52 protein-coding genes, 1 tRNA gene and 1 riboswitch (1 of these 54 running past the window's edge) are annotated in these 55,361 nt (G+C 67.1%); of the genes, 19 read left to right on the top strand and 34 right to left on the bottom strand.

All coding sequences use genetic code 11. From position 1 onward, the window contains the following. Positions 1 to 93: 93 nt before the first annotated feature. From DBV14_RS00680 to ribD, 9 genes are read right to left on the bottom strand one after another with little or no spacing between them, the layout of a single operon-like run. Positions 94 to 531, bottom strand: a complete 438-nt coding sequence (locus DBV14_RS00680; RefSeq protein ID WP_124457272.1) for a biopolymer transporter ExbD — start codon at positions 529 to 531, stop codon at positions 94 to 96. Between the two features lie 16 nt (positions 532 to 547). Further along, a complete protein-coding gene (tolQ, locus tag DBV14_RS00685) occupies positions 548 to 1,267 on the bottom strand; it encodes a protein TolQ (protein ID WP_124457273.1) in 720 nt (239 codons plus the stop codon). Next, entirely contained in the window at positions 1,264 to 1,722 is a 459-nt protein-coding gene (locus DBV14_RS00690) for a YbgC/FadM family acyl-CoA thioesterase (protein ID WP_124457274.1), read from the bottom strand. Before DBV14_RS00690 ends, tolQ begins: the two co-directional genes overlap by 4 nt. Positions 1,723 to 1,735: 13 nt before the next feature. Continuing rightward, positions 1,736 to 2,923: a pyridoxal phosphate-dependent aminotransferase gene (locus tag DBV14_RS00695; protein ID WP_124457275.1), complete on the bottom strand. Its 1,188-nt coding sequence runs from the start codon at positions 2,921 to 2,923 to the stop codon at positions 1,736 to 1,738. Then, entirely contained in the window at positions 2,920 to 3,465 is a 546-nt protein-coding gene (nusB, locus tag DBV14_RS00700; RefSeq protein ID WP_124457276.1) for a transcription antitermination factor NusB, read from the bottom strand. Before nusB ends, DBV14_RS00695 begins: the two co-directional genes overlap by 4 nt. Then, positions 3,462 to 3,929: a 6,7-dimethyl-8-ribityllumazine synthase gene (gene ribH / locus DBV14_RS00705; protein WP_124457277.1), complete on the bottom strand. Its 468-nt coding sequence runs from the start codon at positions 3,927 to 3,929 to the stop codon at positions 3,462 to 3,464. Before ribH ends, nusB begins: the two co-directional genes overlap by 4 nt. A 5-nt stretch (positions 3,930 to 3,934) precedes the next feature. Next, positions 3,935 to 5,089, bottom strand: a complete 1,155-nt coding sequence (ribBA, locus tag DBV14_RS00710) for a bifunctional 3,4-dihydroxy-2-butanone-4-phosphate synthase/GTP cyclohydrolase II (RefSeq protein ID WP_124457278.1) — start codon at positions 5,087 to 5,089, stop codon at positions 3,935 to 3,937. After that, the gene (locus tag DBV14_RS00715; RefSeq protein WP_124457279.1) at positions 5,086 to 5,754 is read right to left on the bottom strand and encodes a riboflavin synthase; all 669 of its coding nucleotides are present in this window, start codon (positions 5,752 to 5,754) and stop codon (positions 5,086 to 5,088) included. The genes ribBA and DBV14_RS00715 overlap by 4 nt, the downstream gene beginning before the upstream one ends. Positions 5,755 to 5,796: 42 nt before the next feature. Further along, complete coding sequence (gene ribD, locus DBV14_RS00720; protein ID WP_124457280.1) at positions 5,797 to 6,924, bottom strand: bifunctional diaminohydroxyphosphoribosylaminopyrimidine deaminase/5-amino-6-(5-phosphoribosylamino)uracil reductase RibD; 1,128 nt, start codon at positions 6,922 to 6,924, stop codon at positions 5,797 to 5,799. A gap of 169 nt (positions 6,925 to 7,093) precedes the next feature. Here ribD and pilV point away from each other — a divergent pair, with 169 nt between their 5' ends. The 6 genes from pilV to DBV14_RS00750 are packed head-to-tail and all read left to right on the top strand — an operon-like array spanning position 7,094 to position 14,257. Next, a complete protein-coding gene (gene pilV, locus DBV14_RS00725) occupies positions 7,094 to 7,699 on the top strand; it encodes a type IV pilus modification protein PilV (RefSeq protein ID WP_185545882.1) in 606 nt (201 codons plus the stop codon). Continuing rightward, a complete protein-coding gene (locus tag DBV14_RS00730; protein ID WP_124457336.1) occupies positions 7,686 to 8,663 on the top strand; it encodes a PilW family protein in 978 nt (325 codons plus the stop codon). Before pilV ends, DBV14_RS00730 begins: the two co-directional genes overlap by 14 nt. Next, a complete protein-coding gene (locus tag DBV14_RS00735) occupies positions 8,660 to 9,316 on the top strand; it encodes a PilX N-terminal domain-containing pilus assembly protein (protein ID WP_124457282.1) in 657 nt (218 codons plus the stop codon). Before DBV14_RS00730 ends, DBV14_RS00735 begins: the two co-directional genes overlap by 4 nt. A gap of 14 nt (positions 9,317 to 9,330) precedes the next feature. After that, a complete protein-coding gene (locus tag DBV14_RS00740) occupies positions 9,331 to 13,266 on the top strand; it encodes a pilus assembly protein (protein WP_185545883.1) in 3,936 nt (1,311 codons plus the stop codon). Further along, positions 13,263 to 13,679: a type IV pilin protein gene (locus DBV14_RS00745; protein ID WP_124457337.1), complete on the top strand. Its 417-nt coding sequence runs from the start codon at positions 13,263 to 13,265 to the stop codon at positions 13,677 to 13,679. Before DBV14_RS00740 ends, DBV14_RS00745 begins: the two co-directional genes overlap by 4 nt. After that, on the top strand, positions 13,676 to 14,257 hold the full coding sequence (locus tag DBV14_RS00750; protein ID WP_124457338.1) for a GspH/FimT family pseudopilin: 582 nt from the start codon (positions 13,676 to 13,678) through the stop codon (positions 14,255 to 14,257). The genes DBV14_RS00745 and DBV14_RS00750 overlap by 4 nt, the downstream gene beginning before the upstream one ends. A gap of 44 nt (positions 14,258 to 14,301) precedes the next feature. Here DBV14_RS00750 and nrdR read toward each other — a convergent pair whose 3' ends face one another. The 4 genes from nrdR to DBV14_RS33300 form a co-directional block, all read right to left on the bottom strand. Continuing rightward, positions 14,302 to 14,745 carry a transcriptional regulator NrdR gene (nrdR, locus tag DBV14_RS00755; protein ID WP_124457284.1) on the bottom strand — a complete coding sequence of 148 codons (444 nt, stop codon included), beginning with the start codon at positions 14,743 to 14,745 and terminating at the stop codon, positions 14,302 to 14,304. A gap of 34 nt (positions 14,746 to 14,779) precedes the next feature. Next, positions 14,780 to 16,024 carry a serine hydroxymethyltransferase gene (glyA, locus tag DBV14_RS00760; RefSeq protein ID WP_124457285.1) on the bottom strand — a complete coding sequence of 415 codons (1,245 nt, stop codon included), beginning with the start codon at positions 16,022 to 16,024 and terminating at the stop codon, positions 14,780 to 14,782. Positions 16,025 to 16,062: 38 nt separating this feature from the next. Then, a riboswitch (ZMP/ZTP riboswitch) is annotated at positions 16,063 to 16,188 on the bottom strand. 29 nt (positions 16,189 to 16,217) lie between these two features. Then, positions 16,218 to 17,054, bottom strand: coding sequence for a lytic transglycosylase domain-containing protein (locus DBV14_RS00765; protein WP_124457286.1), 837 nt, complete (start codon positions 17,052 to 17,054; stop codon positions 16,218 to 16,220). A gap of 290 nt (positions 17,055 to 17,344) precedes the next feature. Then, complete coding sequence (locus tag DBV14_RS33300) at positions 17,345 to 17,809, bottom strand: hypothetical protein (protein WP_185545887.1); 465 nt, start codon at positions 17,807 to 17,809, stop codon at positions 17,345 to 17,347. Between DBV14_RS33300 and DBV14_RS00770 the strand changes: the two genes are divergently transcribed. Together DBV14_RS00770 and DBV14_RS00775 are read left to right on the top strand one after the other, a co-directional pair. Next, positions 17,727 to 21,560, top strand: coding sequence for a DUF748 domain-containing protein (locus DBV14_RS00770; protein WP_124457287.1), 3,834 nt, complete (start codon positions 17,727 to 17,729; stop codon positions 21,558 to 21,560). The genes DBV14_RS33300 and DBV14_RS00770 overlap by 83 nt on opposite strands. Positions 21,561 to 21,760: 200 nt before the next feature. Then, positions 21,761 to 24,652 carry a DUF349 domain-containing protein gene (locus tag DBV14_RS00775; protein ID WP_124457288.1) on the top strand — a complete coding sequence of 964 codons (2,892 nt, stop codon included), beginning with the start codon at positions 21,761 to 21,763 and terminating at the stop codon, positions 24,650 to 24,652. A 110-nt stretch (positions 24,653 to 24,762) separates the two neighbouring features. On the opposite strand, the gene DBV14_RS00780 is transcribed toward DBV14_RS00775, so the two are convergent. The 6 genes from DBV14_RS00780 to DBV14_RS00805 form a co-directional block, all read right to left on the bottom strand. Then, positions 24,763 to 25,359 (bottom strand): hypothetical protein, encoded by a 597-nt coding sequence (locus DBV14_RS00780; protein ID WP_124457289.1) that lies wholly within the window; start codon positions 25,357 to 25,359, stop codon positions 24,763 to 24,765. A gap of 87 nt (positions 25,360 to 25,446) precedes the next feature. Then, the gene (locus DBV14_RS00785) at positions 25,447 to 26,244 is read right to left on the bottom strand and encodes a zinc-dependent peptidase (protein ID WP_124457290.1); all 798 of its coding nucleotides are present in this window, start codon (positions 26,242 to 26,244) and stop codon (positions 25,447 to 25,449) included. A 33-nt stretch (positions 26,245 to 26,277) separates the two neighbouring features. Beyond that, positions 26,278 to 27,054 (bottom strand): UDP-2,3-diacylglucosamine diphosphatase, encoded by a 777-nt coding sequence (locus tag DBV14_RS00790; protein ID WP_124457291.1) that lies wholly within the window; start codon positions 27,052 to 27,054, stop codon positions 26,278 to 26,280. Positions 27,055 to 27,073: 19 nt separating this feature from the next. Beyond that, positions 27,074 to 27,586 (bottom strand): peptidylprolyl isomerase, encoded by a 513-nt coding sequence (locus DBV14_RS00795; RefSeq protein WP_124457292.1) that lies wholly within the window; start codon positions 27,584 to 27,586, stop codon positions 27,074 to 27,076. 27 nt (positions 27,587 to 27,613) lie between these two features. Beyond that, positions 27,614 to 28,162, bottom strand: coding sequence for a peptidylprolyl isomerase (locus tag DBV14_RS00800; RefSeq protein WP_260396765.1), 549 nt, complete (start codon positions 28,160 to 28,162; stop codon positions 27,614 to 27,616). 143 nt (positions 28,163 to 28,305) lie between these two features. After that, the gene (locus DBV14_RS00805) at positions 28,306 to 28,896 is read right to left on the bottom strand and encodes a tetratricopeptide repeat protein (protein WP_124457294.1); all 591 of its coding nucleotides are present in this window, start codon (positions 28,894 to 28,896) and stop codon (positions 28,306 to 28,308) included. Between the two features lie 193 nt (positions 28,897 to 29,089). On the opposite strand from DBV14_RS00805, the gene cysS reads away from it, so the two are divergent. The 6 genes from cysS to DBV14_RS00835 all read left to right on the top strand — a co-directional run bounded on the left by cysS (position 29,090) and on the right by DBV14_RS00835 (position 34,560). Further along, positions 29,090 to 30,466 carry a cysteine--tRNA ligase gene (gene cysS, locus DBV14_RS00810; RefSeq protein WP_124457295.1) on the top strand — a complete coding sequence of 459 codons (1,377 nt, stop codon included), beginning with the start codon at positions 29,090 to 29,092 and terminating at the stop codon, positions 30,464 to 30,466. Positions 30,467 to 30,483: 17 nt separating this feature from the next. Further along, a complete protein-coding gene (locus DBV14_RS00815) occupies positions 30,484 to 31,134 on the top strand; it encodes a DNA-3-methyladenine glycosylase (RefSeq protein ID WP_124457296.1) in 651 nt (216 codons plus the stop codon). A gap of 16 nt (positions 31,135 to 31,150) precedes the next feature. After that, entirely contained in the window at positions 31,151 to 32,131 is a 981-nt protein-coding gene (locus DBV14_RS00820) for an acetyl-CoA carboxylase carboxyltransferase subunit alpha (RefSeq protein ID WP_093246974.1), read from the top strand. A 7-nt stretch (positions 32,132 to 32,138) separates the two neighbouring features. After that, positions 32,139 to 33,116: a tRNA lysidine(34) synthetase TilS gene (tilS, locus tag DBV14_RS00825; protein ID WP_124457297.1), complete on the top strand. Its 978-nt coding sequence runs from the start codon at positions 32,139 to 32,141 to the stop codon at positions 33,114 to 33,116. A gap of 55 nt (positions 33,117 to 33,171) precedes the next feature. After that, complete coding sequence (locus tag DBV14_RS00830; RefSeq protein ID WP_124457298.1) at positions 33,172 to 34,440, top strand: aspartate kinase; 1,269 nt, start codon at positions 33,172 to 33,174, stop codon at positions 34,438 to 34,440. A gap of 27 nt (positions 34,441 to 34,467) precedes the next feature. Further along, positions 34,468 to 34,560 (top strand) — tRNA-Ser (locus DBV14_RS00835). A gap of 101 nt (positions 34,561 to 34,661) precedes the next feature. Here the strand turns inward: DBV14_RS00835 and DBV14_RS00840 are convergent. The 5 genes from DBV14_RS00840 to DBV14_RS00860 form a co-directional block, all read right to left on the bottom strand. Next, a complete protein-coding gene (locus DBV14_RS00840; protein WP_124457299.1) occupies positions 34,662 to 34,946 on the bottom strand; it encodes a hypothetical protein in 285 nt (94 codons plus the stop codon). A gap of 51 nt (positions 34,947 to 34,997) precedes the next feature. Beyond that, a complete protein-coding gene (locus tag DBV14_RS00845; protein WP_124457339.1) occupies positions 34,998 to 36,929 on the bottom strand; it encodes a sensor histidine kinase in 1,932 nt (643 codons plus the stop codon). A 132-nt stretch (positions 36,930 to 37,061) separates the two neighbouring features. Continuing rightward, positions 37,062 to 37,784: a response regulator transcription factor gene (locus tag DBV14_RS00850; RefSeq protein ID WP_124457300.1), complete on the bottom strand. Its 723-nt coding sequence runs from the start codon at positions 37,782 to 37,784 to the stop codon at positions 37,062 to 37,064. An 80-nt stretch (positions 37,785 to 37,864) separates the two neighbouring features. Then, positions 37,865 to 38,215 carry a c-type cytochrome gene (locus tag DBV14_RS00855; protein ID WP_124457301.1) on the bottom strand — a complete coding sequence of 117 codons (351 nt, stop codon included), beginning with the start codon at positions 38,213 to 38,215 and terminating at the stop codon, positions 37,865 to 37,867. Positions 38,216 to 38,227: 12 nt separating this feature from the next. Continuing rightward, positions 38,228 to 38,668 (bottom strand): DUF3592 domain-containing protein, encoded by a 441-nt coding sequence (locus tag DBV14_RS00860; protein ID WP_185545884.1) that lies wholly within the window; start codon positions 38,666 to 38,668, stop codon positions 38,228 to 38,230. A 209-nt stretch (positions 38,669 to 38,877) separates the two neighbouring features. On the opposite strand from DBV14_RS00860, the gene DBV14_RS00865 reads away from it, so the two are divergent. Next, complete coding sequence (locus DBV14_RS00865; protein WP_124457303.1) at positions 38,878 to 39,549, top strand: hypothetical protein; 672 nt, start codon at positions 38,878 to 38,880, stop codon at positions 39,547 to 39,549. Positions 39,550 to 39,555: 6 nt separating this feature from the next. Here DBV14_RS00865 and DBV14_RS00870 read toward each other — a convergent pair whose 3' ends face one another. The 6 genes from DBV14_RS00870 to DBV14_RS00895 all read right to left on the bottom strand — a co-directional run bounded on the left by DBV14_RS00870 (position 39,556) and on the right by DBV14_RS00895 (position 44,005). Then, on the bottom strand, positions 39,556 to 40,215 hold the full coding sequence (locus DBV14_RS00870) for a hypothetical protein (RefSeq protein WP_124457304.1): 660 nt from the start codon (positions 40,213 to 40,215) through the stop codon (positions 39,556 to 39,558). Positions 40,216 to 40,269: 54 nt separating this feature from the next. Beyond that, positions 40,270 to 40,470 (bottom strand): hypothetical protein, encoded by a 201-nt coding sequence (locus DBV14_RS00875; protein WP_124457305.1) that lies wholly within the window; start codon positions 40,468 to 40,470, stop codon positions 40,270 to 40,272. 132 nt (positions 40,471 to 40,602) lie between these two features. Further along, complete coding sequence (locus DBV14_RS00880) at positions 40,603 to 41,409, bottom strand: PPK2 family polyphosphate kinase (protein WP_124457306.1); 807 nt, start codon at positions 41,407 to 41,409, stop codon at positions 40,603 to 40,605. Between the two features lie 44 nt (positions 41,410 to 41,453). Further along, positions 41,454 to 41,891 (bottom strand): RNA-binding S4 domain-containing protein, encoded by a 438-nt coding sequence (locus DBV14_RS00885; protein WP_185545886.1) that lies wholly within the window; start codon positions 41,889 to 41,891, stop codon positions 41,454 to 41,456. Between the two features lie 12 nt (positions 41,892 to 41,903). Further along, positions 41,904 to 43,325: a sensor histidine kinase gene (locus tag DBV14_RS00890; RefSeq protein WP_124457308.1), complete on the bottom strand. Its 1,422-nt coding sequence runs from the start codon at positions 43,323 to 43,325 to the stop codon at positions 41,904 to 41,906. After that, entirely contained in the window at positions 43,322 to 44,005 is a 684-nt protein-coding gene (locus tag DBV14_RS00895; RefSeq protein ID WP_124457309.1) for a response regulator transcription factor, read from the bottom strand. The genes DBV14_RS00890 and DBV14_RS00895 overlap by 4 nt, the downstream gene beginning before the upstream one ends. A gap of 138 nt (positions 44,006 to 44,143) precedes the next feature. Between DBV14_RS00895 and DBV14_RS00900 the strand changes: the two genes are divergently transcribed. The 3 genes from DBV14_RS00900 to DBV14_RS00910 all read left to right on the top strand — a co-directional run bounded on the left by DBV14_RS00900 (position 44,144) and on the right by DBV14_RS00910 (position 47,280). Further along, the gene (locus DBV14_RS00900; protein ID WP_124457310.1) at positions 44,144 to 45,103 is read left to right on the top strand and encodes a tripartite tricarboxylate transporter substrate binding protein; all 960 of its coding nucleotides are present in this window, start codon (positions 44,144 to 44,146) and stop codon (positions 45,101 to 45,103) included. A 100-nt stretch (positions 45,104 to 45,203) separates the two neighbouring features. Further along, a complete protein-coding gene (locus DBV14_RS00905; protein ID WP_124457311.1) occupies positions 45,204 to 45,755 on the top strand; it encodes a tripartite tricarboxylate transporter TctB family protein in 552 nt (183 codons plus the stop codon). A gap of 1 nt (position 45,756) precedes the next feature. Next, positions 45,757 to 47,280, top strand: a complete 1,524-nt coding sequence (locus tag DBV14_RS00910) for a tripartite tricarboxylate transporter permease (protein ID WP_124457312.1) — start codon at positions 45,757 to 45,759, stop codon at positions 47,278 to 47,280. 84 nt (positions 47,281 to 47,364) lie between these two features. Here DBV14_RS00910 and DBV14_RS00915 read toward each other — a convergent pair whose 3' ends face one another. From DBV14_RS00915 to DBV14_RS00930, 4 genes are read right to left on the bottom strand one after another with little or no spacing between them, the layout of a single operon-like run. After that, a complete protein-coding gene (locus DBV14_RS00915) occupies positions 47,365 to 50,502 on the bottom strand; it encodes an efflux RND transporter permease subunit (RefSeq protein ID WP_124457313.1) in 3,138 nt (1,045 codons plus the stop codon). Between the two features lie 18 nt (positions 50,503 to 50,520). After that, a complete protein-coding gene (locus DBV14_RS00920; RefSeq protein WP_124457314.1) occupies positions 50,521 to 51,747 on the bottom strand; it encodes an efflux RND transporter periplasmic adaptor subunit in 1,227 nt (408 codons plus the stop codon). Next, positions 51,744 to 53,264 (bottom strand): efflux transporter outer membrane subunit, encoded by a 1,521-nt coding sequence (locus DBV14_RS00925; protein WP_124457315.1) that lies wholly within the window; start codon positions 53,262 to 53,264, stop codon positions 51,744 to 51,746. Before DBV14_RS00925 ends, DBV14_RS00920 begins: the two co-directional genes overlap by 4 nt. Further along, positions 53,261 to 53,989: a CerR family C-terminal domain-containing protein gene (locus DBV14_RS00930; RefSeq protein ID WP_260396762.1), complete on the bottom strand. Its 729-nt coding sequence runs from the start codon at positions 53,987 to 53,989 to the stop codon at positions 53,261 to 53,263. Before DBV14_RS00930 ends, DBV14_RS00925 begins: the two co-directional genes overlap by 4 nt. Positions 53,990 to 54,136: 147 nt before the next feature. Here DBV14_RS00930 and DBV14_RS00935 point away from each other — a divergent pair, with 147 nt between their 5' ends. After that, positions 54,137 to 55,361: the 5' portion of a sigma-54-dependent Fis family transcriptional regulator gene (locus tag DBV14_RS00935; RefSeq protein WP_124457340.1), read on the top strand. It continues 320 nt past the right edge of the window; the window shows 1,225 of its 1,545 coding nt (coding positions 1-1,225); it begins with the start codon at positions 54,137 to 54,139; its stop codon lies off the right edge, out of view.

The raw sequence follows: 55,361 nt of genomic DNA on the forward strand, positions 1-55,361 counted from the left end.
CGCATGCGCAATGAGGGCGAGCACGACGGCGCGCGGCGTGCCGCGCTGCGGCGGTGGCGCGAACTCGGGGCGGTCCAGTGCGAGGGACATGCCTTATTTGCCGCCCGTGGTCGTGACCGACAGCCCCACGCGCTCGATGCCGCTGCGCTTGAGCTGGTTCATCGCCTTGACGACGGTTTCGTATTTGACCGACTTGTCGGCGCTGATGACCACCGGGCGCTGGTCGTCGCCGCCCTGGGCGGTCTTGGCGGCGGAGCCGATCTGCGTCATGGGGATCGACGTGCCACCGGTGCCGGTGGACGGGTCTTTCTTGATCTGCACTTCGTCGTCGCTCTTGATGACGATCTCGATGGGCTTGTCGGGCTGCTTGTTGGCGCGGTCGACCGTGGGCAGGTTGATCACGCTCGGCGTGATGAGCGGGGCTGTGACCATGAAGATGATCAGCAGCACCAGCATCACGTCGATGAACGGGACCATGTTGATCTCGTTGATCGTGCGGCGTCCTCGGCCCCGGGATGAAACGGCGGGCATGCGCTTGTGGCTCCGCTCAGCGGTTGGCCGGAGCCACCGAAGGTGCAGCGCCGGCCGAGGGGTTGGCCGAGAGGTTGCGCTGCAGGATGTTGGAGAACTCCTCGATGTAGGTTTCGAGGGCAATGGCGATCTTGTCGATCTCGCGGGCGAAGCGGTTGTAGCCGACCACCGCCGGAATGGCGGCGAACAGGCCGATGGCCGTGGCCACCAGCGCTTCGGCGATGCCCGGGGCCACGGTGGCCAGCGTCACCTGCGTGAGGGCGGCCAGGCCGGTGAAGGCATGCATGATCCCCCAGACCGTGCCGAACAGGCCCACATACGGCGACACCGAGCCGACGGTGGCCAGGAACGAGAGGTTCTGCTCGGCCGCATCCAGCTCGCGCTGGAAGCTGGCGCGCATGGCGCGGCGGGCGCCGTCGAGCAGCGTGGGCGCGTCGGTCACGTGGCGCTCGCGCAGCTTCTGGTACTCGCGCATGCCGGAAGCGAAGATGCGTTCCATGGGGCCGGCGAACTTGGCATTCTGCGCAGCCGAGGCGAACAGTTCGTTCAGGCTGGTGCCCGACCAGAACTCGCGCTCGAAGTCGTCGTTGAGCGCGCGCATGCGCTTCAGGGCGAAGAACTTGCGAAAGATCGCGGCCCAGCTGGCGATCGAGACGATCACGAGCAGCAGCACGACCATTTGCACCACGAAGCTCGCATGGAGCAGAAGGTTGATGATGGAGAGGTCTTGGTTCATGGCTTGAAAGGTTGAGTCATGGAGCCGCTGTAGCGCTCAAGGGTTCCCGTAACTTGGGTCGGCATGCGTGCGGGACGCAACGTGGTGGCGTCCACCCAGCCGATGCGGATCGTGCCTTCGCACAGCAAGACGGGTGCCGCGGCCCCCGTTTGCTCTTGCTCTGTTTTTGATAGCACGCGCTGACCGATTATCAACGACGCGGTGCCCAATTGTTGAAGGTCGGCTGTAACCAGCAGTTCGTCGTCGAGCCGGGAAGGGCGATGGTATTTGAGCTGCGTTTCGCTCACCACGAACTGGCCGCCGGTTTCATCGCGCAGCTTGCGCTGCTCGACACCCAGGGAGCGCAGCCACTCGGTGCGCCCGCGCTCCATGAACTTCAGGTAGTTGGCATAGAACACGATGCCGCCGGCGTCGGTGTCTTCCCAGTAGACGCGAAGCGGGAACGCGTAGCTCACCGAAGTGCCCCGCTCATTGCTGGGTCATGGCCCGCAGGCGGGCAATGGCTTCCTGCAGGTGGGCCATCGAGCTGGCCGTGGAGAAGCGCACGAACTTGGCCGTTTCGGCCGTGCCGAAATCGCGGCCCGGCGTGATGGCCACGTGGGCGCGCTTCATGGTTTCGAAGGCGAAGTCCCAGCTGCCCGAGATGCCGAGTTTTTCGGCGACGCTCGTGCAGTCGGCCCAGGCGTAGAACGCGCCGTCGGGCATCACGGGCACGTTCAGGCCCAGCGCGTTCAGCTGCGGAATGAACCAGTCGCGGCGTGCCTTGAATTCGGCGCGGCGGCGTTCGTACTCGGCAATGCTCTCGGCCTCGAAGCAGGCCAGCGCGGCGTACTGCGACACCGTGCTCGCGCAGATGAAGAGGTTCTGCGCCAGCCGCTCGACCACCGGCACCAGCACCTCGGGCACCACCAGCCAGCCGAGTCGCCAGCCGGTCATGTTGAAGTACTTGCTGAAGCTGTTGATGCTGATGACGTTGTCGTCGATGGCCAGCGCCGTCTGCCCGAAGGCATCGTCGTACGAAAGGCCGAGGTAGATCTCGTCGATCAGCGTGATGCCGCCGCGCCGCGACACCACCTCGTGGATGCGGCGCAGTTCGTCGGGCGCGATCGAGGTGCCGGTCGGGTTCGACGGCGATGCCAGCAGCACGCCGCGCGTCTTGTCGGTCCACGCCGCCTCGACCTTGGCGGCGGTGAGCTGGAAGCGCTCTTCGGCCGTGGTCGGGATCAGCACGGCCTTGCCGTCGGCGGCGCTCACGAAGTGGCGGTTGCACGGGTAGCTGGGGTCGGGCAGCAAAATTTCGTCGCCCGAATCGATCAGCGCCAGGCAGGCCAGCTGCAGCGCGGCCGAGGCACCGGCCGTGACGACGATGCGGCGGGCCGGCACGTCGACATTGAAGCGGCTCTTGTACCAGCCGCTGATGCGTTCGCGCAGGTGGTCCAGGCCGGTGGCCTGCGTGTACTGCGTGGCGCCTGCGCGCATGGCGCGGGCGGCGGCTTCCTGCACCAGCGGCGGTGCGGTGAAGTCGGGCTCGCCGATGTTCAGGAAGATCATCGGCCGGTCGGTGTGGGCGACTTCGTGTGCCAGCACACCGGCCGCCTTGGCCACTTCCATCACATAGAAGGGCTCGATGCGCTCCGCGCGCGTCGAAATTCTCATGCCTTCGCCTTGCCCGAGGCCCGGTCGGCTTCGACTTCGAGCGGGCGCAGCTGCGGGGCCAGGCCGTTGAGCACGGCGTTGACGTACTTGTGGCCATCGGTGCCGCCGAATTCCTTGGCAAGCTCGATGCACTCGTTGAGCACCACGCGCCATGGCACGTCCAGGCAGTTCTGGAATTCGTACACGCCGATCCACATCACGGCGTGCTCGACGGGCGAGATTTCCTCGAACTTGCGGTCGAGCAGCGGACGGATCAGCGCGTCGAGTTGCTCCGCGCCTGCGATCGAGCCGTGCAGCAGCGCGTCGTAGTGCAGGGCGTCGGCCTTGTGAAAGCCGGCCAGGTCGCGCGTGAAGTGGTCGATGTCGGTCGGGTCGTTGCGGCCCACCAGGTGCTGGTAGAGCGCCTGCAGCGCGAACTCGCGCGCGCGGCTGCGGTTGGACTTGGCCGAAGCCTTGCGCACGCCGGTGCTGGTAAGGCCCACGCGCGATTGACGAGGCTTGGTGCCAGCGGGCTTGAGTGGCTTGGAGGTGTCTTCGGTCATGAAAGGGTGGCCAGCAGTTGCGCCATCTCGACGGCCACGCGGGCTGCGTCGCGGCCCTTGTCGGTCTGCCGCGCGATGGCCTGCTCGAGGTTTTCGGTGGTGATGATCGCGTTGGCGATGGGAAGGCGGTAGTCGAGCGACACGCGGCTCACGCTCGCGCCCGATTCGTTGGCCACCAGTTCGAAGTGGTAGGTCTCGCCGCGGATGATGCAGCCCAGCGCCACCAGCGCGTGGTAGCCGCCGCGCTCGGCCAGCGCCTGCAGGGCCACGGGCACTTCGAGCGCGCCGGGAACCTGCACATGATGGATGTCGGAAGCGGACACGCCGAGCGACTCCAGCTCCGACAGGCAGGCCGAGGCCAGCGCATCGGTGATGTCGGCGTTGAAGCGCGCCTGCACGATGCCGATGCGCAGGCCTTTTCCGTTGAGTGGCTTGGCGTCCGCGCCTTTGTTTGCACCTTGCATGGCGATCAGTCTTTCGTGAGGTAGCCGTCGATTTCGAGGCCGTAGCCCGCGGCCATGCTCGGCATGCGACGCGGCGTGCCCAGCAGGTTCATCTTGTGCACGCCGCATTCGCGCAGAATTTGCGCGCCGATGCCGTAGCTGCGCAGGTCCATGCGGCCGCGCTCGGGGGCTTGCGCGGGGCGCGCGGTGCCATCGAACTGGGCCAGCAGCTCGCCGGCCGATTCGCCGCAGTTCAGCAGCACGGCCACGCCCTTGCCTTCGGTCGCGATGTGCGAGAGGCTGGCGTCCAGGCTCCACGAGTGCAGCGAGCGGTTGATTTCGAGCGCATCGAGCACCGACAGCGGCTCGTGCACGCGCACCGACACCGTGTCTTCGGGCGCCCACTTGCCGCGCACCAGCGCGAGGTGAACGCCGCGGCTGGGCTTGTCGATGAAGGCGTGGGCCGTGAAGGCGCCCCAGGCGGTCTGAATTTCGCGGCAGCCGACCTTTTCGACCAGCGATTCGACGCGGCTGCGGTGCTCGATCAGCGCGGCGATGGTACCGATCTTGATGTCGTGCTCGGCGGCAAAAACCTGCAGGTCGGGCAGGCGGGCCATGGTGCCGTCTTCGTTCATCACTTCGCAGATGACCGAGGCGGGCGAGCAGCCGGCCATGGCGGCGAGGTCGCAGCCGGCTTCGGTGTGGCCGGCGCGCATGAGCACGCCGCCGTCCACTGCCTGCAGCGGGAAGATGTGGCCGGGCTGCACCAGGTCGGCGGCCACGGCGTTGCGCGCCACGGCGGCCTGCACGGTACGGGCACGGTCGGCGGCCGAGATGCCGGTGGTGACGCCTTCAGCGGCCTCGATGGAGACGGTGAATGCGGTCGAGTGCTTGGCGCCGTTGCGCTGAACCATCGGCGGCAGTTGCAGCCGCTCGCACATTTCGCGCGAGAGCGTCAGGCAGATCAGCCCGCGTGCATGGCGCGCCATGAAGTTGATGGCTTCGGGCGTGATGTGGTCGGCCGCGATGACGATGTCGCCTTCGTTCTCGCGGTCTTCCTCGTCGACCAGGATCACCATGCGGCCGGCGGCGAGGTCGGCCACGATTTCCTCGACCGATGCGATCGGTGCGGGAGCGCGCGCGGCGCGGGGGGCGCCGATCGGCGTGACGGAGGCGTTCATTCGGCTGTGTCCTTGGAATACGGAGCGGTGGTCGGCGGCACCAGCACGCCGGCCTGGAGCATGCGCTCCACGTAGCGCGCCACGGTGTCGATCTCGAGGTTGACCTTCGAGCCGGCTTTCAGGCCGCCGAGGGAGGTGTTTTCAACGGTGTGCGGGATCAGGTTGATGCTGACTTCCGCGCCATCGGCGATGTCTTTCACGCTGTTGACCGTCAGGCTCACGCCGTTGATGGTGATGGAGCCCTTGTAGGCCAGGAAGCGGGCCAGCGCGGGCGGCGCGACCACGCGCAGCTCCCAGCTTTCGCCGATCGGCTCGAAGAAGCTCACGGTGCCGATGCCATCGACGTGGCCGGACACGATGTGCCCACCGAGCCGGTCGCTGGCGCGCAGCGCCTTCTCGAGGTTGATGCGGCTGCCTTCTTCGGTCAGGCCGGCGGTCTTGTCGAGGGACTCCGCGGAAATTTCAATGGTGAACTGCTGTCGCTCGGGAGCGAGCGTGGTGACGGTCATGCAGGCGCCGTTGAGCGCAATGCTGTCGCCAAGACCCACGTCATCGAGGTACCCGTCGGGCGCCGCAATGCTGAGTCTTTTGCCAAAGGAGGAGGAGGTGCCGAGGTCGTGAGTGGCGACGATGCGCCCCACGCCGGTGATGATTCCGGTGAACATCTCAGCATTTTCGCAGAGAACGAGGCCCCTTCGGGGTAAACGCTAGAACGCGTCCCTTCCGGCGACCCGGGCCACGATGCGCAGGTCGGGCCCCAGCATGTCGACGGACCTGAATTCCAGGGGCAGCGCGCCCGCCAGAGAGGTGAGCGGGCCGCCTGCATGCAGGTGGCTCGCGATGTCGAGCCCGCTGCCGATCAGCTTGGGCGCCATGTAGACCAGCAGCTCGTCGACGCAGCCTTCGCGCAGCATCGAGCCGTTGAGCTTGTGGCCCGATTCGACGTGCAGCTCGTTGACGCCGCGCGCCGCCAGGTCCGCCAGCAGGGCGGGCAGGTCGACCTTGCCGTCGGCGTTGGGCAGCACGGTGACGGTGGCGCCGCGGGCCTCGAGCGCGGCAGCCTTGGCCTCGTCGCGCTGGGCCGCATAAATCCAGACCGGCCGGCCTGCTATGAATATGTGAGCATCGACGGGCGTCTGGAGCCGACTGTCGACCACCACCAGGTGCGGTTGGCGCGGGGTATCGACCAGCCGCACGTCCAGGCGCGGGTTGTCTTCGAGCACCGTGCCGACGCCGGTCAGCACCGCGCTGGCCCGGGCCCGCCAGGCGTGGCCGTCGGTGCGGGCCGCTTCGGAGGTGATCCATTGGCTCACGCCGTTGTCCAGGCCGGTCTTGCCGTCGAGCGAGGCCGCGACCTTCAGGCGCACCCAGGGTTGCTTGCGGACCATGCGGCTGAAGAAGCCGATGTTCAGTTCGCGCGATTCGGCCGCGCCGGGCCCGACCTCGACCGCGACACCCGCCGCGCGCAGCCGCTCGAAACCTTGCCCGGCCACCAGCGGGTTCGGGTCGGCGAGCGACGCCACGACGCGGCGCACGCCCGCCGCGATCAGCGCGTCGCAGCAGGGGCCGGTGCGGCCATGGTGCGAGCAGGGTTCGAGCGTGACGTAGGCCGTGGCGCCGGCGACCGAATGGCCTTGCGCCGCGGCATCGCGCAGCGCCATCACTTCGGCATGCGGGCCGCCGGCCTTTTGCGTATGGCCCTGGCCGATCACGCGGCCGTCGGCATCGCACAGCACGCAGCCGACGCGTGGATTCGGGTCGGTCAGCAGCAGCGCCGAAGTGGCCAGGCGCAACGCCGTGGCGATGTGCAGTGTGTCTTGTTTGTCAGATGGCATGGGGCTTGGCGGCAGAAATCAACAGCGGTGTCGTCGGATCATACGAGCGGCATTCGAACGCAGATGAACGGCGCAACTCCCTGGACGAATGGCCCCGTACCCTCGAAGCGCGATGGCGGGGAACAAGAAGGCAACGCAGCTTGCAACACAACAGGGAGGGCATCGGCACATGGCTTCATCGAAGCATTTCGGCACGGGCTTTTCGCTCGTGGAGGTACTCGTTTCCATCGTCCTGCTGAGCGTGGGCCTGCTGGGCACGATGCGCCTGCTGCTGGCGGCGTCGCGCACGAGCAGCGAAGCCGCGACGTTCACCGCGGCGGTCAACCTTGTGCGCGAACTGTCGGAGAAGGCACGCATGAACAAGGGCGTGGCGGCGGGCAACGGCGCGGGCAATGCGTACCTGGTCGAGCAATGGGTGGCGAACATGGATGCAGGCGGCGAGGCGGGCGCCGTCGGCGGCGAAATGTGCGCGGCATCGGGAGCGCCCTGCAGTGCGGCGCAACTGGCGGCATGGGACATGCGCGAGTGGAAGCAACGGATCGCGAAGGCGCTGCCCGCGGCCCGTGTCAGCGTGTGCTTCGACGAGGCGCCGTGGAACGAAGCTTCGGGCGAGTACACATGGGCCTGCAGCCACACGGGCCGCAGCGTGGTCGTGAAGCTGGGCTGGACATCGCACGCGGAGGCCGAGACGACGGCACGCCTGCCCGCGCCGCCGCCCCGTCTCGTGATGCAACTGGTGCCTGGGCAGGCGGACGAAGGTCATGCGGGTTCGTAGCGCCAACGCGGGGCCTGTGCGGCAACGCGGCGTGACGCTGGTCGAACTGCTGGTCGCCATGGCCATCGCGTTGGGACTGGTGCTCGCCGCCACGGCCGCATTCGTCGGCAGCCGGCAGTTGTTCAACGCCGGCACCGAAGCCCAGGCCGTGGAAGATGCATTGCGGTTCGCCGGGTTCGTCGTCAAGGGCATCGTGCGGCAGGCGGGCTATACCGACTACACGCCCGACCACGTCGATGCGCAGGGCGCGGCGATCGCAAGCAGTGCGAACCCGCTCGCTTCTTCCGCCGATCCCCTCGACCTCGACATCGTCGGCGCGCGCAACACCCGCGTCCGAGGCACCGGCAATGGCTACGGCAGGCACGACAGCCGTGGCGTGAACGGCAGCGACTCGTTGCTGGTGCGCTTCTTCGGCCGCAGCGAGGCGGGAGGCGATGGCACCGAGCCCGACGGCAGCATGGTCGATTGCATGGGCTTCGGGCAAGCCGGTCCCGGGGCAGCAGGCAGTTCGTCGGCCGGAGACCGCGCGTGGAGTTTCTTCTATGTCGCGGAGGCCGCCGACGGCGAGCCAGAGCTGTACTGCAAGTACCGCAGCGACAACATCGGCAGGTTCAAGGCGGCGCCGCTGGTGCGTGGCATCGAGGTGTTCAAGGTCGCTTATGGGTACGACGGCAACGGCGACGGCATCCCCGAACGCTGGCTCGATGCCGCGCAGCTCGAAGCGCTGGCCGCCTCTGCTGCCAAGACCAACGACGAGTGGCGCAAGGTGGTCGGGCTGCGCATCGGCATGGTGGCGCGCAGTGCGCATGGCAACAGCGGGCCGGGGCAGGGCGGTGAACTGCTCTATCCGCTGGGTCTGGCGTTTTCGGGCGTGAGCTTCAAGCCGCCGGCCGATGGCAGGCTGAGGCACGTCGCGACCTTCACGGTCATGTTGCGCAACGCCGCGAAAGATCCGCAGCCATGAAAAGACGATGCACAGCGCAAATCCACGGGCGCGGCTTCTCGCTGATCGTGGTGCTGATGATGCTGCTCGTCGTCTCCGTCCTGGGAATCGGCGCGGCGCAGATGTCGCTCGTCAACGAACGCAGCGCGCGCAACGACCGCGACACCGAGGTGGCGTTTCAGGCCGCCGAGGCCGCGCTGGTCGATGCCGAGAGCGATGTGCTCGGGCCCAACGACAGCACGCACCAGCGCCTCTGCCTTTTCAGCGGCAAGGATGTTGCGGCCTTCGTGGCCGGCTGCGGTGGCGAAGGCGAGCACCAGGGGCTGTGCGCGCCGGGCGAACCCGGCAGCGAGCCGGCCTGGAGGAGCGCCGACTTTTCGGCCGATGCCGCCAAGTCGGTCGCCTACGGCACCTTCACCGGCCAGCACTATCTCAGCGGCGACTCGGCGCGGGGCATGCATGCCGGCGCGTTGTCCGCCCGGGCGCCACGCTACATCGTCGAAGCACTCCGCCATCGCGGCGGGTGGCAGGCCGACCAGCTCCAGAGCGCGAGCGCCGGCGAGGCCCGCTTTGTTTTTCGCGTCACGGCCATTGGCTACGGCATGCGCGAAGAGACGCAGGTCGTGTTGCAGACCAGTTTGTACAAGGCGGGCAGTCCCGGCTGTCCTTCATGAAAGGCAGGAGTTGCATGCGTCGTCTTCCAGTGAGGGGCATCGCCGCTCTCATCTTCAGTTGTTGCGCCGCATGGGTGCATGCCGCCACGCCGGTGCCGCCGCCCGATGCGGTGCTGCCGGTCGAACCGCTGGCCCTGCTGGCATCGCAAGCCGATCCGCATGTGGTGATCGACCTTGCATTGAAGTCCGCGAATGCGGGTGCCGCGTACCGGGGGCGTTTCGATTGGACGCAGATCTATCCGGGCTACTGGGAGTCGATGGGCTGCTACGCCTACCTGAGCTCCGACGGCTATTTCAAGCGCGTGTCCAAGGCAACGAAGGGCCACGGCGGAGAGATTGCCTGCAACAACCAATGGAGCGGCAACCTGCTGAACTGGGCTGCGTCTTCCGCCCTCGATGGGGTGCGCCTGGCATTGACGGGCGGGGATCGCGTGGTCGACACGCCCGATCGAACGGTTCTGCAGCGTGCGGTGCTGCCGGAAGATTTCTATCGCGGCAGCCATTTCCCCGACAAGGCGCTGACGGGCAACCTGGACAAGCTCACGCCGCTGGTCACGGGCAACGCCGAAGGTGCGCGCGCCACGGACACCGTTCACTTCAACAGTTGCCTCGACCGCCTGTTCGTCGGCCCCACCGCTACGGGCACTTGCAACGAGCCGGGGCGCGACCAGCGATACGGGCCCGGGCTTGCCAGCGTGTCCTATGCCGCACGCGTGGAGGTCTGCACACCCGACGAAGCGGCGGTGCGCCGCACGCTGTGCTTCAAGTACCCCGGCGGCAATCACAAGCCTGTCGGCGCGGTGCAGGCGTATTCGGAGCGCATGCGCTTTGCCGTTTTCGGCCATCTGTCGGACGACGACCCGACGCGCTACGGCGGCGTGCTGCGTGCGCCCCTGAAGCATGTGGGCCCTCAGAAGACCGACGCTGCCTTCGACATGGTGGAGAACGTGCAGGCCGAATGGGATGCGGATACGGGCGTCTTCAATGCCGACCCGATGTCTTCATCCGCAATCCGGGAGGGCGCGGCGGCATTCAGCGGCGTCGTCAATGTCATCAACAGGTTCGGGCGCAGCGGGGCGCGGCAGGGCGACTACAACCGCTTCGATGCGGCCGGCGAGCTTTACTACGAGTCGCTGCGTTACCTGCAGGGCAAGCTGCCGACGCCCGAGGCCTTTGTACGATTGGGTTCGGGCAACGATGCCCGCAAAGGCGGGCTGCCTGTCTACAGCAGTGCGGCGCATTGGGGCTCGCAAGCGCAAGCCGCGTCGACCGCTGCCAGTTGCCAGAAGAACCATGTCCTGGTGCTCGGCGATCTGGAAACGAGCCACGATCGTTCGTTGCCCGGTTTGTCCAGGGGCGCCTCGCCTGCGGATTTCGATCGCGGCTTCAATGGCGCAGCCTACGAGCCGGACACGTCCTATTGGACCAGCCTGGTCGGCGCATTCGAGAACCAGGAAGCTCTTTCCTATTCGCATCCATCCGGCAAGACGGGGCTTGCCACCACAGGCAACAGCGGTCCTTTCGCCTTCAACTACAAAGGCGGCGCCCAGCTCACGTCGCGCAACATTGCGGCTGCGGAAACCGGCGCCGACAAGGGCTCGTTCGGCATGGCGGGCCTTGCGTACTGGGCCCGCACGCAGCGGATTCGCGGTGATGCGCCCGAGGCGCGCGTGCAGACCTTCGTCATCGACGTGGGGCAGGGCGGCGATGGCGAGGTCCGGCAGAAGCATCGCGGCAGCGCGCTCTATCTCGCGGCCAAGTACGGCGGCTTTGCCGACGCCAACGACGACGGAAGTCCGTTCAGGGCTTCCGGCGGCACCGGACGTCCGGACGTAGGCAGCAATACCGAATGGGCCGACGGTCTCGATGCGGACGGGCAACCGAAGCCGTGGAGCTATTTCCTGGCGAGCGGCGCCGGCCAGATGGCGTCGGCGATTCGACGGGTCTTTGCTCAGGCCGCCGCGCCATCGGACAGCGGCACGACGGGTGGCGCGCTGTCATCGGACACGCTCGCGAAGGAGGGCGCGAGTCTCTATGTGGCCCAGTCCGGCGGACGGCGATGGGCGGGCACGCTGCTGTCGTATCCGCTCGTGAACGACGTGGCGAGTGGTGGCGTGCAGCGTGGGGGCAAGCCCGATTGGGACGCTGGAGCCCTCTTGACCGGCAGCGCAGCGGCCAAGCCGCCGCTGCCAGCGCGCGAGCCTTCGAGCCGGCGCATCTTCAGCCTTTCGACTGCTGGTACCGGCGTGCCGTTCGAGTGGGCGGCGCTCGACCCAACGCTTCGTGCCCACCTGAGTGCGACGCCCGATGCCGAGCCCGCGGCGTCGGATGCCCTGAGCCCCGAGCGGCTGGCCTATCTGCGGGGCGACCGGCGCAAGGAACTGTCGGCACCAGGCGGCGTGTTCCGCGTGCGCGATTCGGTCATGGGCGACGTGGCGCATTCCGTTCCGTTGTTCGTGGGCGCACGGCAAGGCCGGCAGGCGGCGGTGTATGTCGGTGCCAACGACGGCATGCTGCATGCGTTCTCGGCCTCTACGGGCGAAGAGCTGTTTGCCTATGTGCCGCGCACCTTGTTTTCCAGGTTGGGGTCGTACAGCTCGCCTGACTATGTGCATCGGAGTCTTGTCGATGGCTCGCCTGCGGTCGGCGAAATGCGCTTGGCCAATGGCGCGCAGAAGACCGTGCTGGTTTCCGGTACTGGCGGCGGAGCCACCGGCGTCTTCGCGCTCGATGTGAGCGACCCGGGGGCTTTTTCGGCGGACCGGGTGATGTGGGAATTCAGCGGCGCGGACGATGCGGACATGGGCCATCTGCTCCAGGCTCCGCGCGTCATGAAGTTCCGTACCGCGGCGGCAACCCCCGCGAGCCCCGCCACCTATGGCTGGTTCGCCGTCGTGCCCTCGGGTTTCAACAATGCCAATCCCGCGAAGCGCACGGCGCTGTTCCTGTTGTCGCTCGACAAGCCTGCCGCTGCGGCCTGGGTCCAAGGCATCAACTATCACAAGATCGTCTTGCCGCGCCCGAAGGACAAGGACACCGTGAACGCTCTGGGCGTTCCGGGCGACGAAGCCGCCGCGGACGGCGCCGTGCGTTTTCTCTATGCCGGCGACACCCAGGGCAACCTGTGGAAGTTCGACTTCACCGGCAATGCGCCGTGGCTCAGCGGCGAGGTCTTGAGCTTCGGGAAAACGCCGCTGATGGTTGCGATGGAAGCGGGAGACGCCGACGCCCGGCGCCAGCCGATCACCGTCCAGCCTGTGGTGGGCGCGGGGCCGAACGGCGGTGCCATCGTGCTCTTCGGCACGGGCAAGTTCGTGAGCCCTGACGACCTGTCCCACGCGAACTACGGCGTGCAGACCCTCTATGCCGTGCACGACAACGGAGTGGCCATTCCCGCCGGCACGGCACGAACGCAGCTTCAGTCACGCACCACGGGCGTTGCGCCCGGCGGGGCGCTCCCATCCATCGCCGGCGATGCGTTCGTGTACGGCGCTTTCGACCGCAAGACGACGAGCCGGCGCGGCTGGTACTTCGATCTGCCGGGCTCGCCGGCTGCCGGCGAGCGACTGGTGTCCAGCCCGGTGCTGGCCGATGGCCAGTTGTTCTTCAACACGTTGATGCCCCGGCCCAGCGTGTGCGGCGACAACGGCGGTGGCGGGCACAGCTGCGCAGTCAATGCGATGACCGGACTGTCGAGCGGCGGCACCTGTGTGTTGGCGGAAGCCGGCCTGCCGGGCACGACGCACCTGATGCAACTGGGCGACGCAAGCTACGGCGCGAGCGATGCGTTGGGCCGCCGGTCGGCCACGCGGCGGCTGTCGGTCGTTCACTTGGGCGGGAGGGGCGGTGTCTCCACCTCCCAGCCCGTCGAAGGCGGCAAGGTATCGCAGGTCGCGGGGCGCCTGAACTGGCGGCAGGTCATCGGCGATCGGGGAGCCAAGAAGTCATGAGCACCGCCATTTCGAAGCGCCGCGGGTTCACGTTGATCGAGGTGCTGATGGTGCTGGCCATCACGGCGATCCTGGCGGCTATCTCCTACCCGTCGTACATGGATTTCGTGCGCAAGAGCTGGCACAGCGAGGCGCGGTCCGCACTGATGCAACAGATGCAGCAGCAGGAGCGCCACTTCACCCAGGTCGGCCGCTACAACCCCTACCAAGGCGACTCGGGCGACAGCGGCGCGGGCGGCAGGTACACCGTCGAAAGCGGCAACTGCGAAGGACAGGGCAGTGTCGACAACTGCATCCGCCTGACGGCAAGCCTGAAGGCCGGCTTTTCCGATCCGCAGGTCGGCAAGTTCTGGATCGACAGCAAGGGGGCGAAAGGGTGCGACGGCTCGCTGGCCGGCAGGTGCTGGCAATGAGCGCGGGGCCGCGCAAGGCGATGCGGACACGTGGTTTCACGCTGGTCGAATTGATGGTGGTCGTGGCCATCGTGGCGGTGCTGGCGATGGTTGCCGTGCCGGGCTTTCGCGACCTGTTGCTCAACCAACGCCTGGCGGCGGCCGCGCACGGTTTCAATTCAGCCTTGAGCCTGGCCCGCATGGAAGCCATCCAGCGTTCGCAGAGTGTCAGGGTGTTGGCGCTTTCGGGGAGCGATTGGGGCAGCGGATGGTCCGTGCTGGCGGGAACGGAGCCGCCGCTTCAGGCTGTGCGAAGTTTCGAGAAGCTGCCGCAAGGCGTGAGCGTCGACAAGGCACTCGGCGACGGTTTCGTGCAGGGCTTGCGCTACGACAGCAACGGATTTTCCCGCCGGGCCACCAGCGGCGCGTTTGGCGCGGGATGCCTCACGTTGAAGGCGGAGACTGGCCGCAGGGCATCGATCGTCGTTTCGGGTTCGGGGCGAGCCCGAGTGTGCGACCCGGACCGGCGCGGAGACTGCGGCGCCGGGGCTTGTGGCAAAGGCGGCAGGCAGGAAGAGGAAAGCGCGGAAGGCACGTAGCCGAGTGGCAGCGCGCGCCCCGGCACGCTGCATCGTTCGCGGGCTCAGATGTCCCGCAAGAGCTGCCTGAATTCGTCCACGTCCTCGAAGCTGCGGTACACCGAGGCAAAGCGCACGTAGGCCACCTTGTCCAGGCGCTTCAGCTCGCGCATCACCAGTTCGCCGACTTTCGTCGAATCGATTTCACGCAGGCCGCTGGCCAGCAGCTTCTGCTCGATGCGCAGCAGGGCGGTGTCGATCTGCTCGATGCTCACCGGCCGCTTGCGCAGCGCCAGCATCATGGAAGCGCGCACCTTGCTCGACTCGAAATCGGCGCGGCTGCCGTCTTTCTTGACGACGACCGGGAAGTTGACGTCGGGCCGCTCGTAGGTGGTGAAGCGCTTGTCGCAGGCGCTGCACTGGCGGCGCCTGCGGACGAAGTCGGCATCTTCCGACACGCGGGTCTCGACGACCTGCGTTTCAAGGTGACCGCAAAAAGGACACTTCATGCGGTCGCCACGATGCCGGGGGCAGCTTGGGGGTTCAGCGGTAGACCGGGAACCGGCTCGTCAGGGCATGCACCTTGGCGCGCACCGCGTCGATGTTCGCCGCGTCGCGCGGGTTCTCGAGCACGTCGGCGATCAGGTTCGCGGTGATGCGGGCCTCTTCGTCCTTGAAGCCGCGGGTGGTCATGGCCGGGGTGCCGATGCGCACGCCGCTGGTGACCATCGGCTTTTCAGGGTCGTTGGGGATCGCGTTCTTGTTGATGGTCATGTGGGCGCTGCCCAGCACGGCTTCGGCTTCCTTGCCGGTGATGCCCTTGGCGCGCAGGTCGACCAGCATCAGGTGGCTTTCGGTGCGACCGCTCACGATGCGCAGGCCGCGCTCGGTGAGGGTGTCGGCCACGATCTTGGCGTTCTTGACCACCTGTTGCTGGTAGGCCTTGAACTCGGGCGCCATGGCTTCCTTGAACGCGACGGCCTTGGCGGCGATCACGTGCATCAGCGGGCCGCCTTGCAGGCCCGGGAAGATCGCGCTGTTGATGGCTTTCTCGTGCTGCGACTTCATCAGGATGATGCCGCCGCGCGGGCCGCGCAGGCTCTTGTGGGTGGTCGAGGTGACGATGTCGGCGTGCGGCACCGGGTTGGGGTACACGCCCGCGGCCACGAGGCCGGCGTAGTGGGCGATGTCGACCATGAAGATCGCGCCGACGTCCTTGGCCACCTTGGCGAAGCGCTCGAAGTCGATGTGCAGCGAGTAGGCCGATGCGCCCGCGATGATCAGCTTGGGCATGTGCTCATGCGCCTTGCGTTCCATTGCGTCGTAGTCGATGGCTTCGTTGGCGTCCAGGCCGTAGCTCACCACGTTGAACCACTTGCCGCTCATGTTCAGCGGCATGCCGTGGGTCAGGTGGCCGCCTTCGGCCAGGCTCATGCCCATGATGGTGTCGCCGGGCTTCAGGAAGGCCAGCATCACGGCTTCATTGGCCGAGGCGCCGCAATGCGGCTGCACGTTGGCGGCTTCCGCGCCAAAGATCTGCTTGATGCGGTCGATGGCCAGTTGCTCGGCCACGTCGACGTGTTCGCAGCCGCCGTAGTAGCGCTTGCCCGGGTAGCCTTCGGCGTACTTGTTGGTGAGCTGCGAGCCCTGGGCGGCCATTACGGCCGGCGAGGCGTAGTTCTCGCTGGCGATCAGCTCGATGTGATGTTCCTGGCGCGCGTTTTCGGCTTGAATGGCGGCCCAGATTTCGGGGTCGGTCTGTTCGACCAGGATATTGCGTTGGTACATGGCAGTCCTTTGAAGACGAGGTCCTTGTTCAACCAAACAAGGGCTGCCCAGGCGAACGGCTGAACGCCTGTTGTGGCCAGGCGGCACGCTTCCCAGTGGTATTCCACGTCAGCGCGTGGCACCTTTTTAGGGTGCTGCGCCTATCGCCAGTCGCGTACCGGCCGAGTGTAGCTCACACCCGGCCAGGAAACATTCAGGAAACAGCGGAAAGCAGGGCGACCTTGGCCGGCTCCGAAGCTTCTTCCGGCTGCTTGGCCGGGGCCACCACCGGGATCGGCTGCGGACGCACGGCCGGCGGCAGCACCGACGGCGCGCGGCCGTTGGCCACCTGCAGCAGGCGCTCGTGCTCGGCCATCACCTTGCTGGCGTAGCCGCCGTCGTCCTCGAGGTTGGCCGCGCCCACGTAGTAGCGCAGGCCGCCTTCGAGCGAGCCGGCACGGGCGATGCATTCCTGCAACACCTTCACGCCGACGCGCATGTTGGTCACCGGGTCGAAGGCGGTGAGCGTGCCGCCCGCGCTTTCGTACTTGTCGCCGTGCACGCGGGTCATGACCTGCATCAGGCCTTGCGCGCCCACCTGGCTCTGCGCGAAGGGGTTGAAGCTGGACTCGACCGCCATGATCGCGAGGATCAGCGTCGGGTCGATCTTCGTGCGCTTGCCGATGCCATAGGCCTCGGCCACCAGCACGCTCAGCGGCTCGGCGGCCACGCGGTACTTCTTGCTCAGCCAGTAGGCCACGGCGGCCTGCTGCTTGGGCAGGTCGCCGGGGCTCGCGGCCGTGGTGCGCTCGATGGCGGTCGGCTCGAGGTCGGTGGCTTCGGGCGCAGGCTTGCGCGACTGCAGCCAGCCCATCAATTGCTCTTCGCCGGTCTTGCGCAGGTCGGGCCTTGCCACGAGGGCGAGGGCCGCGAACACGATGGCCAGACCAACCAATGCAAACCCGTTATGGGTGATTTCAAAAAAGCCGTCTGCCACATCGGACACAAAGGTCCTTAGCCCGCGGGCTGTGGCATCAAACGCCTTGTTCATCGCTCTTCCTTTCTGTGCGGCACCCGAACCGCAACGCCTGGTCAGGCGAGGGATGAAGGCAGCGGCGCTTGGATTGGTACGAATCAGGTTCCGCGCATGGAAGGAGGGTTAGGAGCGCGGTGACCTGATCAAGCCGGGGGAGTTCGGCAGCGGATTCAGGGGAGGCCCTGCTGCGTCCGGCAGCCAGGGCAGGCGGATTCTAGCGCGGCTAAATACTCGGTCAAGCATAAGGATTTGCATCTTTATGCTATTAATAGTTTAAAAATTGTCTACGACTGAGACATTTAGGCCTAGGGGAAAGCCCTCAAAAGATTCGATTTGCAATGCGAGGGTGCGGCACCTAATCTGAACGGGCCTGAGGTTTCAGGCATTTTTCCGAGGTCCGGCAGCCCGAGGTGCAAGTCAAGGGTTCGAACGACCGAGGATCCTCGGTGGCAATCTCTTGCTGCCAGCACGGCGGGAACCATTGACTTCCTGTCGCGCGAATCGATGGCATGGGTCTTATGCCCGCCATCAAGCCCGGTGACGAGACATCCCGTCGAGCCACCGGGCTTTCTCTTGTGCGGGCCGCGAAGCCGGTTCCCGTCGTTCCAGGAAAAAGTCTGGAAAAAGTTGTGAACCAGTTGCGCGCCGGGAAGATGTGTTTGCACCTGTTTGCGGCACACTTCCGCGATGAACGTAGCTTCGATCAAACAAAACAAATGGGTGCGGCGTGGGATCGTCGCGTTGCTGGTTCTCCTGGCCTTCTGGGTCATCGCCTGGCTGGCGGTCCCGCCCATCGCCAAGAGCCAGCTCCAGAAGATCGCGAGCGAGAAGCTCGGCCGGCAAGTAACAGTCGGCAAGATCGATTTCAAGCCCTGGACGCTCGAGCTCACGCTGAACGACCTGCGCATTGCCACCGCCGATGGCAGCAAGCCGCAGGTGGCCATCCAGCGCATCTACGCCGACGCCGAACTGCAGTCGCTGTTTCGCCTTGCGCCGGTCATCGACGCGGTGACGGTCGACGGGCCCGCCATCCTGCTGACGCACCAGGCCGACGGCAAGTACGACATCGACGACATCCTGGCCAAGCTCTCGGCCGGCCCGCCGCCCGACCCGAACGCCAAGCCGGCGCGCTTTGCCATCTACAACATCGCCATCAACGGCGGCTCGGTCGACTTCGACGACCAGACCGTCAAGCGCAAGCACGAGCTGCGCGAGTTCGTGCTCAAGGTGCCTTTCCTGAGCAACCTGGCCTCGAAGCGCGACATCAATACCGAGCCCAAGCTGGCCTTCACGCTGAACGGCAGCAAGTTCGATTCGGCCGCCTTCACCACGCCCTTTGCGGACAGCCGCAAGACCGACGCCCACGTGCAGTTCAAGGGCCTCGACCTGGTGCCGTACCTCGGCTACATCCCCGGCGGCTTGCCGGTGCGCCTGCAGTCGGGCAGCCTGGATGCCGACCTGAAGATCGGCTTCGAGCAGGGCGCCGCCACCGGCCTGAAGATCACCGGCACCGTCGAGGCCCACACCACCAAGGTGGCCGATGCGCGCGGCCGCGACCTGCTGGCCTTCGAGTCGCTGAAGCTGGCACTGGCCGACGTGCGCCCGCTGGAGTCGGTGTTTCACCTGAGCGAAATCGCCCTGGTCAACCCGCAGCTGGCGGTGGCGCGCGACGCGGCCGGCCAGCTCAACCTGCTGGCCACCGACCCCGCCACCGGCGCGACCGAAAAGGCCGCGCCTCTGCCCGCCGCCAAGCCAGATGCTCCTGCTCCTGCCGCGAAGCCGGCCGAAAAGCCCGCGCTGAAGGTGCAGGTCGACAAGGTGGCCCTGAGCGGTGGGCGCATCGGCTGGCGCGATGAAACCGTCAAGCCGGAGGCGGCCGTCGATGTGACCGAGCTCGGCCTCGACGTCACCGGCGTCGCGTGGCCGATGGAAAAGCCGGCCGAGTTCAGCGGCAGCACAGCCATCGCCGGCGCGAGCCTGAAGTTCAAGGGCACCGCCACCGACAAGGTGGCCGACGTGCAGACCGAGGTCGATGCGCTGCCACTGTCTCTGGCCGCGCCTTACCTGGCGCAGAGCCTGGAGCCCACGCTGGACGGCAAGCTCAGCGGGCAGATCGACATTGCCTGGGCCCAGCCCGACCTCAAGTTCAAGGCGCGACGGCTGGCTGCCGATGGCCTGGCGCTGACGCAGGCCAAGACCGCGCTGGCCAGCGTCGGCCGCTTCGAGCTGGTCGACGCCGAAGTCGACATGACGAAGCACACCTTGAATGTGGCCTCGTTCACCGCGACCAACCCCAAGGTGCGCATCGAGCGCGACAACGAAAAGCGCTGGATGTTCGAGCGCTGGCTCAAGACGCCGGCCGGCGGTGGCGGCAAGGAAGCCGAGGCCAAGGTCGCCGCGCCCAAGCCCGCCGCGGCCGAAACGCCGCAGCCCGGCGCCAACACCAAGCCCTGGGCGCTGACCATCGGCACGCTGGCGGTGGACAACGGTAGCCTCTCTTATTCGGACAAGGCGAGCAGCACGCCGGTGGCGGTCGAGATCACGGCGTTCAAGCTCAACGCCCAGAAGATCGCGCCCGACACCAACACCGTCTCGCCGCTGGAGGTGTCGGGGCGCATCGGCTCGGCGGGCCGCTCGGCCGACCCCGGCCGCTTCGACTACAAGGGCAACCTTGTGCTGAAGCCGCTGGCGGCCGAGGGCCGGCTCGAAATCGCGTCGTTCCCGGCGCACGCTTTCAAGGCCTACTACGCCGACGCGCTCAACGTCGACATCCGCCGCGCCTTTGCGAGCTATCGCGGCACGGTGCGCTACGCGACCACGCCGGCGGGCATGAGCGTCAAGCTGTCCGGCGACACCGCGCTCGACGATTTCCGCGCCAACAGCGTGTCGCTTACCCAGTCGCCGGGGTTCGATCGCAACAACAACCAGCTGCTGAGCTGGAAGACGCTGAGCCTGCGCGGCCTGCAGGTCGGCATGGCGCCGAACACCGCGCCGACCGTCGATGTGCGCGAAACCACGTTGACGGACTTTTTTGCCCGCGTGATCGTCGACCCCACCGGCCGGCTCAACCTGTTGAACCTGACCAAGAAGGGCGAGGCCGAAGCCAACGCGGCAGCCGCCGCGGCAGGCGAAGCCAGCACGCGCAAGGGCCCGGGCGGCACCACCACCACGACCCGCACGGCGCCGCAGCCCAAGGCAACGGGCGGCGCGCCGGTTTCGGCCGAAAACATGGTCGGCGGAGCGCCCGAGCCCGCCAAGCCGGTGGCAGCTCCCGCGGCGGTGGCCGCCGCGCCCGCTGCCGATGCGGGCCTGGCACCGGTCATCAACTTCGGTCCGATGAGCCTGGTCAACGGCAAGATCGACTTCACCGACCTGTTCGTCAAGCCCAACTACTCGGCCGATCTCAGCGAACTGACCGGCAAGCTCAGCTCGTTCTCGTCGAACCCGCCGAAGGGCGAGGGCGGCCGGCCCGCGCTGGCCGACCTGGAACTGCGCGGCAAGGCGCAGCAGACCGCGGCGCTGGAAATCACCGGCAAGCTCAATCCGCTGGTCAAGCCGATCGAGCTCGACATCACCGCCAAGATGCGCGACCTGGACCTGGCGCCGTTGTCGCCGTACTCGGTGCGCTACGCCGGCCACGGCATCGAGCGCGGCAAGATGAGCATGGACGTCAACTACAAGGTGGCGCCCGATGGCCAGCTGACGGCCACCAACAAGCTGGTGCTCAACCAGCTGCAGTTTGGCGACGAGGTGGCGGGCGCACCTGCCAGCCTCCCCGTGAAACTGGCGGTGGCCCTGCTGGCCGACCGCAATGGCGTGATCGACGTCGACCTGCCGCTCAGCGGCTCGCTCAACGACCCGCAATTCAGCGTCGGCCCGCTGATCTGGAAGGCTGTGGTCAACCTGATCGTCAAGGCCGTGACGGCGCCATTCAGCCTGCTCACCGGCGGCCTGGGTGGCGGCAGCGGCGAGTCGAGCGCCATCACCTTCGAGCCGGGCAGCTCGGCGCTCAGCGCCTCCGCCAGGGAGAGCCTGGACAAGGTCGTGAAGGCCCTGACCGACCGGCCGACCCTGCAGATGACGGTCGTCGGCACTTCCAGCCTCGACAAGGAGCGCGACGCCTACCAGCGCCAGCGCGTGCGCCAGCTCACCCAGGCCGAGAAGCGGCGCGTGGCGGTGCGCGGCGGGCAGACCGGCACGGACGTACCGCCGGTCACCGATGCCGAGTACCCCGAGCTGCTGACCGCCGTCTACAAGCGTGCCGACATCACCAAGCCGCGCAACATGGTCGGGCTCGCCAAAGACCTGCCTGTGAAGGAAATGGAAAACCTGTTGCTCGCCAGCGTGCCGGTCGATGAAGAATCGATGCGGCAACTGGCGGTGGAGCGCGGCGCCGCCGTGCGCGACTACCTGCTGGCGCAGAAGCTGCCGAGCGAACGCCTGTTCCTCGGCGCGGTGCGCACCACGGCCAGCGGCTCCGACTGGAAGCCGGGCGCCGAGCTCAGCCTGACGATGAAGTAACCAGGAGCGGGCTGCGGGGACTTGGTTTTTTCCTTCAGCTTGCTATATATGTAGTCCGTTAATCTCTCCGCCCACGACCCCGCGTTGGCCGCCGTTCCGCAACGGAATTCGGCGGCCAACCGCAAGTGGGTGAAAATGTCGATGTGCGCCGGCCTTTGCCGGCGCCTTCGCTTTCTCTACTAAGACAACGATTTCGCGCAGTGACCTCTAATTCTTCCAAGCCACACGACCTTCAGGCCCTCGACACGCTCACCGGCGGCGCCTTCACCGCGCCGACTTCCGGCGAGCGCGCCGCGCGCATCCGCGACTGGCTCGCGGGCAACCCCGCGCCCGAGCAAATGCAGGAAGTCTTCAAGGAGTTGAGCGGTCGCGACAAGGGCGCCGCGCGCCTGCTGCGCGAAAAGCTCGACGAGCTCAAGCGCGCCAAGGGCCAGGAAGCCATTGCCGCCGAATGGGCGCAGAAGGCCGAGGCGCTGCTGGGCCAGTCCAAGCTCAACATCGCCGATGCACTGGCCTGGCAGCGCGACGCCGCCAAGGCCGGCGCACCGCTGTCGCGCGAACCGCTGGCCGGGCTGAAGCTCAAGCTGGCCGAACGCGTGAAGGGCATCGAAGACCTGCAACACCGCGCCCAGGTGCACCGCGAAGCCGCCGTATTGCTGGCACAGCGCTTCGAAGTGCTGTCCACAAAGGGCTGGCAGGACGCCCTGGCCGCGGAAGAATCGCTGCGCGCCGACGTCACCCACTGGCAGCAGCAGGCGACCGAGATCACCTCCGACGCCAACTGGAACAGCCTGGACGCCAAGTTCGCGCCCCAGCTCGAATCGTCGAAGTCGCAACTGCTGGTGGTGTCCGATGCATTCCATGGCGCGCTGGCCCTGGCCATTGCCGCCGCCGCCGACGCAGCGGCCCCGCTGCCGCCCGTGCCCGTGTGGGCCGACGAACTGCGCGCCGCGCGTGGCGAAGTCGTGGCCCCCAAGCCTGCCGCACCCGCCCGCCCCGCCGCGCCCAAGGTCGACCCGGCCGTGCGCGCCGCGGCGCAAGACGCGGTGCAGGCTGCGCTGGCCAAGCTCGAGCAGGAAACCGCCGAAGGCCACGGCAAGGCCAGCGCCGGTGCCGCCGCCGCGCTGCGCGCCGTGCTCAAGGAGCACGGCAAGCTGGTCGACGCACCGCTCGAAGCCCGCGTGCATGCCGCGCTGGTGGCTGCCGGCGAACTCGAAGGCTGGCAGCGCTGGAGCGCCGACAAGGTCCGTGAAGACCTCGTCGCCAAGGCCGAAGGCCTGCTCAAGCGCCCCGAAGGCCAGGCCCTCGGCGGCCGCAAGATGCAGGAAACCCTGCGCTCGCTGCGCGACCAGTGGAAGCAGGCCGACCAGGGCGGCGTGCCGAACCACGCGCTGTGGAAGCGTTTCGACGAAGCTTGCAACGAAGCCCACAAGGTGGTCGAGGCCTGGCTCGAGAAGGTCCGCGCCGACGCGGCCGAGCACCGCGCGCACCGCGTGGCGCTCATCGAAGAGGTCAAGGCCTGGGCTGCCGAGCATGCCGCCGCGTCCGACCTGAAGGCGCACAACCGCGCGCTGCACCAGTTTGCCGACCGCTGGCGCGATGCCGGCCATGTGGGCGAGAAGGTGTTTGCCGAGCTGCAGCCGCTGTGGAACGAAGCCTTCGGTGCCGCCCGCGCACCTTTCGAGACGGCGCAAAAGGCCAGCCTCGAACGCCGCCAGGCCATGATTGCCGAGGCCGTCGATTTGGGTGCCCAGCCGATGCTGCGCATCGATGCCGTCAAGGCGCTGCAACAACGTTGGCAGGCCGAGGCGCAGAGCGTGCCGCTCGACCGCCGCCATGAACAGAAGCTGTGGGACGCCTTCCGCGCACCCATCGACGAAGCCTTCAACCGCAAGACCGCCGAGCGCGAAAAGGCCTCGTCGGCCATGAGCGAACACGACCGCCATGTGCTCGACGCCTCCAAGGCCCTCGATGCCGCCAATGCCGGCGGCGACGTGCAGAAGATTCGCGCCGCCATCGCCCGCCTCGAAGGCGCGCTGCGTGGCGAGGCACCGCCTCCGGCACCGAAGGCCGAGCAGCCGCGCGCGGCTGCTGCCACGAGCGACGGCCCGTCCGCGGGCGCGACCGATGTGATGGCTCCCGGCCAGGCGGCCGCTGAATTCGGCGAAAGCGCCCAGCAGGCGCCGAGCCCGAGCGACGCTGAAGCATCGCCGGCAGCCCATGCCGACGCCGCGCAAGCTGGTGCACCCGATCTCGTGGCTCCCGCCGACGGCGCCGACGCCTCGGCACGCGCGGACAGCGAGGCGCATGACGCCGGTGAAGCCGCCGCCGTCGAAAGCGCGGCCCCGGCTGCCGCACCCAAGGCAGCGCCGAAGCCCGTCGTGGCCATGCGTGGCGACGACCGTCCCAGCAGCAAGAAGAACGAGGCAGCACCCGCTGCCCGCGGTGGCCCAGGTGCCCGTTTCGGCGACCGCCGCGACGGTGGCCGTCCAGGCCCTGGCGGCCCGGGTCGTCCGGGTGGCGATCGCGGCGCGCCGCGCTCCGATGCACGCGGTGACCGTGGCGCTCCGGGCGGCCCCGGTGGCCGCTTTGGCGACCGTCCGCCGCGCTTCGAAGACCGCGGCCCGCGATTGGGCGATGCCGCCTTCCGCGCGCAGCGCGAAGCGCTCGAACGTGCCGACATGGCGCTGCGCAAGCTGGCGGCCCAGGCGCACGGCGAAGCGTTGACCCAGGTGCTGGGCGCGTGGGAGCAGCGCGACGCGACGCGCCTGCCGAGCGTTCAGGAACTCGGCCGCGCGGTTTCGCCCGTGGTGCGCAGCGGTTGGTCGCAAGCCATCGGCTCCGCGCCGAGCGCCGCCGCCAGCGATGCCGCCGAAGCGCTGCTGCGCCTTGAAATGGCCGCCGAAGTGCCGACGCCCGCCGAGCAACTCGATGCGCGCCGTGCACTGCAACTCAAGCTGCTGACCAAGCGTGGCGATCCGGCACCGGCGCAGACCTGGGGCCAGGACGCCGGCAAGGTGCTGGCCGCGGCACACGACGCTGCCAGTGCACGCCGCCTGCAGAACGCGCTGAAGGCGCTGCTGCGCAAGTAAGGTACGGGGCCCGGCTGCAACCAGCAGCCGAGGGAGCCTCAAGGCCATGAAAAAAGGAGCCCCGCGGGGCTCCTTTGCTTTTTCGGGGGAGGGCATGCCTCCCGTTTGCGTCAGGCCTTTTCGCCAATCACCGGCGTCTGCACCGCCGCCGCTTGTTCCGCCGCGTAGCCGCTGGCAATCTTGCGCCGGATGAGCAGCCCGCCGATGCCCAGAAGCAGCGCGAGGGCGCCGACGATCAGCGTGCCCTTGTCCGTGGCGCTCGATGCCGTGGCCTTGTCCTTGACTTCCATGATCTTCTGCACGTCGGCCAGCGCAACCACCGGCTGGCCCTTGAGCTTGACTTCGTAGACCAAGTTGTTGTCAGACGGGTCGACGCGAACCTCCACGGCCTCGTCGATCAGCGGCTCGAGCTTCTTGCGGCCGACTGCGTAGTCGACGCGCCATTTCTCGGTGCTGCCATCGGCCAGCTTGGCGTCGAGCACGAAGTAGTGCCGCGTGGTGCTGCCGCCGCGGCGGCGCTTGGTGGTTTCGGTGATCTCGCTGCCGCTGACGATGGTGCCGCTCTTGGCAACCAGGTCTTCCACCGCAGTGCCGTGCGTGTCGGCGCCGGCCTTGATCTGCGCGTACGCTGCCCACCCCAGGATGCCGATGCCGAACAGCAGTGCGATCCATGCCTTCCCGGTGAGCTGATAGAACCAATCCCTCATGTTGTTTACCTTTTTGGTGAGTTGTTAACCCACCAATGGTAAGGGGTGAATTGCTATCGATTGAGTAGCGAACTATCTAGGCTGAGACTAGGTATGCGGCCGTTTAGGAAGAAAGAATTCATCGAAGAGCGCAAGCACTTCGGGAAAGTCGCGGCCGAACGCCGCGCGGTTCACGAAGTAGGCCTCGCAGGCCACCGCGAAGAACTCGCTGAGCGACGTCGCGCCATAGGCATCGAGCCATGGCGGTTCGGCGCCGAAGCGGTCGGCCAGGATGGTTTTTTCGCGGAAGTCTTCGTAAGCGGGCTTCAGCACGGCCAGCCATGCGGTGCGGGAGTCGCGCGCGCTGCGCTTGCCCGCGAAGCCGGATGGCAGCGGCGGGCAGCCGTTGGCATCGCCGCTGCGCATGTCGATCTTGTGGGCGAACTCGTGGATCACGACGTTGTAGCCGCGCTCGGTGGTGATGCTGCTTGCCAGCACGTCGTCCCAGCTCAGCATGACCGGGCCGCGCTCCATGGCTTCGCCGGCCACCACTTCGTTGTACTCGTGCACCACCTGCGCTTCATCGACGAACTTGCGCTTGGCCACGACCTCGGACCGGTGCACGACGATGCCGACGAAATCGTCGTACCAGTTCAGCCCGCCCTTCAGGTGCAGCACCGGCAGCACGGCCTGGGCCGCGATGGCCAGTGCCACTTCGTTGGTGATGGTGAAGCCCTTGGCGCCGTGGAATTCCTTGTCGCGCAGGAACTCGGCCGACAGCTGCCGCAGCCGCTGCTGTTCGGCAAGGGGCCGGTCACCCAGGAAGGCGTAGCGGCTGAGCGCGGTCTGCCATGCGGCTTCGGGAATCGGGGGCAGGGCGCGGAACCGGCGCAGCCACTTGAACATCGGCAATGGGCCTTGCGAGCGCAGCTGGCGCGGCTAGCGCAGGTCGACGCGCTGGGCGCCGGCGGTGGACAGGCAGAGCAGTTGCGCGCGCGGCGGATGCGCGGCGGCGTCCCAGTCGCTCAGCACGATGCGGCGCAGGCCGTTGCCCAGGTCGTGGTCGGCGGGGCGATGCGTGTGGCCATGCACCAGCGCGTGGGCGGAAGACTGCTGCAGCCATTGGCGCGCGGCGGCCGTGTCGACATCGGCCCAGACCATCGATGGATCGCGCTTGCGGTCTTCGCTTTGCACGCGCATGGAGCGCGCCAGCGCGCGGCGCTCTTCCAGCGGGCGGGCCAGGAATGCGGCCTGCCATTGCGGCGTGCGAACCTGCGCGCGGAACTTGAGGTATTCGGTGTCTTCCAGGCAGAGGATGTCGCCATGGCTCAGCAGCCAGCGCTGGCCGTGCAGCACCAGCACCGTGGGGTCGTCGAGCAGCGTGAAGCCGCACTGGGCGGCCAACGCGGGGCCGACCAGGAAGTCGCGGTTACCGTGCATGAAGAACACCGGCAGCCGCTGCGCCGTGCGGCGCAGCAGTTCGGCGCACTGTGCCTCGAAGCCGGGCTGGGCGGCGGCATCGTCGCCCACCCACACTTCGAACAGGTCGCCCAGGATGACCAGTGCATCGGCCGGCGTGGTCTGCAAATAGCCCTGCCAGGCCTCGAAGGTGGCGGGTTCGCCGGCCTGCAGGTGCAGGTCGGATATCAGGTCGACGGTGCGCCACGCGGGCGGCGCCACCAGCTCGTTGAAAGCCGGGTTCGCCACCGTGGTCATGCCGCGTCGCGCCTGTTCGTCATTCAGCGATGAGAACGGCCTTTTCGATCACCACGTCTTCGAGCGGCACGTCGTCGTGGAAGCCCTTGCGGCCCGTCTTCACGGCCTTGATCTTGTCGACCACTTCGCTGCCCTTGATGACCTTGCCGAACACGGCATAGCCCCAGCCCTGGGCCGACGGTGCGGTGTGGTTCAGGAAGCCGTTGTCGGCCACGTTGATGAAGAACTGCGCGGTGGCCGAGTGGGGTGCGCTGGTGCGGGCCATGGCGACGGTGTAGTTGTCGTTCTTCAGGCCGTTGTTGGCTTCGTTCTGGATTTCGGCGCCGCTTGGCTTTTGCTTCATGCCGGGCTCGAAGCCGCCGCCTTGCACCATGAAGCCGGGGATCACGCGGTGGAACACGGTGTTGTCGTAGTGGCCTTGCTTGACGTACGAGACGAAGTTCTCGGCCGACTTCGGTGCCTTCTCGGCGTCGAGTTCAAGCGTGATCACGCCGTAGTTCTTGATGTGCAGTTCGACTTGGGGGTTGCTCATGGTGTGACTCCTTCTTCGGAAAACGGATTACTTCGCCAGCAGCGTGGCGGACTTGATGGTGATGGGTTCGACGGGCACGTTCTGCATGCCGGCCTTGTTGCCGGTCTGCACGGTGCGGATCTTGTCGACCACGTCGGTGCCGGCGACGACCTTGCCGAACACGGTGTAGCCGTGGCCGTCGGGGTTGGGGGCGTTGAGCGAATCGTTGTTCTTCACGTTGATGAAGAACTGCGAGGTGGCCGAATCGGGGTTGCCGGTGCGGGCCATGGCAATCGTGTACTTGTCGTTCTTCAGGCCGTTGCTCGCTTCGAGCGGAATGGGCGCGCGCGTGGGTTTTTGCTGCATGTCGGCCGTGAAGCCGCCGCCCTGGATCATGAAGCCGTCGATGACGCGGTGGAACACCGTGCCGTCGTAGTGCTTGTCCTTGACGTACTGCAGGAAGTTCTCGACCGACTTGGGCGCCTTGGCGGCGTCGAGCTCGACCACGATGTCGCCGGCCGAGGTGGCCAGCTTGACGCGTGGCGAAGCGGCTTGCGCGTAGCCGGTGGCGGCAAAGGTCAGTGCGGCGGCAAGCACGAGCGCGCTGCGGCGGCTGAAACGGCTGAACGGGGTGAAGGCGTGGATCGTCAAGTGATGCTCCGGGTGCGAATGAGGAAGGGCGTGGCCTGCGCAACGGATGCCGCCGTGTCGACGGCATCCATGTCGAAGGCTGCAGTTGCTTACTTGCTGGTGCGGCCGACCGGCTTGCGAATGACCAGCGGCGCGGGCGGCAGCGCGGCGGCCTCGGCTTCGGCCTTCGACGAGAAGATCTGGCGGATCAGCAGCAGCTTGGGCGCGACGCTCGCGTTGGTGCTCGCGAACTGCTGCGCGCGCACGTACTCTTGCGCTGCAAGGCGCGCATACACGTCGCCGAGGTTCTCGTGCGCCGTGGCGTAATTGGGGTTGAGCCGCAGCGCCGTTTCCAGTGCCGTGCGGGCCTGGTCGAACTTGCTCTGCGACGCATACAGCGCGGCCAGGTTGTTGTACGGCTCGGGCAGTTCGGGGAAGTCTTGCGTGAGCTGCGTGAACGCGGTGATGGCCTCGGCCGTCTTGTTCTGCTCGGTGAGGATCACGCCGCGCAGGAAGCGCATCTGCGGATCGCGGGGCTTGCCGGCGATGTAGGTGTCGGCCTTGGCCAGCGCCTCGTTCGACTTGCCCTGGCGCAGCAGCAGATTCACATCGTCGTAGTCGTTGGCGTGTGCTGCGGAGCCCCAGAGGCTGAACAGCAGGGCGAAGGCAATGGAGAGTCTGGAGAACGCGGCGTGCTTCATGAAGCCTCTGCAGGAGTGGGGAAATTCGGGCCTGTGAAACACCCGGGAAATACTCGGCAGCTGCCGTTTATACTAGGTTGATTGTAGCCGAGGGGCCATGTCGAACCCCTCGCGACCACTGCCCCCGTCACCCCTGAAAAACACCGTCGTTCGCCCGTGCCGCACGTGCGCGAAGCGACGCTTTCCGAATCTAATGAGTCTGCGCATCTACAACACGCTGTCGCGTGAATTGGAGGAATTCTCCCCATTGCACCCAGGCCAGGTGCGCATGTACGTTTGCGGCATGACGGTCTACGACTATTGCCACCTTGGCCACGCACGTTCGATGATCGCTTTCGACGTGGTGCAGCGCTGGCTCAAGGTCAGCGGTTTCGCCGTGACCTACGTGCGCAACATCACCGACATCGACGACAAGATCATTCGCCGCGCCGTCGAAAACGGCGAGAGCATCCGCGCGCTGACCGACCGCATGATCGACGCGCTGCACGAAGACGCCGACGCGCTCGGCATCGAGCGCCCCACGCACGAACCCCGCGCCACCGACTACATCCCGCAAATGCTGTCGATGATCGGCACGCTCGAGAAGAAGGGCCTGGCCTACCGCTCCAGCAACGGCGACGTGAACTACGCCGTGCGCAAGTTTCCGGGCTACGGCAAGCTCAGCGGCAAGTCGCTCGACGAGCTGCATGCGGGCGAGCGCGTGGCCGTGCTCGATGGCAAGGACGACCCGCTCGACCCCGTGCTCTGGAAGAGCGCCAAGGCCAGCGAACCCGACGAAGTGAAGTGGGCCAGCGAGTACGGCGCGGGCCGTCCGGGCTGGCACATCGAATGCTCGGCCATGGCCTGCGAGTTGCTCGGCGAAACGCTCGACATCCACGGTGGCGGCGAAGACCTGCAGTTTCCGCACCACGAGAACGAAATTGCGCAGAGCGAAGGTGCCAACGACAAGCCGCTGTCCAACTACTGGATGCACAACGGCTTCATCGTGACCGACAACGAGAAGATGTCCAAGAGCCTGGGCAACTTCTTCCTGATTCGCGATGTGCTCAAGAAGTACGACGCCGAAACCATCCGTTTCTTCGTGCTGCGCGCGCACTACCGCCGTCCGCTGAACTACAGCGACGTGCATCTCGACGATGCGCGCGCGTCACTCAAGCGGCTGTACACGGCGCTCGACCTGGTGGCGCCGGCCGACGTGAAGATCGACTGGACCGACCCGTACGCCGCGCGCTTCAAGGCCGCGATGGACGAAGACTTTGCAACGCCCGAGGCCGTCGCAGTGCTCTTCGACCTGGCGGGCGAAGTCAACCGCACGCAGTCGGCCACGCAGGCCGGCTTGCTGAAGGCGCTGGGCGCATGCGTGCAGATCCTGCAGGACGACCCAAAGACCTTCCTGCGTGCCGGCACCACGCTCGACGAAGCGACCATCCAGGCGCAGATCGAGGCACGTGCCGCTGCCAAGGCCGCGAAGAATTTTGCCGAGGCCGACCGCATTCGCAAGGAACTGCTGGAGCAAGGCATCGTGCTCAAGGATTCCCCCACGGGCACGACCTGGGCGGCTGCGCAGTGAACGGAACCACGAACCCCATGCCCGCCACCCGGAAGACCAGCGTTCAGATCTATACGCCGGACTATTGGGAAGAGGCATGCAAGCACCTGGCGAAAAAAGACCGCGTGATGAAGCGGTTGATTCCGAAGTTCGGCGACGCCTGTCTCGAGTCGCGCGGTGACGCCTTCACCACGCTGGCGCGCAGCGTTGTCGGCCAGCAGATTTCGGTCAAAGCGGCGCAGTCGGTCTGGGACAAGTTTGCTGCACTGCCGCGCAAGCTGACGCCGGCCAACGTGCTCAAGCTCAAGGTCGACGACATGCGCGCGGCGGGCCTCTCGGCGCGCAAGGTCGAGTACCTGGTCGACCTGGCCCTGCACTTCGATTCGGGCATGGTGCACGTCGATTCGTGGAAAGACATGGCCGATGAACTCATCATCGACGAGCTTGTCGCCATTCGAGGCATCGGCCGCTGGACGGCCGAGATGTTTCTCATCTTTCACCTGATGCGCCCCAACGTGCTGCCTGTAGACGACCTCGGGCTGCTCAACGGCATCAGCGTCAATTATTTTTCGGGCGATCCGGTAAGCCGCAGCGATGCCCGCGACGTCGCTGTGGCCTGGGCGCCTTATTGCAGCGTGGCGACTTGGTATATTTGGCGGTCTCTCGACCCCGTACCGGTCGCGTACTGAACAACAGGAGAAGACGTTGGCAAAACGAACCTTCCTCGACTTCGAGCAGCCCATTGCTGAACTCGAAACAAAAATCGAAGAACTGCGCTATGTACAGACCGAATCGGCGGTCGACATCTCGGAAGAAATCGATCAGCTCGGCAAGAAAAGCCAGCAGCTCACCAAGGACATCTACAGCGACCTGACGCCCTGGCAGATCACCAAGATCGCACGGCATCCGGAGCGTCCGTACACGCTCGACTACGTCAACGAAATCTTCACCGATTTCGTCGAACTGCATGGCGACCGGCACTTTGCCGACGACCTGTCGATCGTGGGCGGCCTGGCGCGTTTCAATGGCGTGCCCTGCATGGTGCTGGGCCACCAGAAGGGCCGCGACACCAAGGAGCGCACCGCGCGCAACTTCGGCATGAGCAAGCCCGAGGGCTACCGCAAGGCGTTGCGGCTCATGAAGACGGCCGAGAAGTTCAAGCTGCCGGTGTTCACCTTCGTCGATACGCCGGGTGCCTATCCGGGCATCGACGCGGAAGAGCGCGGCCAGTCGGAAGCCATCGGCCGCAACATCTTCGAGATGGCGCAGCTCGAAGTGCCGATCATCGTCACCATCATCGGTGAAGGTGGCTCGGGTGGCGCACTCGCCATTTCGGTGGGCGACCAGCTGGTGATGCTGCAGTATTCGATCTACTCGGTCATCAGCCCCGAAGGCTGCGCCTCCATTCTCTGGAAGACCAGCGACAAGGCGCAGGAAGCGGCCGATGCCCTGGGCATTACCGCGCACCGCCTCAAGGCGCTGGGCCTGGTCGACAAGATCGTGAACGAGCCCGTGGGTGGCGCGCACCGCGACCATCGCCAGATGGCGGCTTTTCTCAAGCGCGCGCTCAACGATGCGTTCCGCCAGGTCAGCGACCTGAAGCCGAAGGAACTGCTGGAGCGCCGCTACGAGCGCCTGCAAAGCTACGGCCGGTTCAACGACACCAAGGCCGACACCGGCAGATAAGCAAGTCATGAACGAAGCCTTCGAACGCGCCATCGCCGCGTTCGAGCCGGCGCAACTGCCGCTGGCGGTGGGCTTCAGTGGCGGCGCCGATTCCACCGCCTTGCTGGCCGCATGCGCTGCCCGCTGGCCGGGGCAGGTGATGGCCTTTCATGTGCACCACGGCCTGCAGGCGGCGGCCGACGATTTCGAACGCCATTGCGCGGCCGTGTGCGAGCGGCTCGGTGTGCCGCTGGTCGTTCACCGGGTCGATGCGCGGCATGCGCAGGGTGACAGCCCGGAAGATGCCGCGCGCCGTGCCCGCTACGAGGCCTTTGCCGACATGGCGCGAGCGGACGAGGGCAGGGCGCCTGTCAAATCCATCGCGCTGGGCCACCACGCCGACGACCAGGTCGAAACCTTGCTGCTGGCGCTCTCGCGTGGCGCCGGGCTTCCAGGCCTGGCTGCCATGCCGTCGCATGCCGAGCGCAACGGGCTCGACATCTACCGGCCGCTTCTTGCGGTCCCCGCGGCCGACATCCGGGCGTGGCTGGCCGGCCGCGATCTGCCTTGGATCGAAGACCCGAGCAACGGCGATGCGCGCTACACCCGCAACCGGATTCGCGCCGTGTTGCTGCCCGCACTGGCGCAAGCCTTTCCGCAGTTCCGCGCCACCTTCGCCCGCAGCAGCAGCCATGCCGCGCAGGCCCAGCAACTGCTGGCCGAACTGGCGGCGCAAGACCTGGACGCGGTGGGCGATCCGCCCCGCATCGCGGCGTTGCAGGCGCTGTCGCGCGCCCGGCAGGCCAATGTGCTGCGCCACTGGCTGGTGCAGGCGCACGGCTGCGCGCCCAGCGCGGCGCAGCTCGACCAGCTGCTCGACCAGGTCCGCGCCTGCACCACGCGCGGCCACCGCATCCACCTCAAGGTGGCGGGTGGCTTCGCCGAGCGCAAGGGGGATTTCCTGCATTGGTACAATGCCCCGCCCTCGCCGAAGACTTTGCTCTGACAGCTTGCAGGGCGCCGCCTTTCAAGCGGCCCTTTTCCTTTCTCTGATTTCATCCATGGCATTGATCGTTCACAAATACGGCGGTACGTCGATGGGCTCGACCGAGCGCATCAAGAATGTCGCCAAGCGCGTTGCCAAATGGGCACGCGCCGGCCACCAGATGATCGTGGTTCCGAGTGCCATGAGCGGCGAGACCAATCGCCTGCTCGGCTTGGCCAAGGAACTGGCGCCGAGCAAACCGGGCATTGCCCACAGCCGCGAACTCGACATGCTGGCTTCCACCGGCGAGCAGGCGTCGTCGGCGCTGCTGGCCATTGCGCTGCAGGCCGAAGGCGTGGAGTCCGTAAGCTACGCGGGCTGGCAGGTCTCGGTGCGCACCGACAACTCGTACACCAAGGCCCGCATCGAAAGCATCGACGATGCCCGCGTGATGGCCGACCTGAATGCCGGCCGGGTGGTGGTCATCACCGGCTTCCAGGGTGTGGACGACGCCGGCAACATCACGACGCTGGGCCGTGGCGGCAGCGACACTTCGGCCGTGGCCATTGCCGCTGCCATGAAGGCGCACGAATGCCTGATCTATACCGACGTCGACGGGGTCTACACCACCGATCCGCGCGTCGAGCCCGATGCGCGCCGCCTCACCACCGTGAGCTTCGAAGAGATGCTCGAGATGGCGAGCCTGGGCTCCAAGGTGCTGCAAATCCGCTCGGTGGAATTCGCCGGCAAGTACAAGGTGCCGCTGCGCGTGCTTTCGAGCTTCACGCCGTGGGACATCGACATCAATGAAGAGGCCAAGTCCGGCACGCTGATCACTTTCGAGGAAGACGAAAACATGGAACAAGCCGTCGTATCCGGCATCGCATTCAACCGCGACGAAGCCAAGATCTCGGTGCTGGGCGTGCCCGACAAGCCGGGCATCGCGTATCACATCCTCGGTGCCGTGGCAGACGCCAACATCGAAGTCGACGTGATCATCCAGAACCTCAGCAAGGACGGCAAGACCGACTTCAGCTTCACGGTTCACCGCAACGAGTACGCCAAGACCATCGACCTGCTGCAATCGAAGGTCATGCCGTCGCTGGGCGCGACCGAAGTCGTGGGCGACACCAAGATCTGCAAGGTCAGCATCGTGGGCATCGGCATGCGCAGCCACGTCGGCGTGGCGAGCAAGATGTTCCGCGTCTTGAGCGAAGAGGGCATCAACATCCAGATGATCTCGACCAGCGAAATCAAGACCTCGGTGGTGATCGACGAAAAATATATGGAACTGGCCGTGCGCGCGCTGCATAAAGCGTTCGATCTCGACCAACCGAGCGCTTAAGTGATGGCATAATCTCGGCTTCTTTCAGGAACTGTGACCGAGTGGCCGAAGGTGCTCCCCTGCTAAGGGAGTATGGGGTGTAGAGCCTCATCGAGGGTTCGAATCCCTCCGGTTCCGCCAAACAAGCCCAGTAGCTTTCGAGCTACTGGGCTTTTTGTTTGGGGCGGCCCCACTGGGCCTTTGTCGAGCTACGCGGCCTGGATGCCGCTCAAGGCACAGGCTCAGCTCTTCGGCTTTCCGGGCAGATCGCCGTCGCGCAGTTTCCGGCCGACCCACATCATTCCTGTTTCGTAGTCGGCACTGCCGACCTGGATGCCGCCGACCGTGCGCAGCGCGCCGGTTCCGTCGTCGGTGGCGGGGCCTTCGCCGGTGTATTCACCCGGCACGAGCAGCCTGCCGTCCTTCAGATAATCGGCAATGCGCAGTTGCCGCATGCCCCGGCCCCAGTGCCACTGCTTCTTGAGGTCGTAGGGGGCGGGCTTGTTGGGATTGGATTTTTTCTTCACGTGATTCCGGGTCTGCAAAAGCGGCCTCGAGGATAAGGCCCCCCGGAACTCTCACGCGGTCTCCAGCGGCGCGGCAGTCGTGCTTGCGCCGCCCGGCGCCTCGCGCACCAGCGGCAGCCACAGCACGAACCGCGTTCCCGTCGGTCGCGACTCCCAGCTCACCTTGCCCTTGATCGACTGTGCCCGCCGCCGCTGGTTCTGGATGCCGCGTCCCGATGCGGACGCATTCGACAGCGCCTTGTCGACATCGAAGCCCTGGCCGTTGTCCTCGATGGTTACCTGCACGCCCGTTGCCGTCAGCGCGGTGCCCACGCGGATCTCGGTGGCGCGCGTGTGGCGCAGGATGTTGGCGATGCTCTCCTGCACGATGCGCAGGATGTGCAACGCGCTGGACGGGTCCAGCCACGCCAGGGCGGGCAGCTCCTGCACCTCCCATTGCAGCGAGACACCGGTGCCCTCCAGCCGCGGCTCCAGCCGGTAGCGCAGCGTGGCGAGCAGCAGCAGCAGGTCGGCCTCGACAGGCTCCAGCGAATCGAGCGTCAGCTTCAGGTCGTCCAGGCAGCTCTTGAGAATCTGCGAGACCTTGGTGTCGCTCATGCCACCGCCTTCGACCGAGCGGATGGCGCTGATCAGCGACGAGCCGAGCCCGTCGTGCATGTCCTGCATCAGGCGCTGGCGTTCGTCGCTGATGGTCTGGCGGCGCTCCACTTCGCGCAACCGCCGGTGGCTTTCTTCCAGCTCGGCTTCGCGCGTCTGCAGTCGCTCCGCCAGGCTGGCGTTGAGGTCTTCGACCTCGGCAATGGCTTCGACATAGCGCCGGTACATGAGGGCGCCGAACACGCTGAACGCCACCGCGTTGGTGTACGCGCCCAGGTACCACGCTTCAGGGCTGATGAAGTTGTTCTGCAGCAGCCAGTCGGTCACGCCCAGCAGCGTGCACACGCCGATGCCGGCCGCCACCAGCCGGCCTTCGTTGGAGCGGCGCCAGGCGCTGATGCCGCCGATCAGCCCGACGGCCGCGCCCATGAGCGCGGCCACCGTGTAGATCAGCGGCGTGACCTGCGGCGTGTTCTGCAGAATGGCCAGGCTGGGCATCGTCAGCACGGCGATGGTGGCGGTGGCGCCCACCACGCCATAGGTCAGCCACTTCAGCGGCCGGCCATGCAACTGGCGCAGGAAGAAGTGCACCACCATCACCAGCCAGAACAGCGCATTGACGGTCAGCCAGGCAAACCAGTCGTTGGCCACCGGCAGGCCCACGTAGAAATGCAGGCCGCGCAGGAAAGACGTGGCGGCGAGGTTGAAGAAAAGCAGGTAGCCCATTTCGTGCTGGCGCTTGAACCACACGAACAGGGCGAACACACCGACCGCCATGAACGCGGCGCTGAGCATGGCGGGCAGCTCCTGCTGCAGCCACTGGCGCAGCCGGTAGCTGCCGCGCAGCGCCTCGGCCGGGCCCAGCCACAGCGAAGACAGCGCCACCTGCGCGCTCTTCGTGTGCTCCAGGCGAAGCATGATTTCGTTCAATGGCGGGCTGCCTTCGGCGCTTTTCTCGAGCACCACCCACAGCGGGGTGCGGGTGCTGTTCCACAGCGGGCCCTGTTGCTGCGCGCGGTGCACCAGGTGGCCATTGGCATAGACCGCGATGGTTCCGTCGGTCTTGACCCGCACGCCGTACAGCGCCAGCGGTCCCGAGCTGGCCGGCAGGCCGTGGGTCGACAGCTTGATCCACGTGACGCGGCTGGCGCCGGCCGCCGCGCGCACGTTGGCCTGGCGCAGCAGCGCGATGGGCAAGGCCAGCGGCAGCTCGACGTGCTCCCATGCATCGGGCAGGGCGCTGCTGTCCTGCACGAGCGGTGGGGTGCTGAAACCCGATGCATCCTCGACCTGCCAGTCGGCCTGGGTCATGTGCAGCACCGCCTCGGGCTGCGGGGTGCCGTTCGCCAGGCCGAGCAGGGCGCCCACGGCCGCCAGCAGGGCCATGGAAAAGACGAGCACCACGTTGGCAAGAAAGGGCGCGGGGCGGTGGTTCAAAGGGTGTTGGAAGGGCGCGTTCGGAGCAGACGCACTGGATATGTAACTGATTTTGTTCCCGTGTTACCAATTGACGGGTATTCAGTCGGCCAATATGCCCTGCGTCCTTGCCTCGTAGATCGCTTCCGCCTTCGACGTGACTTTCAGCTTGCTGTAGATGCGTCGAACGAAAGTTCGGACCGTGAAGTGCGACAACTCCATGAGCTTGGCGATCTCGTGCGCGGTGAACCCCTTGGTGATGAGGTCGAGCACCTCTTTCTCGCGCGCCGACAGCGGCGGCGACGTGCTGTCGGACGCGGACGATTGGCCGCCCGCCGCAGAGGCACCGCCATTGCTGCCAGTGCCCGGCACGTTCTGCCGGAAGCGTTCCAGCACCTGCCGCGCGATGAGCGGGCTGATCGGGCTGCCGCCGCTGGCAAGGCTGCGGATTTCATCGACGGTCCTGGAAGGGGAGCTGTCTTTCAGCAGGTAGCCCGCCGCGCCGGCTTCGATCGACTGCATCACGTGCATCTCGTCGCCGAAATTGGTACTGACCATGATGCTGCAGCTGGGCCACTGCCGTACCGCGGCCCGGATCACGTCGATGCCGGAGCCGTCCGGCAGGCCCAGGTCGACCAGCAGCACGTCGGCCGGCGGACCCTGCAGCATCGCCAGCCCTTCGGCCCGCGTGCCGGCTTTTCCGGCCAGGCGCATGTCGGGTGCGTCCTGCACGACCTGGCTCAGGGCATCGCTGAAGCAGGGGTCGTCCTCGACGATCACGACGTGGATGGGATGTTGTTCCGGGTCGGAGCGTGCGCGTTGCATCGGGGCGCCATTTTGCGACGGTTTTTAGGAGAGAGCCCGTAGCGCATTCGTTCTACGGGCGACCTCGGGGGGCGACGGGTTCAGCGCGGCAGGGGCTGCGACAGCACCCACTGCGCCAGCACCTGCGCTTCGGCCGGCGACACCAGCGTTTGCCGCGGCATGATGACGCGCCCCCACGTGCCCACGCTGCCGTCGCGGATCTTGCCGGCGAGCCGCGCGGGTGCGTCGTCGTCGCCCTTGTAGCGCTGCGCGATCTGCGCGAAGCCGGGTCCGACCTGCTTGTGGACCATGCCGTGGCAGGCCAGGCAGCCGTTCTTCCTGGCCAGTTCCACGGGCGTGGTCTGCGCCATGGCGGGGAGCGAGAGGGCGACCAGCGCAGTGGCGATCGCGATTGCGATGCGGCGCCTGGCGGCGCGGGTTGGCCGTTGCATCGACATCACCGCTCAGGCCTCGGCTTTTTCATCCCTGCCGATGCGCCTGATGAGCCACGCGAAATAGAGAAAGACGGCGCTGATGACGCCGGAAATGGCCGCGGGCCCCCACATCTCGAACAGGCCGTTGACCATGGCCTTCTCCGGGTTCGAGGGCGGAACGAACACCTCGACGGTGTCGCCGATCTCGTAGCCCGGCGTACTGCTGCTGCTCGATGTCGTGACATCGACAAGCGCGCCCGACGGCGCCCGGAACCGCACGATGGGCCGCCACGTGCCGTCGGTGTTGTTCTTGTTGGTGCTGCGCAGGTGCTGCAGGTCGGTCACTTCGCCCTCTACGCGCTGGGCGGAGGCAATGAAAGTCAGCCGGTTGTAGAGCAGGACGCAGCACAGCGTGAGCAGCGCAAGGCCGATGAATCCGAAAATGAACTTGGCGGCGGTCTCGATCTTCATGCGGCGGGCTTTGCGCTTTCCTGGTTGGGTGCTTGCTCGCAGCCTTGGCGCGGCTGGCCGGCCCATCGTCGCATGGCAGGCCGCAGGGCCCCGAAATTGCCCCGGTTTACCGAAAGGCGGGCCGTCGTGCATTCGCGACAAGGCGATTCAAGAGTAACTATATGTATGGTTAAATCCCCGCAACTATCGCGAAGAAGACGAGGGATTCCATGAAGCTGATGCTGAGCGTTGCGCTTGCCGCCATGGCGCTGGTGGGCTGTGCGAGCACGCTGCCACCGACCGAACCCGGAACGGGCTCCGGCATGTCCTATGTGCCCATGGTCGCGATGCAGGGCGTGGACAAGGTCCGCTACGACAGCGACGTGGCCGACTGCCGCGTGGCGGCGTCCCGCATCACGGCGCGCAGCGACACCAACGACGGCGGCTGGGCCGCATTGGGCATCGGCCTCGTCACCTGGTACAGCCGTGGCCTTGCCACGGGCGCGGCGGTGGCCGGCATCGGTGCTTCGATTGCCGACTGGGTCGGCCGTCCGCCGGACAGCGTTTTCGCCGAGCACCAGCAGATCGCGATCGTTCATTGCATGGCCAAGCGCGGCTATCGCAACCTCGACCCGAACGTGCGCGACACCTTCTACGCCCACAACAATTTCGATCCCGCCGCGGTCACGGCCAAGCCCCGCCGCACGGGCATCGACACCTACAACGTCGAAACGCTCGCCAAGGCCGGCCGCTGCAACCTGCAGCCGCGCGCCGAGCTCACGGCCAAGGGCCCGGGCTACGAAAGCTACAACGTGCCTTGCGACAACGGCGGAACCTGGGCCGTGCGCTGCGAATTCGGCAAGTGCCGCGTGCTGGCACAGGCGCTCATCCGCCGCTCCTGAGTTGCCTCAGCCGCCGTCGTCCGGCGGCAACCACGCGAGCGACCGGTGAGTCGTTCGCTTCAAGGGCAGTGAGAGCCCGGCAAAGCGCGCTTCGATGCTGTCCCTTTCGCGGCCGCCGATGCGCGAGCCCAGCGACAGCGGAAGCTGGCGGCACAGCGCCAGCGCCTCTGCCACATTCACCTCGAGCAGCGCCGCCGTGGCGCGCGCCGCATCGCCCACGCGTTCGGCCGGACACACCGCCAATTGCAGGTCGTATTCAGCGAACAGCTCGCGAGAGATTCCGGGCAGCGGCGCGTTCGACGCGCATTCCCCGCTGTAGAAACCACCCCGGTCCAGAAACGCATCCTGGTCGTGATAGTGCGCGAGCGCCGTAGCGAAGTCGTCGAGGGTGGAGAGCGGCTGCTGCTGCTTCTGCACCATCAGCACATCGGCAAAGGTGGCCGCTTCGAGGTAATGCCGAAGGCCGTTGGCCACGGCGAATGCGGGCATGTCATCGCCTTCTTCGTCGGTGACGGTGTCGTCTTCCTCGTTCGCATTACTGGACAGGTAGAAGCGGGCGTCGTGCAGCGAGTCGTCGTCGCTGGCGTAGACCCAGGCGTAGCGGTCGTAGAGATCGCTGTCGTCGAGGCAGGCTGCCAGCGCCTCGATGGCCTCGCGCAGGCTCATGAGTCGTGGTGGCACCTCAGGAGCCTCCTCGCGAAGAAGGCCCCCGGGGTCCGATCAACGCCAGACGTAGTGGCCGCGCACCATGCGGCCATGCTCGCGGTGCGCCGGCACCCACACCTTGTGCGGGCGGTGATGCGGCCTGCTGTGTTGCGGACGGTCGTAGCCGGGGCCAGGTCCGTGGCGCGGGCCCGGCTGGGCCAGCGCAGCGGTCGACACAAGCATGCAGGCGGCAAGAGCGAAGAGAATTTTTTTCATGTTGGAGTCCTTCTGGTTGGTGCACCTCGATGGGTACGCTGACCAGCTTAGCGGGGCGACTCCAGCCGTTTCGTAGGCGGGAAAGCCCTTTACAGAAGCGACATGAAGGGCGGCCCGACCGGCGTTGACCGCTCACTTGACGATCATTCCCTTGAGCGCCGGGTCCGGCGGCGGTGCCTTGAGCTTCATCTGCCGCAGCGTCTTCACCAGCAGCTGCGCGATCATCACGTTGCGGTGCCGCTTGCTGTTGGCGGGTATCACGTGCCAGGGCGCATGGTCGGTCGAGGTGGCCGCAAGGGCCTGCTGGTAGGCCTGCTGGTAGGCGCTCCACTTGGTGCGCACCTCCAGGTCGTCCATGCTGAACTTCCACTGCTTGCCGGGCGTGTCGATGCGGGCCTGCAGGCGCTCGCGCTGCTCGTCCTTGTCGATGTGCAGCATGCACTTGACGACCACCGTGCCGGTCTCGGTGAGCAGCCGCTCGAAGTCGTTGATCTGCGCGTAGCGGCGCTTGGTCTCGGCCTTGTCGATCCAGCCTTCGACCACCGGCACCAGCACGTCTTCGTAGTGGCTGCGGTTCCACACCATGATCTCGCCGGTGCGCGGCACGGCGGCATGGCAGCGCCACAGGTAGTCGTGTGCGCGCTCCAGGTCGTTGGGCGCCTTGAAGGCCGTCACGCGCACGCCCAGCGGCGAGGTGCGCGAAAACACCCAGCGCACCGTGCCGTCCTTGCCGCTGGTGTCCATGCCCTGCAGCACCAGCAGCACCTTGCGCTTGCCTTCGGCATGCAGCAGGTCCTGCAGTTCGTCGAGCTCGATGGCCAGCGCATCGACCTCGGCGCGCTGCGATGCTTCGTCGCCTTCGCAGAAGGGCGTGTCGTCGGGGTCGATCTGCGAGAGCTTGAACTTGCTGCCGACGCGGTATTTCTTGAAGCTGGCCATGTCCCGTGACTCCGTGAAGAGGAAAGGGCCACAGCGTACGCGAATCAGCGGTCGGCTTCGTCGGAAGAATCGAGCGAGGCGCTCCAGCGGTTGTCCCATTCGGCATGCCGCACCGCGCCGTCGAGGTCGCGCCGGTCGCGCTTGGTCGGGCGGCCCTGCTCGATGGCCAGTGCCGGTTCGCTGCCCATGCGGCGCAGTTCGCGCTGGGCCGCCTGTGCCGCGATGCTCTCGGGCGTTTCTTCATAGAGCAGCTGGGCCACCGGGGCCGGCCCGCGCTGGCCGCTCACGCCGCGCACCGTCACGGTTCGCGTCTGCACGCCCAGGCGCATCGTCACGGTGTCGCCGGCCTTGACCTCGCGCGAGGCCTTGGCCACGTCGCCGTTCACCTGCACCCGGTTCTTGCCGATTTCTTCCGCGGCCAATGAGCGCGTCTTGAAGAAGCGGGCGGCCCAGAGCCATTTGTCGATGCGCAGACGTTCCAGAGGTTCCATAGGTCAGGAATTGTGCCGCCACAACGGCAGGTGCACGATGGCGTCGAGCCCGATGACCCTTGCGGCGTTGTCGGGCGCGTTGCGGTTGTCCAGGCTGATGCGCCCGTTCAGCGCCAGCACGATCTCGCGGCAGATCGCCAGCCCCAGCCCCGAACCGCTCGACCGGCTGCCGGCCGAGAAGGGCGCGAACAGCCGCTGGCGCAGGTCGGGCGAAATGCCGGGGCCGCAGTCGCGCACGGTGAGCACGGCGTCGTCGCCCTCGGCGCGCACCGAAATCGACAGCGCCGCGCCCACGGGGCTCAGCTTGATGGCGTTGTGCAGCAGGTTGCGCGTGAGCTCCTGCAGCATCCACTGGTGCGCGCGCACCGCCACCGGCTCGTCGATGGCCAGCTCGAAATCGAGCGCCTTGTCGGCCACCAGCGGCGACAGGTCGAGCGCGATGTTGCGCACTACTTCGCCCAGGTCGAGCGTGACCGATTCCGGCTGCTGGCGCAGCTGCTCCACCTTGGCGAGCGACAGCATCTGGTTGGCGAGCGCCGTGGCGCGTTCGACCGTCTGGCTGATTTCGCTGAAGGCCTGTTCAGGCGCCACGTCGCCGCGGCGTGCCGACTGCACCTGTGCCTTCAGCACCGCGAGCGGCGTGCGCAACTGGTGGGCGCTGTCGCGCACAAAGCGCTTCTGGTGGTCGAGCAGCCGCTGCAGCCGGCCCATGACTTCGGTGGTGGCGTCGATGAGCGGGCGCAGTTCGCGCGGCGCATCGGGCGCATCGATGGGCGAGAGGTCGTCGGCCGGGCGCTTGCCGATGGCCTCGCCCAGCTCGCGCACCGGCCGCGTGGCGCGCTGCACCACGAACACCGTCACCAGCGCGATCACGCCCATCAGCAGCAGCTGGCGCCACAGCATGTCGACCAGCAGCTTGCGCACCAGCGTCTCGCGCAACTCGAGCGTCTCGGCCACCTGCACCACGGCCATGCCGCGCCCGCGCGCGCTGGCGACGGGCTGCAGCAGCACCGCAACGCGCACCGGCTGGTTGCGGAACTGCGCGTCGTAGAAGTCGACCAGCGCCGCGTAGGCATTGCGGTCGGGCAGGCGGCCGCGCCAGAACGGCAGCTCGGCAAAGCCCGAGATCATTTCGCCGTCGAGCGACGAGACCCGGTAAAAAAGGCGGCTGCGGTTGTCTGCCTCGAAGGCCTCGAGCGCGGAGTAGGGCACGATGGCGCGCAGTTGCGCCTTCTCGTCGAAGCCCTCCACGTCGAGCTGTTCGCCGATGGTCTTGGCCGACGCCAGCAGCGTGCGGTCGTAGGCGGTGGTGGCAGCCGCAAGGCTCTGCCGGTACAGGCTCACGCTGTTGATCACGATGAACACGGCAATCGGCGCGAGGATGCCGAGCAGCAGCCTCGCGCGCAGCGACGAGATGCGCGTCATGCTTCGGGGCGCAGCAGGTAGCCGAGCCCGCGCATCGTCATCAGCACGGCGCCGGTGCCCGCGAGCTTCTTGCGCAGGCGATACACCACCACCTCGATGGCCTCGTACTGCACCTCGGTCTCGCCAGGGAACACCAGCTCGAACAGGCGCTCCTTGGTGACCGCATGGCCCGGCTTCATCATCAGCGCCTTCAGCAGCGCCAGTTCGCGTGGCGTGAGCTCCAGCACCTCGGCGCGGTGGTAGATGGCGCCGTTGTCGGGCTCGAAGCGCAGCCCGCCGATCTCTTGCGGGTTGAGCCCCGCGTCGGGCCCGATGGCACTGTGGCTGCGGCGGCGCAGCGCACGGATGCGGGCCTCCAGCTCGTCCAGGTCGAAGGGCTTGGGCAGGTAGTCGTCGGCGCCGGCATTCAGGCCGACGATGCGGTCGCCGACCGTGCCGCGCGCCGTCAGCAGCAGCACCGGCGTGCGCAGCCCCTCGGCGCGGGCCTGGGCCAGCACCTGCAGGCCATCGAGGTTGGGCAGGCTCAGGTCGAGCGCCACCACGTCGGGCTCGATGGCGCGCCACTGGGCTACCGCCTCGGCGCCGTCGCCGCAGATGCGCACGTCGATGCGGCGCCTCCCGAGGGTGCGCTGCAGGGTGATTTGCATCGAGGGGTCGTCTTCGACCAGCAGCAGCTTCATACGGTGGCGGTGGTGTAGGTCTTTGGTGTTTTCCCCAGTCTGGTGGACAGCCAACTGACAGCGGGGCGGCGCATGATAGCGCTCAGGTTCAAGTCAGGTTCCCTGCAAATTCCTTTCAGCCTTCTGGAGACACTCACAATGCGTCGCGACACCTTTTTGAAGTCATTGGCCGCGCTGGCCGCCGCCGGAGCCCTGCCACTGTCGGCCCGGGCCGCCGCCAACGTCAAGATGATGATCCCCGCCAACCCGGGCGGCGGCTGGGACACCACCGGCCGCGCACTGGGCAAGGCCCTGAGCGACGCCAAGGTGGCCGACACCGTCACGTACGACAACAAGGGCGGTGCCGCCGGCGCATTGGGCCTGGCCCAGTTCGTGAACGGTTCCAAGGGCGACGCCAACGCACTCATGGTGATGGGCTCGGTCATGCTGGGCGGCATCATCACCGGCAAGCCGCCGGTCAAGCTCGAGCAGGCCACGCCCATCGCGCGCCTGACCACCGAATACAACGTGTTCGTGCTGCCCACCAACTCGCCCTTCAAGACCATGAAGGACGTGGTCGAGCAGCTCAAGAAGGACCCGGGCAGCGTCAAGTGGGGCGGCGGTTCGCGCGGCTCCACCGAGCACATCGCCGCGGCCATGATCGCGCAGAAGGTCGGCGCCGATCCCTCGAAGATCAACTACGTGGCCTTCCGCGGAGGCGGTGAAGCCACCGCCGCCATCCTGGGCGGCAACGTCACCATCGGCGGCAGCGGGTACAGCGAATTCGCCGAGTACATCGCCGCCGGCAAGATGAAAGCCATTGCTGTCACCTCCGCCCAGCGCCTGCCGGGCATCAACGTGCCGACCCTGAAGGAACAGGGCATCGATGTCGAGATCGGCAACTGGCGCGGCGTCTATGGCGCGCCCGGCATCACGGCCGAGCAGCGCAAGGCGCTGACCGACATGGTGCTGGCCGCCATGAAGAGCGCGTCGTGGGCCGAGTCGCTCAAGAAGAACGACTGGACCCCGGCCGTGCTGTCGGGCGATGCCTTCGCCAAGTTCGTCGACGACGACTTCGCCAGCCTGCGCGCCATCATGACGAAATCCGGCATGGTGTAAGCGCTCCAGCGCCTGCCTGCCCGCTCGACGGCGCGCTGTCCTCGCAAGAGACGACAGCGTGCCGTTTTCAAATCCAGAACCACATTCCGGGAGTCAAAAAATGACAACTCCAGATCCCTCGGTCTTGCCGTCTGACAAGGCCGCGCAAGCTGCGGCCGTATGGCCTCAAACCCTGGTTGGCGCCGGCGTGCTGCTGACCGGCCTGGCGCTGGCCTTCGGCGCCATCGGCATTTCTTCCGAGGCCGGCTACGGCGGCGTCGGCCCCAACTTCCTGCCCTGGCTGGTGTCGGTTGTGCTCGTGCTGTGCGGCGCATGGATCCTCTGGGAAGCGCGCACCGGCGGCTTTCGCGAGCTCGATGCGCCCACCGGTGCCGACCGCGCCTACTGGCCCGGCTTCATCTGGGTCTCGGCGGGCCTGCTGCTCAATGCCGCGCTCATCACCACGCTCGGCTTCATCCTGAGCTGCACGCTGTGCTACGTGCTGGCCGTGCAGGGCCTGCGCCGCGCGAGCGGGCAAGCCGGCGTGAATGCGCCGCGCACCTGGCTCACCGACTTCGTTGCCGGCGCGCTCATCTCCGCGCCGGTGTTCTGGATGTTCACGCAATTCCTGGCCATCAGCCTGCCGGGCCTGACTTCGACCGGGTGGCTCTGACATGGAAATCTTCAACGCACTCATGGCGGGGTTCGCCACGGCGATCACCCCGATCAATCTGCTCTGGTGCCTGGTCGGCTGTGCGCTCGGCACCGCCGTGGGCGTGCTGCCCGGCATCGGCCCGGCCGTGGCGGTGGCCATGCTTCTGCCCATCACCGGCAAGGTCGACATCACGGCCTCGATGATCTTTTTCTCGGGCATTTACTACGGCGCGATGTACGGTGGCTCGACCACGTCCATCCTGCTGAACACGCCCGGCGAAACCGCCAGCATGGTGACGGCGATGGAGGGCAACAAGATGGCCAAGAGCGGAAGGGCGGGCGCTGCGCTTGCCACGGCCGCCATCGGCTCCTTCGTGGCCGGCACCATCGCCACCGTCATCGTCACGCTGTTCGCGCCTTTCGTGGCCGAGTTCGCGGTCAAGCTCGGCCCGCCCGAGTACTTCCTGCTCATGCTGCTGGCCTTCACCACGGTGAGCGCGGTGCTCGGCAAGAGCACGCTGCGCGGCATGACGGCGCTGTTCGTCGGCCTGGCCGCCGGCTGCGTCGGCCTCGACCAGATCTCGGGCCAGGGCCGCTACACCGGCGGCGTGCCCGAACTGCTCGACGGCATCGAGATCGTGCTGGTCGCGGTCGGCCTGTTCGCCGTGGCCGAAGTGCTGTACGCCGTGCTCTACGAGGGCAAGGTCGTCGAGGGCCAGAACAAGCTGAGCCGCGTGCACATGACCAAGCGCGACTGGAAGCGCTCCATTCCCGCGTGGCTGCGCGGCACTGCCATCGGCACGCCCTTCGGCTGCATCCCGGCCGGCGGCACCGAGATTCCGACCTTCCTGAGCTACGCGATGGAAAAGAAGCTCGTGAAGAACCCGGAAGACAAGGCCGAGTTCGGCACCAAGGGCGCCATCGAAGGCGTGGCCGGCCCCGAGGCCGCCAACAACGCCACGGTGACGGCCGCGCTGATTCCGCTGCTCACGCTCGGCATCCCCACGTCGAACACCACCGCCATCCTGCTGGGCGCATTCCAGAACTACGGCATCCAGCCGGGGCCGCAACTGTTCACCACCTCGGCTGCGCTGGTGTGGGCGCTCATTGCCTCGCTCTACATCGGCAACGTCATGCTGCTGGTGCTGAACCTGCCAATGGTCGGCCTGTGGGTCAAGCTGCTGAAGATTCCGAAGCCCCAGCTCTACGCCGGCATCCTGATCTTTGCAACGGTGGGTGCCTACGGCATGCGCCAGAGCGCGTTCGACCTGTTCCTGCTCTACGGCATCGGCCTGCTCGGTGTGGTGATGCGGCGCTACGACTTCCCGACCGCACCCGTGGTGGTCGGCATGATCCTCGGCCCGCTCGCCGAAGCGCAGTTGCGCAACGCCATGTCGATCGGCGAGGGCAGCGCAGCGGTGTTCTTCCAGCGGCCGATGTCGATCACGCTGGTCGTCATCGTGGTGGCCGTGCTGGTGCTGCCGCGCCTGGCCAAGCGCATGAGCGAGCGCAAGCTGAAGCGGTTGGCGCAACTGGACGCCTGACCCTTTTCGTCTTCACCATGAAAAAACCGGATGCGAAGGCATCCGGTTTTTTTGTTTGCGGGTCCCGCTTGTCCCGAAGCGCGTTCAGTTGGCGGGGCCTGCCGCCTGTGCTGCCGGCGGTGGCGTTTCGATCAGGTCGTCGTCGATGTGCGGATCGGCCGGCTGCCCGCGCAGCTTGCGCACGGTGCGCCGGATCCAGTGCTCGATGTCGTCGATGTAGGTGAACACCGCCGGCACCACCAGCAGGCTCAGCACGGTCGAGGTGATCAACCCGCCGATCACGGCCATGGCCATCGGCGAGCGGAAGCTCGAATCGGCCGAGCCGAAACCGACCGCGATCGGCAGCATGCCGGCACCCATGGCGAGCGTGGTCATGATGATCGGACGCGCGCGCTTGTGGCAGGCATCGCGCAACGCGTCCCAGCGGCTCATGCCGTGGTCGCGGCGCGCCACGATGGCGTACTCGACCAGCAGGATCGAGTTTTTCGTGGCGATGCCCATCAGCATGATCAGGCCGATCAGCGATGGCATCGACAGCGCCTTCTGCCCGATCAGCAGGCCCACGAAAGCTCCGCCCAGTGCCAGCGGCAGCGCGCACAGAATCGTCACCGGGTGCAGGAAGTCCTTGAACAGCAGCACCAGCACGATGTAGATGCACAGCACGCCGGTCAGCATCGCCAGGCCGAAGCTCGCGAACAGCTCGGTCATCACTTCGGCGTCGCCCACCTCGGCGATGCGCACGCCGGCCGGCAGCTTCTGGATCGAGGGCAGTGCCATCACCGCGGTCTTGGCATCACCCAGGCCCACGCCAGAGAGCTCGATCTCGAAGTTGACGTTGCGCGAACGGTCGTAGCGGTCGATCACGGCCGGGCCGCCTTCCATGGTGAGCGTTGCCACCTGGTTGAGCATCACCGGCCCGCGCGCGCTGGGCACCGACAGGCGCCCGAGCAGGTCGATGTCCTGCCGTGCCGAGTCTTGCAGCTTCACCACGATCGGCACCTGCCGCTGCGCCAGGTTGAGCTTGGCCAGCGACTGGTCGTAGTCGCCCAGCGTGGCCACGCGCAGCGTCTCGGCAATGGCGGAACTGGTCACGCCCAGGTCGGCGGCGCGCGCGAAGTCGGGTCGCACCGCGATCTCGGGCCGGATCAGGCTGGCCGTCGAGGTGATGTTGCCCAGGCCGGGAATGGTGCGCAGGTCTTTCTCGACCGCACTGGCGGCGGTCGACAGCGCCAGCGGGTCTTCGCCGGTCAGCGCCAGGATGTACTTCTCGCCCGAGCCGCCCAGGCCCACGGTGCTGCGCACGCCGGGCAGCGTTTCGAGTGCCGCGCGGATCTGGTTCTCGATCACCTGCTTGCGCGGCCGGTCGCCGCGCGGATCGAGCTTGATGGTGAGCGTGGCCTTGCGCGTCTCGGGCGTGCCGAAGCTGGCGAACGGGTCCCCGCCCGCGCTGCCGCCCGCCACCGTGGTGTAGACGCTCTTCACGTGGGCGATCTGCATTACGCGGCGGCGCGTTTCTTCCGACGCGGCGGTGGTCTGCGCGAGCGTGGAGCCCGGTGCGAGCGACAGGTACACCTGCGTCTGCGAGTTGTCGTCCGGCGGAATGAAGCCCGTCTTGAGCAGCGGAATCATGGCCAGTGAACCGAAGAAGAAGAGGGTGGCCAGCACCATCGTCTTGAAGCGGTTGTGCGTGCTCCACTCCACCGCGCGCATGTACCAGCGCAGCCAGGCCGGTTCCTTCTCGGCACCGACGATGGGCTTCAGGATGTAGGCGGCCATCATGGGCGTGAGCACCCGCGCCACCACCAGCGAGGCGAACACCGCGAGCGACGCCGTCCAGCCGAACTGCTTGAAGAACTTGCCGGCCACGCCGCTCATGAAGGCCGTGGGCAGGAACACCGCGATCAGCGTGAAGGTGGTGGCGATCACGGCCAGGCCAATTTCATCGGCCGCTTCCATGGCCGCCTGGAAAGGCGTCTTGCCCATGCGCAGGTGCCGCACGATGTTCTCGACCTCGACGATCGCATCGTCCACCAATATGCCCACCACCAGCGAGAGCGCCAGCAGCGAGATCACGTTGACCGAGAAGCCCAGCAGGTACATGCCGATGAACGCCGGAATGACCGACATCGGCAGCGCCACCGCCGACACGAAGGTGGCGCGCCAGTCGCGCAGGAACAGCCACACCACGATCACCGCAAGAATGGCGCCCTCGTACAGCAGGTGCAGCGAGCCGTTGTATTCCTCTTCCACCGGGTCGACGAAGTTGAAGGCTTCGGTCAGCTCGATGTCGGGGCGCTGCACGCGCATGTCGGCCAGCGCCTTCTGCACCGCGTGGCCCACTTCGACTTCGCTGGCGCCGCGGCTGCGGGCCACCTCGAAGCCGACCACCGGCTTGCCGTTGAGCAGCGCGGCGGCGCGCGGCTCGGCGATGGTGTCGCTGATGCGCGCCACCTGGTCGAGCCGGATGCGGCGGCCGTCGCTCAGTGCGATCTGCATGTCGGCCAGCTGGCCAGCCGACTGCACGGTGGCCAGCGTGCGCACCGGCTGCTCGCTGCCGCCCAGGTCGAAGCGGCCGCCCGCGCTCTCGGTCTGCACCTGGCGCAACTGGCGCGAGATGTCGCCCGCCGAGGCGCCGAGCGCCTGCAGCTTGACCGGGTCGAGGTCCACGTGCACCTGCCGCGTGGCACCGCCCACGCGGTTGACCGCGCCCACGCCGGGCAGCGCGAGCAGCTTCTTGGTGATGTCGTTGTCGACGTACCAGCTCAGCGCCTCGTCGTCCATCTGCGACGACGCGATGGTGAAGGCCAGCACCGGCTGGCCCGCCAGGTCGAGCTTGGTGACGACCGGGTCGCGCACGTCGGCGGGCAGGTCGGCACGCACCTTCTGCACGGCCGAGCGCACGTCGTCCACGGCCTCCTGCACTGGCTTCTCGAGCCGGAATTCGACGATCAGCGTGGCGGCGCCGTCCTGCACCTTGGTGGTGATGTGCTTCAGGCCCTGGATGGTGGCAATGGAGTTCTCGAGCTTGCGCGCGACGTCGGTTTCAAGCTGCGAAGGCGCGGCCCCCGGCAGCGACGCCGAGACCGTGACGGTCGGCAGGTCGATGTCCGGAAAGTTCTGCACCTTCATCGCGTTGAACGACAGCAACCCACCGAAGGTGAGCAGCACGAACAGCATCACCGCCGGAATCGGGTTGCGTATGGACCAGGCGGAAACGTTCATGAGCGAGTCCTTGTTGTCTTACTTGGCAGCGTTGGCGCTGGCGGCCGACGTGGCTGCCTTGGCTGCATTGGCGGGCTGGGCCGCGGGAGCGGCGGCGGCGGGCGGCGCATCGACCACGCGCACCAGGTCGCCGTCGTTCAGGAAGCCGGCGCCTTGCACCACCACCTGGGCGCCGTCGGGCAGCGCGCTGGTGATCTCGATGCGGTCGTTCAGCCGGCGGCCGATCTGCACCTTCATCTGCGCCACGTGGTTGTCGGGGCGCAGCACGAACACGTTGTTGAAGCCGTCGCGCGGCACGATGGCCGTCTGCGGCACCGTGGGCGCCGAGCTGCGGCCCAGTTCGAAGTCGCCGCGCGCGAACATGCCGGCCTTGACGCCGGTGTTCTGCAGCACGTTCGGCAGGTCGACATAGACCAGCGCCGCACGCGTCTGCGGATCGACAGTGGGTGCGATGCTGCGCACCGTGCCGCGCACCTGCGCGCCGCTGGCGCTGACCACGAAGGCCGGCGTGCCGACCGCGATGCGGCCCAGTTCGGCCGAGGTGACTTCGGCGCGCCATTCGAGCCGGCCCTGGCGGATCAGACGGAACAGCTCGGTGCCCGAGGCCACCACGCTGCCCACCGTGGCGGTGCGCGCCGAGATCACGCCGTCGTCGGGTGCCAGCACCTGCGTGTTGCGGCCGCGCACCTGCTGCGCCGCCAGCACCGCTTCGGCCGCCTCGACGCGCGCCTTGGCGGTCTGCTCGGTGGTCTGGTATTGGTTGATCTGCTGCTGGCTCAGTGCGCCGGTGGCCTGCAGCGTGCGGGCGCGCGCGGCATTGCCGGCGGCATCGGCGGCGGTGGCCTTTGCTTCGGCCAGCGAGGCACGCGACTGTGCAATGTCGGCCTGCACCGTCTCGGGCGAGAACACCGCCAGCACCTGGCCCTTCTTGACCACGTCGCCCACGTTCACGCGCACTTCGGCCAGCCTGAGCCCGTTGGATTCGGAGCCGATGACGGCCTCCTGCCATGCGGCCACGTTGCCGTTGGCCGCGAGCGTGAGTTGCAGCTCGGTGGCCTCGGGCTTGGCGACGGTGACGGTCAGCGCGGGCTTGGGCGCGCGGGCGCCGTCCTTGCCCTTGGTCGCTGCCGTGGCCGGCCCGGCGGTTTTTTCTTCAGGCTTGCGCGTCATCCAGAGGACGCCCGCGATGACGATGATCAGCGCCAGCAGCGCGATGACGAGAGTGGAACGTTTCATTCTTTTCATGGCGACGTCGCAACCTTGGAGGTCGGTGTGGTGGTCATTGAGGACGATTCGGGGCGGCTCCAGCCGCCGCCCATCGAGCGGTAGAGCGCAACCCAGGCTTCGGTGCGCTCGCGTTGCAGGGAGACGCGCGCGGTTTGCGCGGTGAACAGCGTGCGGCGCGAATCTTCCAGCTCGAACAGGCTGGCAAGGCCGCTGCCGTAGCGGGCCTGCGTGGCGTTGAACGAAGCCTGGTAGTTCTGCACCGCGGTGTCGGCATCGGTGGTGCGCGCGTCGGTCGCGTCGAGGTTCACCAGTGCTTCTTCCACTTCGCGCACCGCCTGCCGCACGCTGGCGCGGTAGGTCGACACGGCTTCGGCATAGCGTGCCTTGGCCGCATCACGGTTGGCAATGCGCGAGCCGCCGTCGAGCAGCGGCACGGTGAGCGACAGCGGGCCGACCGTCCATGTGTCCAGCGATTGCCGCACGCCGTCGGTGCGGAATTGCGTGCGCCCGATCGAGCCCGACAGCGTGAGCTTGGGATAGCGCTCGGCCTCGGCGGAGCCCACCTCGGCACTGGCCGAAGCCACGCCGAGTTCGGCCGCGTACACGTCGGGCCGTTGCGAGATGGCCTGTGCCGGCACGCTGGCGATGCTGCCCACGGCCGGCAACACGCGCTGCGCGGGCGATGCCGCGAGCTTTTGCGCCAGCGTGGTTTCGTCGATGCCGCTGAGTGCCACCAGTGCCTTGCGCTGCACCGCGCAAGAGGCGCGCTGCTGGATAAGGCGGCCCGAGGCGTCGGCGGCGCTGCCGCGTGCCAGCGCGGCGTCGGCCGGCGAGGTGAAGCCGGCGCGCGCCGAAAGATCGGTCAGGCGCGAGGTCTCGGCGCGCGAACGCGTGTCGGACTCGGCCACGCGCAACTGCTCCTGGCAGGCGCGTTCGGCGAAATAGGCGTTGGCCGTTTCGGCGGCAACAACCACCCGCGCGTCGTGCCATTTGGCATCGGCGCTGTTCTGCTTGGCTTCGGCGGCATCGCGGTCGGCGCGCAGGCGGCCGAACAGGTCGATCTCCCACTTGGACTGCAGGCCGGCCTGCAGCGTGGTGACCGGCGCGGTGGCCGAGGCGCTGCTGCCGCCGCCGCCGGAACCACCCGAAGAGCCAGAACCGCCGGAGCCGCCCGCGCCAAGTGACGAGGCCGAGACGCCGCGGCTGGCCGATGCCGTGCCGTCCAGGCTCGGCAGCAACGCTGCGCCAGCCTGCACGCGCGTCGAGCGCGCCTCGGCCACGCGGGCCGCGGCGCTGGCCACGTTGGGGCTGGCCGCTTCGGCCGCGGCGATCAGCTCGACCAGCAGCGGGTCGTCCAGCTGGCGCCACCAGTCGGCCAGCGAGGCGAGCGAGCCGCCGTGGGGCAGGGGCGCGTGCCATTGCGCGGGCAACGGTGCCTCGACCTGGGCGGGAGGGCGTGTCAGGGCGCAGCCCGAAAGGCCCAGGCCAAGGCCGAGCGGCAGGCAGAGGGTGGCGATCAGTCGGAGTTTTCTCATTGCTTCTTTCTCGCAGCGCGTGCGGGAGCCGGAATGCTGGGGGTGGCCGCGGCCTTGCGGCGTGTTTCTTCGGCTTGCACCAGTGCCAGCGCATAGCCCGTCAGGCGGTCGGCCCAGGCGTCGATGGCGCGCGGCGTGCGCAGCAGCGAAGGCCGGATGGCTTCGATGAAGTCCTGGCTCACATAGAGCTGCATCGACAGCCCGGTGATGGCGAAGGTCAGGCGGTGGATGTCGTCGTCGGCCCGGTCCAGCTTCAAGTGGCGGCACAGCAGGTCGGCAATGGCGCGGTGCGGGCCCTTGATGTCTTTTTCGAGTTCTTCGGCCCAACGGCTGGTGGGCTCCAGCATTTCGCGCATGTGCAGCTGGATGCATTGCCGCACGATCTCGCCCTGTTTCAGCGGATCGATCATGGATGCCAGGCAGATGCGCAGCGTGGCTTCGAGCGACTGGCCGGGCACGTTGCAGGCGGCCACGAGGTCGGCCGAATCGCCGCCCATCGGCTCGTTGAAGGTGGCGGAATACAGCCCCTCCTTGTCGCCGAAGTAGTAGCTGATGGCCGAGATGTTGACCTCGGCCTCGCGGGCGATCTCGCGCGTCGATGTCTTGGCGAAGCCCTTCTGCGCGAACAGGCGCAGCGCGGTGTGCAGCAGGCGATGGCGTGCCTCGGCGCCGTCGCTGCGCGGTGCGCGGCGCGGGGCCTGGGTGGTGGTGGCTGTCGCGTTCATGGCCGGCATTACACCACGCGCGAAATCAAACGATTGATTTACTTAAGGCTTTATGAAGAGCTTGGTTTTCCAGGCCGCACCCTGAGCATTTCATGAAGGCGGCCGATGCCCGGTTTGCCCTCGAAGGATGCGCGCTACGATCCGCGCATGCCCGCAGCCCCCACCGCTTCAACAGCCGCCGCACCGCCCGCCTTGCCCCTCGACGCCGAGGGGATTCTCGCGCTCGCAGCGCGCTCGATGTTTCATTTGTTTTCAAGCATCAGCCAGGGCATGTTTCTGGTCGACAGCAGCGGGCGCATCGTGTGGGTCAACGAGGGCTACCGGCGCTTCTTGCCGGCGCTGGGCTTCTCGTCCATCGACCAGTTCCTGGGCCACATGGTCGAAGACGTCATTCCCAACACGCAGATGCGGCGCGTGCTCGAAACCGGCGAGCCCATCTTGATCGACCTGCTCACCAACAAGGCCGGCACCTTTGTCGTCAGCCGCATTCCGCTGCGCGAAGAACGCGAGGACGCGGCGGGTGGTGTGGGTGACGTCATCGGTGCCATCGGCATCGTGCTGTTCGACCAGCCCGAGACCACGCTGCAGCCGCTCATCAGCAAGTTCGCGCTGCTGCAGCGCGACCTCGACGACGCGCGGCGCGAACTTGCCAGCCAGCGCAACAACCCGCTGTACCAGCATGCCGACGGCCAGCGCCGTTCCAAGTACACCTTTGCCAGCTTCATCGGCAGCAGCCCGGCGGCGGTGGAGGTCAAGCGCCATGCACGCCGCGCCGCGCAGTCGGCCAGCCCGGTGCTGCTGCTGGGCGAAACCGGCACCGGCAAGGAACTGCTGGCGCATGCTATCCATGCGTCGTCGGCACGCGCCAAGGGGCAGTTCGTCAGCGTCAACATCGCGGCCGTGCCCGACACCTTGCTGGAGGCCGAGTTCTTCGGCTTCGCACCCGGTGCCTTCACCGGCGCCGACAGGCGAGGGCGCGAAGGCAAGTTCAAGCTGGCCGACGGCGGCAGCCTGTTTCTCGACGAGATCGGCGACATGCCGCTCGGCCTGCAGGCCAAGTTGCTGCGCGCGCTGCAAGAGGGCGAGATCGAACCGCTCGGCTCCAACAAGCTCGTGCCCTTCGACGCGCGTGTGATCGCCGCCACCTCGCGCGACCTGCCCGAGCTGGTGCGGCGCGGCCTGTTTCGCGAAGACCTGTACTACCGCCTCAACGTGCTGCCGCTGCGCGTGCCGCCGCTGCGCGAACGGCGTGCCGACATTCCCGCGCTGGTCGAGGCGCTCGGCGAAGACATGGCACTGCGCAGCGGCGAGGCGCCGCCCGAGCTGACGCCCGATGCACTCGCGCTGCTCGCCGGCCAGCACTGGCGCGGCA

Source organism: Variovorax sp. KBW07 (assembly GCF_003852515.1).
GTDB lineage: Bacteria > Pseudomonadota > Gammaproteobacteria > Burkholderiales > Burkholderiaceae_C > Variovorax.

What these genes read in the sequence shown, in the direction of transcription:
- DBV14_RS00680 (WP_124457272.1), bottom strand. Translation starts at nt 531, where the DNA reads ATGCCCGCCGTTTCATCCCGGGGCCGAGGACGCCGCACGATCAACGAG.
- tolQ (WP_124457273.1), bottom strand. Translation starts at nt 1,267, where the DNA reads ATGAACCAAGACCTCTCCATCATCAACCTTCTGCTCCATGCGAGCTTC.
- DBV14_RS00695 (WP_124457275.1), bottom strand. Translation starts at nt 2,923, where the DNA reads ATGAGAATTTCGACGCGCGCGGAGCGCATCGAGCCCTTCTATGTGATG.
- nusB (WP_124457276.1), bottom strand. Translation starts at nt 3,465, where the DNA reads ATGACCGAAGACACCTCCAAGCCACTCAAGCCCGCTGGCACCAAGCCT.
- ribH (WP_124457277.1), bottom strand. Translation starts at nt 3,929, where the DNA reads ATGCAAGGTGCAAACAAAGGCGCGGACGCCAAGCCACTCAACGGAAAA.
- ribBA (WP_124457278.1), bottom strand. Translation starts at nt 5,089, where the DNA reads ATGAACGCCTCCGTCACGCCGATCGGCGCCCCCCGCGCCGCGCGCGCT.
- DBV14_RS00715 (WP_124457279.1), bottom strand. Translation starts at nt 5,754, where the DNA reads ATGTTCACCGGAATCATCACCGGCGTGGGGCGCATCGTCGCCACTCAC.
- ribD (WP_124457280.1), bottom strand. Translation starts at nt 6,924, where the DNA reads ATGCCATCTGACAAACAAGACACACTGCACATCGCCACGGCGTTGCGC.
- pilV (WP_185545882.1), top strand. Translation starts at nt 7,094, where the DNA reads ATGGCTTCATCGAAGCATTTCGGCACGGGCTTTTCGCTCGTGGAGGTA.
- DBV14_RS00730 (WP_124457336.1), top strand. Translation starts at nt 7,686, where the DNA reads ATGCGGGTTCGTAGCGCCAACGCGGGGCCTGTGCGGCAACGCGGCGTG.
- DBV14_RS00735 (WP_124457282.1), top strand. Translation starts at nt 8,660, where the DNA reads ATGAAAAGACGATGCACAGCGCAAATCCACGGGCGCGGCTTCTCGCTG.
- DBV14_RS00740 (WP_185545883.1), top strand. Translation starts at nt 9,331, where the DNA reads ATGCGTCGTCTTCCAGTGAGGGGCATCGCCGCTCTCATCTTCAGTTGT.
- DBV14_RS00745 (WP_124457337.1), top strand. Translation starts at nt 13,263, where the DNA reads ATGAGCACCGCCATTTCGAAGCGCCGCGGGTTCACGTTGATCGAGGTG.
- DBV14_RS00750 (WP_124457338.1), top strand. Translation starts at nt 13,676, where the DNA reads ATGAGCGCGGGGCCGCGCAAGGCGATGCGGACACGTGGTTTCACGCTG.
- nrdR (WP_124457284.1), bottom strand. Translation starts at nt 14,745, where the DNA reads ATGAAGTGTCCTTTTTGCGGTCACCTTGAAACGCAGGTCGTCGAGACC.
- glyA (WP_124457285.1), bottom strand. Translation starts at nt 16,024, where the DNA reads ATGTACCAACGCAATATCCTGGTCGAACAGACCGACCCCGAAATCTGG.
- DBV14_RS00765 (WP_124457286.1), bottom strand. Translation starts at nt 17,054, where the DNA reads ATGAACAAGGCGTTTGATGCCACAGCCCGCGGGCTAAGGACCTTTGTG.
- DBV14_RS00770 (WP_124457287.1), top strand. Translation starts at nt 17,727, where the DNA reads ATGAACGTAGCTTCGATCAAACAAAACAAATGGGTGCGGCGTGGGATC.
- DBV14_RS33300 (WP_185545887.1), bottom strand. Translation starts at nt 17,809, where the DNA reads ATGACCCAGAAGGCCAGGAGAACCAGCAACGCGACGATCCCACGCCGC.
- DBV14_RS00780 (WP_124457289.1), bottom strand. Translation starts at nt 25,359, where the DNA reads ATGAGGGATTGGTTCTATCAGCTCACCGGGAAGGCATGGATCGCACTG.
- DBV14_RS00785 (WP_124457290.1), bottom strand. Translation starts at nt 26,244, where the DNA reads ATGTTCAAGTGGCTGCGCCGGTTCCGCGCCCTGCCCCCGATTCCCGAA.
- DBV14_RS00790 (WP_124457291.1), bottom strand. Translation starts at nt 27,054, where the DNA reads ATGACCACGGTGGCGAACCCGGCTTTCAACGAGCTGGTGGCGCCGCCC.
- DBV14_RS00795 (WP_124457292.1), bottom strand. Translation starts at nt 27,586, where the DNA reads ATGAGCAACCCCCAAGTCGAACTGCACATCAAGAACTACGGCGTGATC.
- DBV14_RS00805 (WP_124457294.1), bottom strand. Translation starts at nt 28,896, where the DNA reads ATGAAGCACGCCGCGTTCTCCAGACTCTCCATTGCCTTCGCCCTGCTG.
- cysS (WP_124457295.1), top strand. Translation starts at nt 29,090, where the DNA reads ATGAGTCTGCGCATCTACAACACGCTGTCGCGTGAATTGGAGGAATTC.
- DBV14_RS00815 (WP_124457296.1), top strand. Translation starts at nt 30,484, where the DNA reads ATGCCCGCCACCCGGAAGACCAGCGTTCAGATCTATACGCCGGACTAT.
- tilS (WP_124457297.1), top strand. Translation starts at nt 32,139, where the DNA reads ATGAACGAAGCCTTCGAACGCGCCATCGCCGCGTTCGAGCCGGCGCAA.
- DBV14_RS00830 (WP_124457298.1), top strand. Translation starts at nt 33,172, where the DNA reads ATGGCATTGATCGTTCACAAATACGGCGGTACGTCGATGGGCTCGACC.
- DBV14_RS00845 (WP_124457339.1), bottom strand. Translation starts at nt 36,929, where the DNA reads ATGGCCCTGCTGGCGGCCGTGGGCGCCCTGCTCGGCCTGGCGAACGGC.
- DBV14_RS00850 (WP_124457300.1), bottom strand. Translation starts at nt 37,784, where the DNA reads ATGCAACGCGCACGCTCCGACCCGGAACAACATCCCATCCACGTCGTG.
- DBV14_RS00855 (WP_124457301.1), bottom strand. Translation starts at nt 38,215, where the DNA reads ATGCAACGGCCAACCCGCGCCGCCAGGCGCCGCATCGCAATCGCGATC.
- DBV14_RS00860 (WP_185545884.1), bottom strand. Translation starts at nt 38,668, where the DNA reads ATGAAGATCGAGACCGCCGCCAAGTTCATTTTCGGATTCATCGGCCTT.
- DBV14_RS00865 (WP_124457303.1), top strand. Translation starts at nt 38,878, where the DNA reads ATGAAGCTGATGCTGAGCGTTGCGCTTGCCGCCATGGCGCTGGTGGGC.
- DBV14_RS00870 (WP_124457304.1), bottom strand. Translation starts at nt 40,215, where the DNA reads ATGAGCCTGCGCGAGGCCATCGAGGCGCTGGCAGCCTGCCTCGACGAC.
- DBV14_RS00875 (WP_124457305.1), bottom strand. Translation starts at nt 40,470, where the DNA reads ATGAAAAAAATTCTCTTCGCTCTTGCCGCCTGCATGCTTGTGTCGACC.
- DBV14_RS00880 (WP_124457306.1), bottom strand. Translation starts at nt 41,409, where the DNA reads ATGGCCAGCTTCAAGAAATACCGCGTCGGCAGCAAGTTCAAGCTCTCG.
- DBV14_RS00890 (WP_124457308.1), bottom strand. Translation starts at nt 43,325, where the DNA reads ATGACGCGCATCTCGTCGCTGCGCGCGAGGCTGCTGCTCGGCATCCTC.
- DBV14_RS00895 (WP_124457309.1), bottom strand. Translation starts at nt 44,005, where the DNA reads ATGAAGCTGCTGCTGGTCGAAGACGACCCCTCGATGCAAATCACCCTG.
- DBV14_RS00900 (WP_124457310.1), top strand. Translation starts at nt 44,144, where the DNA reads ATGCGTCGCGACACCTTTTTGAAGTCATTGGCCGCGCTGGCCGCCGCC.
- DBV14_RS00905 (WP_124457311.1), top strand. Translation starts at nt 45,204, where the DNA reads ATGACAACTCCAGATCCCTCGGTCTTGCCGTCTGACAAGGCCGCGCAA.
- DBV14_RS00910 (WP_124457312.1), top strand. Translation starts at nt 45,757, where the DNA reads ATGGAAATCTTCAACGCACTCATGGCGGGGTTCGCCACGGCGATCACC.
- DBV14_RS00915 (WP_124457313.1), bottom strand. Translation starts at nt 50,502, where the DNA reads ATGAACGTTTCCGCCTGGTCCATACGCAACCCGATTCCGGCGGTGATG.
- DBV14_RS00920 (WP_124457314.1), bottom strand. Translation starts at nt 51,747, where the DNA reads ATGAAAAGAATGAAACGTTCCACTCTCGTCATCGCGCTGCTGGCGCTG.
- DBV14_RS00925 (WP_124457315.1), bottom strand. Translation starts at nt 53,264, where the DNA reads ATGAGAAAACTCCGACTGATCGCCACCCTCTGCCTGCCGCTCGGCCTT.
- DBV14_RS00930 (WP_260396762.1), bottom strand. Translation starts at nt 53,989, where the DNA reads ATGAACGCGACAGCCACCACCACCCAGGCCCCGCGCCGCGCACCGCGC.